Below are 56264 nucleotides of genomic sequence, written 5' to 3'. Positions count from 1 at the left end.
ATGAAGAAATAGGAGAGTTGATGAAAATACCTGCTGGTACCGTTAAATCAAGGGTGCATAACGGGATCATGGCTGTAAGAGAGGAGTTGAAACTTCATGACGAACCGAAAAGTGCTGCCGCTCGAACACGAACATCAAGATGAAAACGATTTGGCTGCTATAAAGGAGATAGAGGACGGATTGAACTTGCTGGAAAAAAATGTCCCGGTATACACACCTGATCTGCAATTCTTTGAACAGTTGGTTACTGACCAAAAGCAAATCATGAAAAAGAAACTAATGAGGGATTTGGCCATCTTTATAGTTGTTGCGCTCCTTGTCGTAAGTTCTGTTTTATTTATGCTGTACCAGCTTCCGGTTGTCTTTTTTATTTTGCAGGGAATTGTTACTGTTTTTATTATTGCTTATAGTACAGTCAGCTTTGTTAAGCAGGTGAATGGTACATGAATAACGAAGAAATTTCCCTTCCTTTACTAATAGTTGTCGGGATCATTTTAATTGCACAGAGCACCTTTTTATTTTTGGATGCAAGAAAGCACGGGCATAATTATTGGCTATGGGGAATAATTGGCTTAATTCAGGTACCAATGCCGACACTGTTTTATTTGATCTTTGTCAGAAAGATTTGGCAGAAAAAAGATAAGTATTGAGGGATGGAAGGATGAAAAAGTTAAAACAAATGCTGCTGCTCACAGCTACAGGCGGGCAGCTCCTGGGAATTGCTATGCTGTTCATTAATATTAAAGCAGCGATCATGTTTTATATTTTATATGCAGTGATGATTTTTGCGATTTTTATTGTGCTGCTGGCTGAGAGAAGAAAAGAAAAAGAGGGGGATGACCGGAATGATTATCGTAACTACTGATATGGTCCATGGAAAAGAAATTAAAGAAATAAAAGGATTTGTAAGAGGCAGTACCGTACAGACCAAACATATCGGAAAAGATTTATTGGCTGGATTAAAAACGATTGTAGGCGGAGAAATTGGCGAGTATACAGAGATGATGGATGAAGCAAGGCAAAAGGCAATTGGCAGAATGGTGGAGGATGCCAGGGAAAAAGGGGCAAATGCCATCATTGGCATGCGCCTTCAAACTTCGGCTGTTATGCAAAATGCTGCTGAAATTATCGCCTATGGAACAGCAGCAGTTGTTGAAGAATAATAGGAAAGCTGACCAGCTGAATTCGGCTGGTTTTTTTATGGCTCTCAAACAAATGAAAGGAAAAAGAGGCTGTCTGGTTTTTGTATGTAAAAAAGAGGGAAGGTATTGGTAGGATATAAGAACCTGGCAGAAACTACTTGATAAAAACTAATGAATATTATGTGATTTTATAAGCTTTTTTTGTTGAAATCCATTAAAATAGAGTGAAACTTCTTTTATGTAATCACACTTTAATAAAATGACGCTGGAAAAAGGATAGGAGTTTTATATGCTATATTACCGCACCTATGTGAAAGACGAATCTTTGCCCTGGGTAACCTTTGTGCATGGCGCAGGGGGAAGCTCTGCCATTTGGTATAAACAAATGAGGGCCTATAAAAAGTATTTTAATGTACTGCTGGTAGATTTGCGTGGCCATGGGCAGTCCGGCAAAGGCACTTGGGAGGATGGGGATCATTTCTCAGAAGTGTCCCGAGAAATTCTTGATGTGCTGGATCATTTGCATATCGAAGAATCCCATTTTGTTGGAATATCTCTGGGAACCATTGTGATTCAAACGATCGCCCAGGAGCACCCTGCGAGAGTTGCTTCCATGATTCTTGGCGGAGCCATCACGGAATTGAATTGGCGGACAAGGTTTCTAATTGCCATTGCCAATGCCACAAAGTACATACTGCCTTATATGCTTCTTTACCGCTTGTTTGCCTGGATCATTATGCCAAAGAATAACCATCTTGAATCAAGACATGCTTTTGTAAGGCAGGCAGCGAAAATGTGCCAAAAGGAATTTATCAATTGGCTATCACTGACCAAGTCGGTGAATCCTTACCTTGAAAAACTCCAATCGAGCATTTCCCATATTCCCACCCTTTTCATTATGGGGCAGGAGGACCACTTGTTTATTAAGTCTGTTAAAACAATCGCCCAAAAAGCAAAAACGGCTACATTTAAGGTAATTAAAGGTGCGGGGCATGTCTGCAATATTGACGAACCGGACTTATTTAATCAGATTACGATTGAATTTATCAATAGACAAAAGAGAAGACTTGCTTCATAAGAGCAAATGCTAAGCGCCGAGGAGGCTCCTGAGACTGCCCCTCGGAAAGCTATCACCTGCAACGGAAATCAACAGACAAGGTTTTGAATGTTAATTATATTTAAACAGAAACAAAGTATGCAAAATCAGTCATTCAAAAAAGATCCTTACTAATAGGGATCTTTTTTTGAATGACAGAAAATTTTAAAGAATGAGAAAAAGGCTGATTGACTTTTTGGAAAAGCGATGATAATCTTACCAATATGGAAAATAATGAAAAGGAGGGGTACAAAATGATCTTAATCCATCATCTTCAGAAAATAGCTGAATACAGAAAAATTGTAGCCTCTCCTATGAATAAATAAAATTGTAAGCAGTTTTTTTCTGCACTTTTTTAAGGAGCACAGGTTACGATTCGTAACGTGCGCTCTTTTGTCTTTTTAGGACATATCGCATGCCGCGGTATGTCCTTTTTTTTGCCTTAATGAGCAATACCAACTTTGATAACTGTCTAGCTTTGGCGCCCTATCGACTCGACGTGCTTCCTTCACCTCGTCTACGACGACGCACAGGATGTGCTAGTAAGGCGAGGCGCACAGGACGTGCGCGTTTCCGAGCGTTATAAGTCAACATCGAATCGCTAACGCTCTTCGTGTTTCCTTTATCTCACAAAAGGAACTCAGACTAAGAACGCCACGTCCTGTGGCAACGTCTGAGTGACCTACAACCTGTGGGCCTCAGTCCACCACGCTCCGTCGATGGGCAACGGCGCCTCCGCTTTTCTGGGGACCTGCAGGCTATGCCTGTTTCCATAAACTATTGCGTGAAAAAGCGCGCTGCTGCTGAACGGCAGAAAACAAACAAAAAGGAGGAATTTTACATGAGTGCATTAAGAATGGAAAGAAAAGCAGCTTTGCCAGAGGATCTCGATGGCGGCTAGTTAAGGATCAGTTATTGGATAGGTGAAGCAACGGATTGAATTAGATATTTAATCCTTGGGCTTCCTGCGGAGAGGGGAGAGAACTTTGTTTTCAATTTTAGGGAAATTAAGCTGGTTTTTTAAAGAAAACTGGAAAAGGTATGCGGTAGCAATCACCCTGTTAATCATTGTCGGCATTCTGGATGTGATGCCTCCAAGGCTTGTAGGGATGGCAATTGACGATATTCACCTGGGTGAAATGGATCGTGCAAAAATTATAGAGTACCTGGGTTTATTGGCAGTAATAACTATAGTGTCCTATGCCATTACGTATATTTGGATGTATCAGCTCTTTGGCGGGGCATTTCTGGTAGAAAGAAAGCTGAGGACACAATTTATGGGCCATTTGCTGAAAATGACTCCAACATTTTTTGAAAAGAATCGTACCGGTGACTTAATGGCCAGGGCGACAAATGATTTAAAAGCCATTTCGGTCACAGCTGGATTTGGGATACTAACACTCGTGGATTCAAGTGTTTTTATGCTGACAATTCTGTGTACTATGGGGTTTTTAGTGAGCTGGAAATTAACATTTGCAGCCATTTTACCTCTGCCTATTATGGCTTATTTAATAAAGGTATACGGCAAGAAGATCCATACCCGATTTATGAGTGCTCAGGATGCATTTGGAGAACTGAATGACCGGGTCCTTGAATCGGTTTCGGGAGTGAGGGTTGTGCGCGCTTATGTACAGGAAAGAGCCGATCAGCAGCGCTTCCATAATCTTACCGAGGATGTTTATAAGAAAAATATTCAAGTGGCCAAAATTGACTCTCTGTTTGAGCCAACCATAAAAGTCATAGTCGGTCTAAGTTATCTTATTGGGCTTGGATACGGGGCTTATCTTGTTTTCAGTCAATCTATTACATTAGGCCAACTTGTTTCTTTCAATGTGTATTTAGGAATGCTGATTTGGCCGATGTTTGCAATCGGAGAATTAATCAATGTGATGCAAAGAGGAAACGCCTCACTCGATCGGGTACAGGAAACTTTATCTGCAAAACAGGATATAAAAAATCCGGAAGAACCTTCCGTTGTTGAAACACCAGATAGTGTTTCTTTTGCAGATGTACACTTCCAATATCCTTCATCTAAAGCAGCAAACTTAAAAGAGATACATTTGCATATAGAGCGGGGGGAAACGCTGGGAATTGTCGGGAAAACAGGCAGCGGGAAAACCACTTTTATTAAACAGCTGTTGAGGGAGTATCCTTCGGGAACCGGTACACTTGCAATTGCAAATGTACCGATTGAAGATCAGGAACTAGAGAGAACAAGGGGCTGGATCGGTTATGTTCCCCAGGATCACGTTCTGTTTTCAAGAACCGTACGTGAAAACATCCTTTTTGGAAAAAAGGATGCGACGGAAGAGGATATGCAAAAGGCCATTGATTTGGCAGCCTTCCGCAAAGACCTGGAGATGCTTCCGGAAGGGCTGGAAACGCTTGTCGGCGAAAAAGGGGTTGCCTTATCAGGAGGTCAAAAACAACGAATTTCCATCGCTCGTGCACTTGTAAAAGATCCGGAAATTCTTATACTGGATGACTCGCTGTCAGCAGTTGATGCAAAAACGGAGAAAAGAATCATCGATAATATCCGATCTGAACGAAAGAATAGAACTACGATCATCACAACCCATCGGATGTCAGCTGTCCAGCATGCTGACCACATTATCGTCCTCGATGAAGGAGCAATTATTGAAGAAGGCACACATGAGGGGCTAATGGCCAGGAATGGCTGGTATAAGGAGCAATATGAAAGGCAGCAAACCCAGGCTGCTGCAGAAGAGGAGGTGCTCTCATGACCACAGGGAAGCGGTTATTCCACTATGCACTTCATTATAAAAAAATGATTATTGCTGCTTTGCTGATGCTAACGGTAGCTGTTGCAGCGGATCTCGCAGGGCCATTTATCGCGAAGAAAATGATTGATGACCATATCCTTGGCATAGAATCTGTCTGGTACCAGACAGAGGGGGACAAAGAGGCAGTACCGTATGATGGCCATTTTTATAAAAAAGAACAAAATATCTCCAATGGAGAGAAAAGAATAGATCAGGCCCGCATCCTTCAGGTGGGCAGCCAATTTATTTTTGTAAATGGGGAAGTTGCTTTTGATGGGAACAGAGCCTTTAAAGATGGCACGCTCGTAATAGAAAAGGGCGGTCAAACAGAAGCTTATGAAGGAAAGGTATTAACCAGTGATGAATTAATGCAATTTTACAGGCCGGAGATTCCGCAGATTTTTAAGCTGCTGGCCTTTTACTTTGGTATGCTGGTTATAGCTGCATTCTTTCAATACGGGCAGCGCTTTTATCTCCAGAAGTCGGCAAACAGAATTATTCAAAAAATGCGGAAGGATGTATTTGGGCAAATCCAAAGGCTTCAAATCGGTTATTTTGATAATTTGCCGGCCGGCAAGGTGGTCGCAAGGATTACCAACGATACGGAAGCAATTCGCGAATTATACGTAACCGTATTGGCCACTTTCTTTACAAGCGCCATTTATATTTCTGGTATTTATATCGCTTTATTTATTCTGAATGCCAAGCTTGCTGCGATCTGTTTAATCCTGCTGCCGATTCTTTATGTATGGACGTCCGTGTACCGTAAATATGCATCCAAATACAATCACGTCATCCGGTCCAGGGTTAGCGATATTAACGGAATGATTAACGAATCGATTCAGGGAATGAACATCATCCAGGCATTCGGCCGGGAAAAAGAGACACAAAAGGATTTTGAAAAGCTGAACACAGAGCATTTTACGTATCAAAATAAACTTCTAAGCCTGAATTCGCTGACCTCCCATAATTTAACCGGAGTGTTAAGAAATATAGTATTCGTAGCCTTTATCTGGTATTTCGGGGGAGAATCCTTAAAAGCATCATCTGTTATCTCACTCGGAATGCTGTACGCCTTTGTCGACTATATTAATCGTCTATTCCAGCCTGTACAGGGTATTGTCAATCAGTTGGCCAATTTGGAACAGGCCCTTGTAGCGGGAGACAGGGTATTTAGCCTGCTTGATGAAGAAGGCATTGATATAAGCGATAAACAAATCCCTCGATATAAAGGAAATGTTACATTCGAACATGTGCATTTTGGCTATAAAGAGAGTGAATATGTATTAAAGGATATCAACTTTGAAGCGAAGCACGGAGAAACAGTGGCGCTGGTCGGACATACCGGATCAGGAAAAAGCTCAATCATGAATTTGCTGTTCCGTTTTTATGATTGCCAGGAAGGCAGGATCATGATTGATGGCATGGATATTAACGAAGTTCCTAGGCAGGAGCTGCGCAAACATATGGGCATCGTTCTGCAGGACCCGTTCCTGTTTACCGGCACCATCGCTTCAAACGTCAGCCTTGATGACCCCAATATCTCACGTGAAAAAGTGGAAAAGGCTCTGAAGGATGTTGGGGCAGATAAAATTTTTAAGCATCTTGAGAAAGGCTTTGATGAGCCAGTTATTGAAAAAGGCAGTACGCTATCAAGCGGGCAAAGACAGCTCATTTCCTTTGCGCGGGCATTGGCCTTTGACCCCTCGATTTTGATACTGGATGAAGCAACCTCAAGCATTGATACCGAAACGGAAATGATCATTCAGGAAGCTATGGATGTACTGAAAAAGGGAAGAACAACATTTATCATCGCCCACCGCTTGTCAACCATCCGCAACGCAGATCAAATCCTCGTTCTGGACCGCGGAAAAATAGTTGAAAAGGGAACCCACGATGAATTAATGATGCAGAAGAGCAAGTATTACCAAATGTACCAGCTCCAGCAAGGATCGACGCTTGCCGGGTAAGAATAGAAAGCGCCGATGAGCGCTTTCTATATAAACTTGTCAGTAGAAATATGGAGGCAAGAACCTGATTGGTGAGAGTTAAAACAATTTTCAACGAAACCGGGATTTTTAAAGCAAAACTCGTTTTACTGCAAAAAATATATAAGTAAAAACTCAGAAATTAACGGAGAAGCTAATCTTAGCAGCGACATTGCGATTTTGGATTAACTCTTTTTCCAGGTATCAGTGAAATTCGGGTTTTATCCGCGGAAATTTAAATAATAACTGCGAAAAACTCACTTTATCCGCGTAATGATATTTAATTAGCCTTTTATAATAAGAGCACTGTCTTGTTCATACAAAATTCAAATCTCTGACACAGAATCGTGCCAAGACAAATGTTCCGGATAAGAAATTCCATGATAGTTTTAAACTATCATACATATCTGGAGGGATGAACGTGGAAGAGTTTTCTATTACCCTTGCGATAGCAAGTATTATGGTACTTGGTTATTTCATCGGTTATACGATTGTAAAAGCATAGCTGCCGGCTGCTTCAGCCAGGCGGTTTTTTTTGTGGCCAAATTCTCATTCAATTCAAATTTAATCATTAAAGTTTGAAATTCAGGGAAAAGAATATATATGTAGCATAGTGAAATTTTAAGGAGGTATGAAGTTTGGCTGATTATCGGATCGAGAGGGATACGCTCGGTGAGGTTATGGTTCCTGCTGGTAAATATTGGGGAGCGCAAACGCAGCGGAGCAAGGATAATTTTAAGATCGGCATTGAAAAAATGCCGCTGGAAGTCATTTATGCTTTTGCAATAGTTAAACGTGCCTCTGCAGTGGTTAACAATCAACTTGGCAAGCTGCCGGATGAGAAAAAAGAAGTGATCACAAAAGCATGTGATGAAATTATTGAACACAAATTCGATAGCCATTTTCCTTTGGCAGTCTGGCAGACAGGAAGCGGCACACAATCAAATATGAATGTGAATGAGGTTGTGGCGAAAAGGGCAAATGAGATATTGGAAGAGCAAGGACACTCAGGCATTAAAGTACATCCAAATGATGATGTCAATATGTCTCAAAGTTCAAATGACACGTTCCCGACAGCGATGCATATAGCTGCCTATACCGAAGTGGCTGAAAAGCTGCTTCCTTCATTGCGTGAATTAAAAAAGACAATTGAAACAAAAGAAAATGCCTATAAAGATATTGTGAAAATAGGAAGAACCCATTTGCAGGATGCAACTCCGCTTACGTTGGGGCAGGAAATCAGCGGATGGCGTGCAATGATCGAAAAGAACGAAAAAATGCTGGAGGAATCAAGGCAGTACCTTCTGGACCTAGCAATTGGGGGCACTGCGGTAGGAACAGGCATTAATGCAGATAAAACATTCGGAGAGAAAATGGCAAAGGAAATCTCCAACCTTACAGGATATCCATTCCGCTCTTCCGAGAATAAATTCCAGGCACTGACCAGCCATAATGAAATCGTCCATGTTCACGGTACATTAAAAGCCCTTGGAGCTGATCTTATGAAGATTGCCAACGATGTACGCTGGCTGGCAAGCGGCCCCCGCAGCGGGATAGGAGAACTAGCAATCCCTGCTAATGAACCGGGAAGTTCTATTATGCCGGGAAAAGTAAATCCCACTCAAAGTGAAGCCCTGACTATGGTGGTATGCCAGGTTTTCGGAAATGATGCTTCCATCGGATTTGCTGCAAGCCAGGGCAATTTCGAACTAAACGTATTTAAACCAGTTATCATTTATAATCTCCTTCAAAGCATCAGCATTCTTGCAGATGGAATGGCTTCATTTAATGAAAAATGCATGGCCGGACTAGAAGCAAATGAAGAAGTAATTCATGGTCATGTAGAAAGGTCGCTAATGCTGGTAACTGCCCTTAATCCCCATATTGGATATGAAAAAGCTGCGGAAATAGCGAAGCTGGCTTTTAAGGAAAATACAACATTAAAACAAGCTGCATTAAAAACCGGCTATATTACGGAAGCACAATATGATGAGTGGGTTGTACCGGAAAAGATGGTGTAAATGTAAAAGGCCCCCCTTACGAGAGGGGGGCCAAGCCATATTTATTCAATTGTTATTTTGCTTAGTTTATTAGAAAGAACCGCCGCCAAGCTGTTGTTCAGCCATTTGTACAAGGCGTTTTGTGATTTCTCCACCTACAGATCCGTTAGCGCGAGAAGTTGTTTCTGCACCAAGGTTTACGCCAAATTCAGTTGCAATTTCATACTTCATTTGGTCAAGTGCTTGTGATACTCCCGGTACTAGTAATTGGTTTGAGGAATTGCTTCTGCTAGATGATTGGTTGTTCATGTGATTTCCTCCTCATAATTTTTGTTGGGTTTTGGTTGGGTTAGCTGGAATTGCACCAGCGCAAGGATTAAATCCTGCTCCACTGCCTGGCTTAACCCATCGGATAAGGTATGTGGCGGCTTGTTGACGCTGTGTTTACTCTCTATTATGTTTGATTTATAAAAGTTTATTCTATTATAAAATCGGGAATTTTTTCCTGAGAGACTTGCTGATTTAGAGCCTTACATAACACAGCCGAAACAAACAAACGATATAAGAAAGAAACTTGAAAAATGAAAGTGAGAGGTTTTGAAAATGGCTATTTGCCCTGTGTGTAATGGGTTTGAAAAACTAGAAGCTACCTGCAGCTCCTGCGGAAAAAATATGGAGGATAGCGGGAGAATCATGGATTTTTATGATGATTACAGCGCCTATATGCCGATTGACCAAATGAAGCTGGAAGATGGCTATCCGCAGGACTACCAAAAAGAGGAATGTCCACATCTTTTGAAATGTCCATCATGCGGCTATGACGAGGTGAAGTTTATTAAAGAATAAGCTCTGTTGAACATGTCTGTTGATTTCCGCTCCAGGCGCTCAGCGAACCGCTGGAGGTCCGACGCTCGGTCGGCGTCCTGCGCCTGCCGGCTCTCCCTTTGATTCGCTTCTCCCGCTGGAGTCTCGTGCCTTCCGCTCCAATCAACAGAGTGCCAAAGTCAACAATGATCTTTAATATAGCCAAAGAATAAAAGTGTATGAATTTTTCAGTATGATAAAAACCCCCGTCATTCCAGACGGGGGTTGATTTTTCATTTATTCTTTTGTTGAGCGGATTCTGCTTTCAGTGTTAGCATCAAAGAAATGAGCTTTGTTCATATCGAATGCTAAATCAAGGTTTTGTCCCGGTTTAATATCTGTTCGGGAATCTACACGGGCAACGAAATCCTGGCCTTCAATGCTTGAGTAAATCATTGTTTCAGCACCAGTCAGCTCGGAAACGTCGATGCGTGCATTGATTTTTGAACCCGAAGAAGCATCAATAAATACAGGCTCGTCATGAATATCTTCTGGGCGGATGCCAAGGATGATGTCTTTGCCTACATAGCCTTGTTCACGAAGCACCTTCATTTTGCCTTCTGGAACGGCTACTGGTGTTTGGCCGACAATAAATTTACCATCTTCAAGCTTCCCGTTGAAGAAGTTCATAGCAGGCGAACCAATAAAACCGCCGACAAATACGTTTTCTGGTTTTTCATATACTTCTTTTGGTGCACCTACCTGCTGAATAACCCCATCTTTCATAACTACCAGGCGAGTTGCCATTGTCATGGCTTCGGTCTGGTCATGTGTTACATAGATTGTTGTTGTTTGCAAACGCTGGTGAAGTTTGGCGATTTCTGCACGCATTTGTACGCGAAGTTTTGCATCAAGATTTGACAAAGGCTCATCCATAAGGAAGACTTTTGCGTCACGGACAATGGCACGGCCTAAAGCTACACGCTGGCGCTGACCACCTGACAATGCTTTAGGCTTGCGGTCAAGATATGGTTCAAGACCAAGGATTTTAGCTGCTTCCTTTACGCGGCGGTCGATTTCGTCCTTTGGAAACTTGCGGAGCTTCAATCCGAAAGCCATGTTGTCATATACGGACATATGCGGGTAAAGTGCATAGTTCTGGAATACCATCGCAATATCACGATCTTTAGGCGGTACATCGTTAACCCGCTTTTCATCGATATAAAAGTCGCCTTTGGAAATTTCCTCAAGACCAGCAATCATACGAAGTGTGGTAGACTTTCCGCATCCTGAAGGCCCGACAAACACGATAAATTCTTTATCCTGGATATGAAGATTGAAATCTTCTACTGCTGTTACTTTATTGTCATAAATCTTGTATATATTATCTAATTTTAGTTCAGCCATTAGGGTAACCTCCCAGTTTTTTGATTACATTCAGTTTAAAGGAAATACGGCTAATCCCATATGGCTAACTTGCACAAAATTCCTGAAAGCGGTTTTATGCAATGTGTTCAAATTCAGTGCTGTTCATACAGCAAACAAGCCAGGTATACCGTCACGGCACTGTTAAAGTCTTTTAATTGAATGCCTGTTTTATCCGTGAATTTGTCCAATCTGTATTGCAGGGTGTTTCGGTGAATATACAATTTCTTTGCTGTTAAGGATACATTGGAACTATGTTGCAAAAATATCTTAATGGTATTTAATAGTTCAGGATCCTCTTTAAGAAATGACAGACGGGATAGCAGGCTTCTTTTTAAAAAAATGTCCATGTTTGCCGCAACTAGAGACGGGAACGCTTTCTCGAATGAAAACACCCTTTCTGATGGCAGCAAAGATGTGGCCTGTTCGAAAAATAGCATTTCTTTTTTAAAATGATTGGGGAAATCCTCCCCAGGCTTATTCGGAGCACCAATATAAAAATCTGTCTTTACAAAAAAATCGCTCTCCAAAGCATTTGAAATGGCATAGAAATTGTCTTCTGCCAGAGGATCTTCAAATTCTTCAACAATGATGCCCTTTGCCGGCTCATTCCATAAAATAATAATGTCCTTCTCAAAAAAACCTTTATAAGCAGCCTCCATATCTTCGCGTACCCAGTCGCCCTGGGCAGTTTTAAATTGAATCAGCCGGTATGGAAACTCCCTGGAAAATTTAGGAACACTTCCATTAGAAAATAAAAAATCAAACCAGGATTGTGCAGCGGGGTTATGATGATGAGAGATGTCATGAAAATCAAATAGGGTTTTCAATATCATCAGGCTTTCCCCTGAAACATCTTTGGCCGGGATGCCAAGCCATTCTCCAGTTTCATGATAATAAAACCAGTATGTGTTTGGGAAATGGTGGAAATCAGGCTTTGCTTTCATTAGTATAGAGCTAGGATATTTGCCATGTATTTTTTCTAACATATTTTTATCCTTTAATTTGATATATTTTTGTGTTTCTTATATTATAGCAGTTATAATTTAATTGAAAAAACTTTCGCACAAACAGTCTTAGTTTTTATAAATGGGTAAAGAAAGTTAAGGGGTGAGATCTATGGAGTACACACCAGAGATGAAAAATCGCTTGAAAAGGCTCGAAGGACAAGTACGGGGCGTAATCCGTATGATGGAAGAAGAAAAACATTGCAAAGATGTTGTCACACAATTATCCGCAGTCCGCTCAGCGGTTGACCGTGCAATGGGATATATCGTAGCAAAAAATCTGGAAACTTGTATCCGGGATGCAAACACTGAAGGCAAAAATGCTGAAGATGCAATCCAGGAAGCCGTTAACATGATTGTAAAAAGCAGATAATAATTGTATGTTTATCAAACATAAGAGGCACCTGAACGGCATGCGTTCAAGGTGCCTTTTTGCTGTTCAATCTGCTTTATATGGCGGCTCTTCCTCATGGATTTCCCTGGCCTGTTCGATATTAACATCATCACCGCGTCCATGCACGGACCCGCCTGACAATCCTTCGTTAATGATTCGGTCAATGTCCACATAGGCCTTATCCCGTCCTTCATTACCTAAATCCTCTGATACCTGTGGGTTCTTATCTTTGTCCATCGTTTTCCCGCTCCTTTTTTTAAAATTGATTCTGTAGCGGTTATTTTTCCAAGATAAGCAAGATATCATACAAAGGATTAAGGGGTATGGCCAGCAGACTGTTTACTGATCATAAACATGAAATAACATTAGTTCGTGGATTTGCGATTTCAGCTCTTCCTCCTGGCCGGCTGGTTTGCCGGATGTCCATTCGATTTTGCCATCGGGATGGTAAATGCCCATTATCTTTTGCTTTTGGAAATAGAAGGAGAATGTCCATCCCGGCAGTTGCTTATTTTCATATAAAGGCTTGAATAGAAAGTGTGTTAACATTTGGCTGCAGCCTCCCGACTATCTTTTTTGAAATTCCCGTTTATTGGTCACGTAAAAGGGAATTGAACAGATGTAGAAACATTTTAACATTAAAAGGAGGCAAAAATGATGAAAAGAAACAATAAATTTATGATGTCAGCCATGGCTCTTGGAGCAGCATATTTAATGAGAAATCCGGAAGCACGCCAGAAGCTTAAAGATCAATTTCAGTCATTTGCCGGTTCTTCCTCCAGGAAAAATAATATGAAAACAACTAAAAAACCTATAACTACTTAATCATATAGCCTTTTGCGATTGGACAAGGCATTTGGTGAAAAATTCAATTTTGATTACACCATAGAAGATTATAGGAAATCGCATAAAAATAGCCGTTCACCTGTCTGGTGTACGGCTATTTTTATTAAAAGTCTCATGCTTCGGTACCTTTTTTCCTAAAATCCCGTCATATTGAAAAATAAGCGGGTGAGTTCTTGAATTCTCTTCAATTCAATAGAAGTTTCATCAAAGCACATGGGCTTTGCATTTAATTCATAAATAACATACCTGCCTTTATGGGTTAATCCTGCGTCCATTGAAAATTCTCCAAAGAAGCCTTTTTCTTTTTTTAAGAGTATCCCAGCCTCTGCCACTGCCATATTAATAAATTCATCATGTTCCTTTGTCTGCACCTTTTCATAAGGAATCAAAATGCCGCCATTTGGGATATGAGTGGTGATATCCTGATCCTGAGCCTGCCGAATGCCAATCCCGGTAACCCGATATTCGCCTTTGCTGAAATGAGCAAGAATCCTAAAATCAAAGCGCTTGCCGTCAAGCCTGGCAGGGCTTATCGCTTTCTGTGCCAAATAAGCTTTGCCTGTAAGCTGAAGACTCCATTCCTTCCAAAAGCTTTCAAAGCATCTGTAAGAAAATGAATGCTTAATCCCTGACATGGTCAACTTTCTCCCATCCGAATGGCTTAAACGATATATTCCTTTGCCTTTTGCTCCCTGTACGGGTTTTAGGTAAATGACTCTATGTTTCCCCAAAAAATTCTTCAGCTCGGATTCATCAGTAACCAGGATTGTATCCGGTAAATATTTTCGCAGGGGAGGGTGATTCATGAAAAGCTGGCAAACCTCATATTTATCGAGAAAGCCGGGATTGAAAAACGGAATATTAAGCTCCTTAAAAAAATGGCAGGCTTCCTTAAAAGAATCGGTTTGTTCAAGCTTCCGGAATGGAACTCTGTTATAAACGAGATGAGGAAGCGGGCAGCACGCCTGAATCCATTTCTCATCTTCGGGCGAATAAATGTAACCGCTCACGGAATTTTCTTTTATATCCTCTGATGTAAATACAAACGAAATCCCTTTGTTTTGCAGAATTTCTTTTTGCAGGGCTTTAAATAACGGACCATTGCCGGCTAGAGTGTTATCCCTTCCTTTGCCAGTCAGGATGCCTATAACCGGGCCTGCATTATGATTGTTGCTTGTTAATGAAAAGGAAAGTGATCTTTGTTCTGTTTCCGGATCGCTGGACTTTAAAGGGAGGAGATTGCTGCCCAGGGTTGCTCCAGTATGACTGAACCACTCCTTGCTGGACCAGTCATAAAAGACCCTCATCTGAAAATTTCCTCAGGTTTAGTAATGGACGCCTCCGCAAGGAAAACGGCAAATGAAAGTGAAAGCTTCCGGGTAAGAAGGTCAAATTCACGCAGCTGCGGGTGTTTAAATATAGATCTTCCCGGCTTCGAGTTTGCTTCAAAAAGCCACACATTTCCTTTGCGGTCCAATCCGAAATCAAATCCAATTTCGCCAATAATCCCTTCCATATTCCGTTCAAGGGCTTTGCTGATCTTAAGTGCTGCGGCAGTCAGCTTTTTCAGTGCCTCTTCCTTTTCATCGGCGGCTTCAAAAACTTCATCCAATGTCTTGATAACTCCGCCGCTTTTTACATGGGTCGTAACACTGCCCGGCCCGGCAATCTTTGCAGCCGTAGCGGTAATCTTCCATTCTCCATTTTCATCTTTATTGGTATGAATACGAAAATCGATTGGCCGCTGACCATGGCGCAATAAATGAATCCCTTGCTGGACAAGCATCCTGCTTAAATTTCTGCCTGCAAATACATTGCGCATTAAACTTTCCAGGCTGTTATACTTTCTTAGCCGGTTTTCATCCCGGTCTCTGTATCGGCAATAATAATTCCCTTCCTTTTTGTCATAAATAATTTGATGGATACCAAGGCCAAGGCTGCCATTAATCGGTTTTAAAAAAACATGGCCATAATCGGAAAGCATTCTTTCGATTATTGAAAAAGAAGAAAAAGAATGGGTTTCAGGCAAATAGCGGCTGATCGATTCCTCATTTTGGAGCCTTTCGTATACATCCAATTTATTAAAGAAGCCAGGGTTATACCAGGGAATCAGATATTCCTTCTGAAGACGGTCACGTACTGCCTTAAGATCGTTCTTTCTTTCACTCTTCCGGTTGGGGAGCCTGTCGTAAACAACATTTGGAAAAGGAATTTCATAGGTTTCCCATCCCTCCTGATGATAAAAAAGACCTTGGATGGTCCCTTGCTCCCAGTTAATATGCTGCTCACCGAATATAAAGGGAATGGCCCCCACCGTTTTCTTGACTGATAATAGTTTGGCGAAAAACAAGGTTCTGTCGCCAATTGGCCTTAATGGAAAAGAGGTAAATCCGGATGTGAAAATCCCGACGAGCGGGCCAATAAACAGTGTTTCATTATTGGTGAAAGCGTGCAAGGGAATAGTTAAATTAGGAAAATTAAGAGCCTCCGCTAAATCTTTGCTAAGGACAATCGAGTCCTTCTTCGTTTTATGGAGTACGAAAGCAGCATCGGCCGAATGGGTGCCAAATGCTAGCTTGGTCAAATGGGTACGAAGATTTAGCTCATTCGGGATATAAACAGTTTTGGAGGCTGAGTCTAGAATTTCAATTTGATACTGTTTTCGCATGATCCTGTCTCCTTTCATTTTGCCTGCTGGCTGCCAGGTATTTTGCGTAAAGCAGGGGAGCGGTATATAATTCTTCCTTTTTTTCGGGCTGGATGTTTAGAATCGTTTTTCTCCCCGGCTTGGAGTTAACATCAAGAACCCAAATTGAGCCGTTATTTCCAACCCCTATATCTATCCCCATCTCAAATAATGGCGGGAGTTTATTTTCCAAAGCAGCAGGAAGTGTATTTATAATTTCATTTAGCTCTTCACAAATATAATTTTGCATAGAAGAAGGAAGGGCGGCAATCCAGTCATTAAAGGAAATAGTCGTTCCGCCTGCGCTTAAATTGGAAATGATGCCCCCATTTTTCCCTGTTCGGATTCCCCGGCCTATTTCTTTCCAAGTCCCTTTTGAATCCTTTTGCAATAAAATCCTTATATCATAGGGCTGGCCTTCTTTATTTGAAAGATTCACATAAGGCTGTATGAGGTATTGCCGCTTTGCTGTCAGCCTGTTCAGCCAAGCAATTGCCTTTTCCTGCTTTTCGAAGCAATGGGCAATCTGTCCATCCTTCTTATCTGTTTTAACCAGAATATCTTTGCCGACTTTTTCAATATAATAAATTCCCTGTCCCTGAGATCCGTTCGCCGGCTTTAGAATAAGGGGCTGATCAGGGCGCAAATCTTTAATGAATTTTTCAGCACTTGTAAAAGGATCTGTTATTAACAGATAGGGTGAAATGCTTGAATGGGAAAGAAGTTCGTATAATTCAAGCTTATTAGGCAAGCCGTAGCCAAGAAAATGGATATCATCTCTAGCTTTCAGCCAGTTAACAATGGACATGCACTGTTTTGAGTGGGGATCCTCTCCATAAAAACAGCGGTCATACAGGATATCAGGAGCTGAAAACTCCTTTGGCTCCCATACGCCTAAACTTGGATTAAAGAAGTCACCGCTGATTTTTTCCGAATTGGGATTGATATCGGAAGGAACGAAACGGAAGCAGTCAATGCCGTATTCATTGGCCTTTTTTGCCAACTCCAGAAAGTAAGATTTTTCATTGCGTTTATTTAATGTCATAATTCCGAATGAAAGCATTCTAGTAATCCTCCTTTGCGGGTATGCCTGAAAATGATAAGGCCGCGGCATATTCAATGAGTGCCTTGGCAGATGGCCTTATTCTTTTATCACTATCTTCAAAGTTTTTAGAGGGCTTTGAATTGACCTCAATGATCCATAGCTTTCCATTTTCGTCAACGCCTATATCAATGCCAAGCTCACCTATCAGCCCATCGCATTTTTGGCTTATTATGGAGGCTGTTTCGACCGCAAGCTCTTTCATCATTGCAAGCTGCTGGATGGCTGTTTTTTGATCTGACAAAATCGAAAAAATTTTTAGCGGCTTCATGATTTCACCGCCCCTTGCGATATTGGAAACAAATTGCTGCTCAGCAGAGATTCTCGCAACCGCTGAAGTGGCTTTCCATGTATCCTGAAAATTTTTGTGGCAGAGAACGCGGAAATCCAGCTGCCTGTTTTTATAGGTTTGCAGGGGGATTGCCTGCTGAGCTAAAAAAATTCTTTTCTTTTGCTGCTGCTTAAACCATTGGGTAAAACGGGTATAGTTCTCAAACAGCTGCATTTCTTCCTTTCGGCTTCCAGATGATAATTCTGCCAGGATTTCTTTTCCATTTAAGCTTATTCTGATGATATTCCGGCCCTGGCTTCCATGAATTGGCTTTAGATATAGGGAATTATGCTTATTTAGTAGTTCTTTGATCGTATGTTCGTCTGCCATAGCGGTTTCAGGCAAGTATGGCTGCATATGGTCTTCGGAATAAAGCAGAATGTGAACTTCTTTTTTTGACAAAAAACGGTCATTAAATAGGGGGATGAACAGGCTGCTTATACTGTTTTTAAATGATTGGAAGAGAGTGCTGGCTTCAAGCGCTCTGGAGTGAATCCGGTTGTATATGACGCCTGGAAGCGGAACCTCACTTTTTATCCACTGTCCTGATTGTAGGTAATAACCCTGCAGTTTGCCTTCTTCATAATCCTTGAAGTGGAACACATAAAAAAGGCCTCCCATACTTGACACAACCTCATGCAGCTCCTCGCAAAAAGCATGAATGGAGCGGAAGTCCGGTTCTGAATCCTTATCATTCAAATCTGTCATGAGGCCAATAACAGGCCCGAGGGTAATGGAATGATCTTTTTTGGAATAACTTGCAACAAAATCGAGTTCCTGGATGGGAAGACAGCATTCCTGAAACAGCCGGTCACTGAAAAAAAGCTCATCCTTGGTTATACTCGCTCCTTCAATGGTAATCTGTATGGAGCGCCTCCCAATGTGGAGTATATGGGGGATATGCAGATCTACATTCCAGTAATGGATAAGAGAATGGCTAATTTGAATGTGATGCTGTTTTTCTTGAAGCATTTTTACCGGAATAATCGTAATAGGCAATAAAGAAACTGACATGATCATTCCTCATTTGCTCGTCTTTATGTGTGCGCGTATAATGAAAAAATAGGCAAAAGCTGATACGGTATCGTATGTAAAAGGTTAAAAAATGGTGCAATAGCGGAGCGTAGGGAATGCAGACAGGCATGGCAATCCGCTTCCTAAATTTGTGCATGGAAGGTAGATGTAAATGCAAATCGCAATCACAATTTTAATTATGATTTTAATAGGGGCTCTCATTGGGGGATTTACCAACTCCCTGGCCATCAAAATGCTATTCAGGCCCTATAAGCCAATTTATATAAAAAATTGGAGAGTTCCCTTCACTCCGGGGCTGATTCCGAAACGAAGGGACGAGCTGGCCTCACAAATGGGAAAAATGGTAACAGACCATTTGCTGACCCCGGAAAGCATTCAGCGGAAATTTTTAAATGAGGGCTTTCAAAAGGATATGACCGGGCTTGTCCAAAAGGAACTGGAGAACCTTCTGAACACTGAAAAGACAGCAGCTGAACTGCTTACGGTTCTGGGGATTGATGATGCACAGCATAAAGCTGAGGATAAGCTGAATCGGTTTGTTGAAGAGAAATATGAAACCCTAATGGTTAAATACAGGAGTAAACCGTTAAGAGAAGTTATTTCACCGGAAATCATCCAAAAAGTAGATGCGAAGCTGCCTGTCATTTCCTCTTATATTCTTGAAAAGGGAGTAGACTATTTTTCAAGCATCGAAGGAAAAATGCGAATTCAAAGAATGGCTGATGACTTTGTCCGTGAGCGAAGCGGAATGCTTAGCAATATGCTGCAAATGTTCATGGGAAACATCAATCTTGCGGATAAGATCCAGCCGGAAATCGTCAGGTTTTTAAAAAATGAAGGAACGGCAGACCTTATCACGACAATATTGAAAAAGGAATGGAATAAGGTCCTTGATTGGGAAGCTGAACGGATTGAAGAGCAGTTTGAAAAAGAAAAGCTTGTTAATATGATCAAAGGTTTTATACAAAAAGTGGTTAAGCTTGATGGAATATTCCAGACACCTCTATCTAGGCTGACGGTTTCATACAGGACAAAGGTGATTGAAGAGATAGCGCCGAAAAGCGTTGAACTGCTTGGCAGCTGGCTTTCCCGCCGCATTGATGTTCTTATGGAGCGCCTGCACCTTGCGGAAATTGTCCGCCAGCAGGTGGAAACTTTCTCAGTTGAACGACTTGAAGAAATGGTCCTGTCCATTACAAGAAGCGAACTGAAAATGATTACCTATTTGGGCGCACTGCTTGGCGGTGTGATAGGGCTTTTCCAGGGAATTCTGGTTATTTTTATTAATTAAAAGGGTATCGCCTCGCGTTTACAGTCATAGTTTGTTATAGTGGAGTGGATGTTCAAAGTACGGAAAATAGTATGTGATTATTATTCTCCTTTTTGAACGAGAACCGGAAGGAGTGTTTACAAATGGCAGTAAATTTACATGATTCAGCCTATGAACTTGAGAAAGCAGTGCGTGAAAGCGATGAATACAAGGCTTTAAAACAAGCGTACGATGATGTAAATGCAGATCCATCTGCAAAAACAATGTTTGAAAACTTCCGCAATATTCAAATGGAACTTCAGCAAAAACAAATGATGGGCCAGGATATTACGCAGGAAGAAGTAGAACAGGCACAAAAAACAGTAGCGCTTGTACAGCAGCATGAGCAAATTTCAAAGCTTATGGAAGCAGAACAGCGCATGAGCATGATGGTAGCTGAAATGAACAAAATCATCATGAAGCCTCTTGAAGAGCTATATGGTGCTGTTGAATAAATAAAAGAACTCCCGGTAATGGATCCGGGAGTTCTTTTATTTATATGGAGCAGGATCCTGTGTTCGTTTTTTCCAGCTTTTTCGGATAGATCTTTTACAGCGGCATTTCTATGTATTAAAGATTCGTTGAATTGGGTACCTTTATGATAGAACATGGAAAAAGGAAAGAGGGAACTGAATGAAAAAAGCCATTTTTCTGGACCGGGACGGTGTTTTAAATGAGGTTTTGTCTGACAGAGTCAAATTTGTCAACAAGCCGGAGCAGCTATTTTTGCTGGAAGGCGCAGCGGAAGCGGTTGCCGATCTGACAAAAGCAGGTTATGAGATCTTTGTCGTGACCAATCAGGGCGGCGTCGGATTGGGATTTTTAAAAGAAAAAGAATTAAAGAGAATCCATGAAAGGCTGCAGGAGCTTGTTGCAGAAAAAGGCGGCCATATTAAAGAGGTAGCTTATTGTCCGCATAAACCAAAAGCTGGATGCGAATGCCGTAAGCCAAATGCAGGCATGCTGCTGGATCTTGCAGAAAGATATAATCTCGATCTTGCTAATAGCCTTATGGTTGGCGATCACGAGCGTGATATTGAAGCAGGTAAGAAGGCAGGCTGTAAAACAGTTTTTATTGGATCAGACCCGACAAAAGCAGATATTCAGGCACCTTCGCTGTTTGAGGCAGTAGGAGATATTTTGGAATTGCTTAAATAAGAGAGTAAAAGCCGCTTTGATTGCTGGAAGCGGCTTTTTATTTTACGATAATTGCCTAATAAACTAGCGTGCTCCGCCAAGCTGCTGCTCAGCCATTTGCACAAGGCGTTTAGTGATTTCTCCGCCCACAGAACCATTTGCTCTTGAAGATGTTTCCGGGCCAAGGTTCACACCGAATTCTGTTGCGATTTCATACTTCATTTGATCAATTGCCTGACTGATTCCTGATACTAAAAGCTGATTAGAATTGTTGTTTCTTGCCATGTAAATCATCTCCTTTGATGTAGTTTTCTTGATTGTTACAATCATAGCTTTAGAAGGGAAATTAAAATTTATTCATAGTTACAACTGGTAATTTAAGGGATTTTCATTGTTGGCAAATTTGTTATACTTTTCATAGAAGCAAAAAGGGGGATGGGACAATGAAGAGAAAGGTTGTGCTTGCGGGAGGAAGCGGTTTTCTAGGCCAGGCGCTTGCCGACCATTTAAAAAGAAGAGGCTATACTGCAGTGATCTTGACAAGAGGCAGTTCGGCTGATAAAAACGGGATTACATATGTACATTGGGACGGCAGAACGCTAGATGATTCTTGGGTTCGTGAAATTGACGGCAGTTATGCCATCGTCAATTTTACAGGTAAAAGTGTTAATTGCCTGTATACAAAAAAGAATCGGGAAGAGATCATTGCTTCAAGGCTGGATTCAGTCAGCATTTTGAAGGAAGCTGTTAGGAAAAGTTCAGCACCGCCGCAGGCTTTTATTCAGGCAGGTTCTCTTGCGATTTTTGGAGACACCGCCGATGTATGTGATGAGGATGCAGCTCATGGCGATGGATTTTCAGTTTCCGTCTGCCAGCAATGGGAAGAAGCCTTTTTTAGTGAGACATTACCGAAAACAAGGCAAGTCATGCTGCGAATCGGATTTGCGCTCGGGAAAGGCGGCGGGGCACTCGGTCCTCTGCAAATGCTGGCCCGTTATGGACTTGGCGGTCCCATTGGGTCCGGCCGCCAATATATCAGCTGGCTTCATATGGAGGACCTGAATGCTATGTTTATGGAGTCAATTGAAAATGAGGACTATAAAGGCATTTTTAATGCTACTGGAACGGGACCCGTTACCAATAAAGAATTCATGAGGGTATTACGGAAGGTCATGAACAAAGGCTGGGCTCCGCCTGCACCCGCAACATTAGTAAAACTGGGAGCGTATATGATTATGAGGGCTGACCCAAGCCTGGCGCTGACTGGCCGGAACTGCATTCCGAAGAAACTGCTTCATCAAGGATTTAAATTTAAGTATACAAATCTGGAAGCAGCATTGCGAGATCTTATGTAAGAGGAAAACAGACGTGCTTAGGCAGCACGTCTGTTTTTTGGACGGAGGGAAAAATCTATTATACGGATAAGTATTTTAATAATAATGATAAAAATATTTAAAAAGCGGATTACAAGATTCAATAGCTCAAAAACCGGGTTGAGCCATTATAAGAGTGCTTTCTTTCAGATAAAATTAAAGCTATCGGAATATAAAAATGTTATCCGTACATAAAAAAATTTATCCGCACATAAATCCTGTGTAACCGGACATAAATTTGGCCCATCCGCACATAAATTTAACATCCGGCGTCACAGCTCGCCATTATAAAGCTGCAAATAGCCAAGCTGCCAGGAGGTGTATGCACTTAACAGCACTGCAGACACCATAATAGCGAAAAATGCCCAGTCTTTCTTTGAAACTGTGATTTTATGATAGAATTGCCTGTTTTTATCGCCGGTAAATCCTTTCGATTCCATGGCCATGGCTGTTCTTTCCGCTTTGCGGATGGCGCCGGCAAGCAGAGGTACTGCATACCTTTTAAGCTCAGCTATTTTTTCCGAAAATGACCTTGCTTTACTTACTCCCCTGATTCGATGAGCGCTTCTGATAATCTCAAATTCCTCTTTAATTAATGGCAGAAATCGGTAGCCAGCCATTATGCCGTAAGCCAGCTTCGGTGATAGCCGGCATTGCTGCATTAAACTGAGCAGAAATTCTGTTGGCTTTGTCGTTAGTATGAATAAAAGGGAAAGTGAAGTAAAGCTTAACACCCGCAGCCCAAGAGAGAGGGCACGCTGAAATCCCTCCTCTGTTAACGTTAAGATGCCCCAAGTCCAAAGGATGGTTTCTTCTTCAGCTGACCTTGAAAAAAGAATAGCTGACCAAATGTATATAAACGCCATAAACAAAAAGGGCGAGAATAGCAAAAGCCACTTCTTGATTGACACCCTTCCAAACATGAAAGTCACAGCGATTGTTATCACCAATGTAAGTGAAGGAGTGACCGGGTCAAAAAAAACAGACAAAATGAGCACGCAAACCACCACAGCGAGCGCTTTTATACTGGGGTTAATATCATGTAAAAGCATAATTTCCACTCCCTGACACTGCATGGATATCGTTTTTAAGCTTTTCCGAGTATGGAAGCTGAAGGGAGGCTAGCTTCATTATTTCCTTTTCCTTCCATAATTCTTCCGGTGTTCCTTCATAAACCATTTTTCCTTTTGCGAGGACGATCACCTTATCGGCATATGCTCTGATAAGATCCATATCATGGGTAATCATGATGACAGAGCCACCACTGCGGACTTTTTTTTCTAAAAGAGCCATAAGCTCTCTTGCCGTGTTGGCATCCTGGCCAAATGTAGGCTCATCGAGCAGCAGCAAGTCCTGCTCATTTATAAGCATTGTCGCAACGCTTAGCCGCCGTTTTTGTCCCTGGCTTAGGGAAAAAGGATGCAGATGGGCATGCTGATATAAGTTAACAAGTTCTAGAATGCTTTGGACAGATTCTTTTATTTCAGCCTCTGGAAGCTGCTGAATATTCAAGCTAAAAGCAATTTCGTCATACACCGTATCTGTAATAAACTGGTGCTCCGGATTCTGGAAAACGTAACCTATTTTCTGCCTTAATTCATTCTCCTTCCATTCGGAGAGAGGCTGTTCATGAAATAAAATCTCCCCGGAGGAAGCTAAATACAATCCGGAGAGAAGCCTGGAAAGCGTGGTTTTACCTGATCCGTTTGGGCCGGCTATTGCAATGAATTCCCCTTTTTTTACGGAAAAGCTTATATCCTTTAACAGTGCACTCCCGCCTTTATTAAAAGAAAGGCTTTCGGCTTTAAGAATATTTTGATTTGCGAAGACTTTTGAAAAATTTTTCTTTTTATCAAAAAGTTGAACCCCTGAACCGGGGTTTGCCAACCCCTTAATTAGGTCAATTTGATTTAGCGGTAGGGCGGACCCGGAGTATAATCCGGCTTTCCTTGCTAAAAGGCCAGCTTTTACCGTGCTCGGAAGCCAAATTCCTTCTGCCTGAAGCTCCTCTGCATACTTAGTAAAGCAGGCATCCGGCTTGCCATCAAATAAAATTTCGCCCCCTCGGTTCAAGACAAGACAGCGATTAATTTGATCAATCCAATCATCCAGCTTGTGTTCAATGATCAGCAATGTAAACGAAAGTTCAGCTTTAAGCTTCATGATTGTGTGGGCAAGCTCCCGGCTTGAAGCAGGATCCAAATTTGCTGTCGGTTCATCAAGGATAAGGATTTCCGGTTCCAATGCCAAAACACATGCCAATGCCAGCTTCTGCTTTTGCCCTCCTGAAAGGGTATGGATCATGGCATGTTTATAAGGGAGAAGATTGACAAGATCAAGTGCCTGATCAATTTTTCGCTCAATTTCCTCAGGAGGAGTTTTTATGTTTTCCAATCCAAACGCCAGCTCATCTTCAACCGTTACCATGCAAAATTGGCTTTCAGGGTCCTGAAATACGATTCCAATGCTTTTGTTAATCTCACCTGGGCGGAATTCGCTCAGCGTTTTCCCTTTAAAAGAGATCAATCCTGTGAGCTGACCATCTACAGCCTCCGGGTACAATTTATTTAAGCAAAGTGCAAGCGTGCTTTTCCCACATCCGCTTGGGCCCAGAATAAGAACCGCTTCTTCCGGAAAAAGGCTGAAATCCACCTTATTAAAAACAGCCTTGCTCTCTTCTTCATGCCGGAAAGTAAGCTGCTCAGTCCTTAAAATAGCTTCATTAAGCTGTAATTCCATTGTCCGGTTTTCCCCTTTTCCGTTCCTTGCCGATCGGGAAGCTGCTTAATGCGCCTGTTTTAGCAAGGCTTTCACTTAACCATTTTCCGAGCAAACCTGCCAGTAAAGCTCCGCTTACTAGCCGGACGAAAAACATAGCTGTCACATACCCAGGTGAAAGTGCAGCATAGCCTGAAATGAAATAACCCCATATAAAACTCGTGATAGATGAGCCCATGCCGGCAGCGATTAAAACCCAAGTACGGTAATTACCCCATTTTGTAGCCGCAAACACAGCTTCTGCGCCAATTCCTTGTATCATCCCTGAAAGTATGAGGCGAGGACCCACTGCATTGCCAATCATAACCTCAACCGTTGCTGCTATTGTTTCCGATAAAAAGGCAGCCCCAGGCTTTCTGATAATATAGGCAGCGATAATCGATACGATAAACCAGATTCCAAAAATTATGTCATAGCCTATTAAGCCGAACATTCCATAAAGCACGTTTCCAAATTGGAGAAAAATGAGATACACTACCGCAAACACGACAGCCAAAACAGAAAGCACGATAACTTCCCGAAGCTTCCATTTTTCAAGCATATTATTCAGCCCCCTTTTTGGAAGGGCTGTTTGCAGACATGTTAACTGTCATGACAATATGTGTGGAGTCACTGTTTTTACATTCCTCGAAGGCATCTTCAAGCGTTTTAAAAACAGCATGTGCATCTCCATCAAGTCTTGAAGCATAATGGACCCCTTTTGTAAAAGTGCCCTGTGATTTTGCCAGCTTTACCTGGTCCATAATGACATCCATATATGAAGGGATCCCCATTGGATAAAGGGCAAATTGTACGGCAACTTCCTGAAGAATCTCGGCTGTCTTCTCCTCATTCGCTCTTTCTTCATTTTCAGCAAGGTAAGCATCACCTGCCGTGTCTCCCGGGCAGCCGTTTGAAAAAGTCCCATTGAAGACAACATGGTCGCCATGCTTGGCAGCTTCAAGGTAAATGGCTTTTACTACATCAAAAACATGAATGGAACGTCCTCGTACACATGTACTGACATCATCTGTCTCCATCCATACCTTGCTTGTGTCCACTTCTTTCAGGGCTGATAAAATAACATCCACAAACCGGTCAGTCATCGGATAGATTGAGAATCTGCACCCGGTAATCTCACTTGTTCCGCATAAAAAATTTTCTTGCATTTTGTCATTCCTCCTAAACTTTTTTTAAAAATAAAAAACTGCATTCCCATAGGGAAATGCAGCTGAATGTTATCAATACAAAAAAATGATAGCCGTTCACCTGCACTTCCCCACGCTGGTATTATCCAGATCGGGTCATAAGGGTCAGAACGGATTGTTCTTCTCAGCCAAAAGCTCCCCTAGTGCAAACTTGATATGCAGTTTTTATTTGACTCCATCTTAATACGCGAAAAATGAATTGTAAATGGATAATTTATAACTATTAGATTTAAGAAGTCTCTCAAATTGAAATATGCAGTGCCAAAGCATACAAGCTGAAGAAAAATATGTGCATTGTCCATGTAATGTTCTAATCTATTGCATCTTCTCATAAAAGTGAAATAGGACAATTTTACACCGAGAATAGGGGGCAAATTAGATGATATACCGATTGCTTGCTTTAAATATTGACGGAACACTTCTCCAATCAAATGGAAGACTTCATAAATCCACTAAAGAAGCGATTGAATATGTACAGGAAAAAGGTATATACGTAACGCTTGTAACCTCAAGGAGCTTTCCTTCTGCAAAGAAAGCGGCAAAAGCGCTAAAACTTAATTCTTTGCTGGTCACACACAGGGGGGCTTATATTGCTGCTTCCCAGGAAAAGCCGATTTTTGTAAAACGCATACAGGAAGATGAAACGTTTGAAATCGTGCGCCTGCTTGAAGGCTTCACATGCCAAATCAGGCTGGTGCACGAAAAATATTCCCTGGCCAACAAAACAAAACTAAATTCCAATATGCTTGCCAAAACAGTATTTACTACAGGTGATCCCATCTTTTACTCCCAGCAATTTGTAGATTCATTGAGTGATACCATTTTGGATGAACCTGTCACACCTCCAAAAATTGAAGTCTACTTTGAAGATAAAGAGGACCTTCAAGATGCTCAGGCTGCCATTAAAGGCATGTTCGAAAATATCGATACCATTAAACTGAGCGACCTGCGCATGGATATCGTTCCGGCAGGAGTATCCAAGCTTAATGGATTGCTCTATTTGGGAGAACATCTGGGAATCTCAAGAAACCAAATGGTCGTTATCGGCGACTCCATAGATGACCTGGAAATGATCGAAGCAGCCGGTCTCGGTGTGGCAATGGGCAATGCTCCGGCGGAAGTGAAAAAAGCTGCCGATTGGCTAACCCGATCCAATAACCAGAATGGAGTCAGCTACATGGTTAAAGAACACTTCCGCAAGCAGCATCCAATTGAATTCCTGAGGAAAATGAATCTATTAAAATAAAGCGATCAAAAGAGAGTACGATTATGATAATCGGCTCTTTTTTGATGTGGGAGCAGGAAAACAAGCAGTGGCACATAAAGTTGGGAAATTGACGCAAGTAAAGCGATAAGGAAGCAAATGCTGGTTTGACTCGATGCATAAAAGTGGGGAGATGACGCAAAAGGGGGAGAATGACGCAAAGAGTCGTAAAATAATGCAGTAAAATACCAGGAAGATGCAAGCCCATTCAGGCACGACTCATAAAAGTAACGGCACCACGTAAAAGCAAGAGAACGGCGGATAAAGTTGTCAAACCGACGTATAAAAGTAGCTGAACGGCACAAAAGCAGGATTCCGGCTAATATACAACAATGCCACCAAATAGTCTTCAAAGCAGTTTTCCAACCTATTAGGAATCTTTTCCCGTGTATTGACCTCCTTTACCCGTTTCTGTACACTTAAAGAAGTTTGTCAGCAACATTGAAACTCTTTATATAACAGACTTTTAGCTGCCGTTAGCGAACAGAATGATGGCAGTTTTCATTATATTCTTTTTAAAAAGGTGATCGCTTTGAAAATTTCAATATTAGGTATACAGGATGAAAGGTTTCATCGACCGCTGCGATTGATTGGGAATCTTTTTTTCGAGGAGTGCGAAGTGGTATTAGGAGAAGCTCCAGAAGCTGATTTAAAAATTGGTTTTCAACTGGAACAAGGTGCCAGCACTAAAGCAAAAGCAGAACTGACTGACAAAGAAGGCCAAATAAGGTCGGCTGTTTTTGAAAAAGAATTCGTGCCTGCTGGATCCGAGAAGGAGAATTTTAAACTAATTAAAAATGCGGTTTCGCATGTATATTTGACTGTTCTGCAGGACTGGACAGGGATTACACAAAAGTGGGGGATTTTAACCGGAGTTCGTCCTACGAAGCTTCTCCATCGTGCAATGCAGAACCAGACGCCGCAGCAGGAAGCCCATCAGCAGCTAAAGGAAGAGTATTTGATTACAGACGAAAAAATTAAGCTTATGCAGAATATCGTGGATAGGCAGCTGGCTGTTGTTCCAGATTTATATAAGCTGCAAAATGAGGTCAGCATTTATATCGGAATTCCTTTTTGTCCGACAAAGTGCGCTTACTGCACGTTTCCGGCGTATGCGATCAGCGGCAGACAGGGATCTGTGAACTCCTTCCTGGGTGGTTTGCATTATGAAATGCGCAAAATTGGCGAGTGGCTTAAAGAAAAGGATGTTAAAATTACGACTGTTTATTACGGTGGCGGGACTCCAACAAGCATTACCGCGGAAGAAATGGATATGCTTTATGAGGAAATGTACACGTCTTTCCCTGATGTAAAGAACATCCGCGAGGTAACAGTGGAAGCCGGGCGTCCCGATACAATTACACCTGAAAAACTGGAAGTGCTGAAGAAATGGAATATTGACCGCATAAGCATCAATCCGCAGTCTTATATCCAGGAAACGCTGAAGGCGATTGGCCGTCATCATACAGTGGAAGAAACAGTTGATAAGTTTCACCTTGCCCGCAATATGGGGATGAACAATATTAACATGGATTTAATCATTGGTCTTCCTGGGGAAGGGGGATCCGAGTTTTCCCATACCTTGAATGAAACGGAGAAATTGATGCCGGAATCTTTAACTGTCCATACATTATCTTTTAAACGTGCATCGGAAATGACGAAAAACAAGCAAAAATATAAGGTAGCCGATCGTGATGAAATTGAAAGAATGATGGAGATGGCGGAAAATTGGACGAAAGAGCATAACTATGAACCCTATTACTTGTACCGCCAGAAAAATATTCTCGGCAACCTTGAAAATGTCGGCTATGCACTTCCAAACCAGGAGAGCATCTATAATATTATGATCATGGAAGAACAGCAAACAATCATTGGTCTTGGGTGTGGAGCCTCAAGCAAATTCATTGATCCTCAAACAGGAAAAATAACTCATTTTGCCAATCCGAAAGACCCGAAGTCATATAATGACAGCTTCAGGCATTACGCGGACGAGAAATTGAAAATTTTAAATGAACTATTTAATAAACAAGAATCCCTGGCTGAATAGGCAGGGATTTTTTTGAATCGTTTTTTGAACATTTAGATAAAAATTAAAGGATTTTTTCCAAATAAATAGAATGAAATAGGTATAACTGATCATAAGATTGTATGAAATGAAAGCGTTTCCAAAGAGGGGGAATAGCAATGATGATGCAAACACCTTTGACTATGACGCAGATGATTAAGAGGGCAGAACAGTATTTTCCAAAGAAAATGGTCGTATCCAGGACGTCCAGCGGAATTCAAAGATTTACATATAAAGAGATTGCAGAACGAACCCGCAAGCTCGCAGAAAGCCTGCAAAAGCTAGGGGTTGATAGAGGGGATAAGGTTGGAACGCTGGCCTGGAACCATCATCGTCATCTTGAGGCCTATTTTGCGATCCCATGCAGCGGGGCCGTCCTCCATACGATTAATATCCGCCTGTCGCCTCAGCATATTTCCTATATCATTAATCATGCTGAAGATAAGGTGCTGCTCATTGATCCGGATATTGTTCCTCTAATCGAGAAGGTTAAGGATGAGTTAAAGACTGTCAAGGCATTTATTATTATGACCGACGACAAAGAATTGCCGGAGACATCGCTCTCGCCTGTTTACCATTATGAAAAATTGGTTGAAGAAGCCAGCGGAGAATATGAATATCCTGATGATTTGAATGAAAATTCAGCTGCAGGGATGTGCTATACCTCTGCTACAACAGGCAATCCAAAGGGTGTCGTATACTCACATCGAGGGATTGTCCTCCACAGCATGGCACTGGGAATGGCCGATAGCGCAGCTGTTAGCGAGAAGGATATAGCACTGCCGGTTGTGCCAATGTTCCATGTAAATGCATGGGGGCTGCCATTTGCTGCTGTTTGGTTCGGTACAACACTTGTTCTGCCTGGACCTTATTTTACACCACAGCTGCTGGCTGAGCTCATACAGTCAGAAAAAGTAACCATTACAGCCGGGGTGCCGACAATCTGGCTTGGCCTTTTAAAAGAATTGGATGAAAACGAGTATAATATGAGTTCGCTCCGTTCGGTGCTTTGCGGCGGATCTGCAGCTCCGAAAAGTATGATTAAAGCGTTTGAGCAGAAGCATAAAATTCCTTTCATGCATGCTTATGGAATGACTGAAACAAGTCCTCTTGTTGTGATTTCGGCTCTAAAAAGCTATCAGGAGGAGCTTTCTGCGGAGGAGCAGCTTGATATTAAAGCCAGGCAGGGCATCCTTGTTCCAGGCCTTGAGATGATGGTTGTCGGCAAGGATGGGGAAGCCGCATGGGATGGAAAGGAAATGGGCGAGCTTGCGATAAGAGGCCCTTGGATTGCATCCGAATATTACAAAGATGAACGGACAAATGAAGCGTTCCGCGATGGCTGGCTGTATACAGGTGATGTCGTGACAATAGATGAAGAAGGGTTTATGAAAATTGTTGACAGAACGAAGGACTTGATCAAGAGTGGAGGAGAATGGATATCCTCAGTAGATATAGAGAATTCCTTAATGGCACACGAAGCTGTATTCGAGGCAGCGGTAGTTGCTGTCCCTCATGAGCAATGGCAAGAGCGGCCGGTAGCATGTGTTGTCTTAAAAGAGCCTTTTAGAGGGAAGACAACGAAAGAGGAATTATATGAATTTCTTAAACCGCAATTTGCGAGGTGGTGGCTTCCTGATGATATATTGTTCCTTGAGGAGATCCCAAAGACTTCTGTTGGAAAATTCCTAAAGATGGCATTAAGAGATCAAGTTCAAAAAAAATATACAGGAAATACACAGTAATAAATTTATAAAGGGCAGCATCCTTATTTTAGGTGCTGCCCTTTATCTATGAAAATAAATGACAAAATTTAAAATTTTTAGACATAATGCTTTTTAAATATAATAATACTCTTTATAATAAAAGAAGCGTAGAAAAGGAGGGGAAGGATTTTGGCAATAGATTTTATAACAGATACTGTCAATCTGCAAATCGATGGGCGTGTTGCAACCGTTGAGATGAACAGGCCGGAATCATTAAATGCATTAAATATTGAAATGCTAAAAGGTTTATTGGCAGTAATGAAGGAAGTAAGCCATATGGATGAGGTCGACATCGTTGTCTTAAAAGGAAACGGCCGTGCATTTTCCTCAGGCGGAGATATTAAAACGATGCTTTTGGAAGCGGATGAAAGCGATTTCTCTTCGGTTATGGATTGTATTAATGAGCTGGTTGTAACCCTTTACAGCATGCCGAAGCTGACCATGAGTACAGTTACAGGGGCAGCTGCCGGTCTTGGATTCAGCCTTGCATTAGCAACAGATTATATTTTGGCGGAGAAATCAAGCAAACTGGCAATGAATTTTATTGGTATAGGATTGATCCCTGATGGAGGCTCTCATTTCTTCCTCCAGCAGCGTATTGGTGAAGATAAAGCCAAGCAATTAATCTGGGAAGGAAAAGTACTTTCTGCGGACGAAGCGCTGCATATAGGCCTTATTCATGAAGTGGCTGAAGACGAATTAAGCACCGCTGTTGATTCAAAGCTAAGCAAATGGCTTAACAGCCCAACAGAAGCCATGATCAAGACGAAGAAAATCCTTGCAGATAAAAACCGTCCTCTTTTATTAAAAGTGCTGGAGCTGGAAAAACTTGGTCAGCATAAGATGAGACAAACCGAGGATCATCAGGAAGGCATCAAGGCTTTTATTGAAAAAAGGAATCCTGTCTTTAAAGGAAAATAAATAGATTTAAAGAAAAAAGCAAAGAGCCTGGGCTCTTTGCTTTTTTTTATCTATGAAACAAAATAAGTTTTCCTTCTGGAGAAGTACAGCGGTGAGTTTTTTCATCCAATCCCTTTTCCTTCAGCATTTTTTCGCCGAGGCCCTTTGCTTCATCATCATTAGATGCCTGGAAGGACTCGTCCAAAATCTTTTCCCCGTCCAGTTCAAATGCTGTAAGTTTGTAAGTTTTCATTCTCATAAACTCCTTTGTTATAAAATTCAGATAGTTACTATTATTCTTGCATAATTTCTATAAATGTGCAAAAGAAATTTATTAGACAGACCCTCATCCAAGCTGAATGGCACTAATCGGAAATAAAGTTTCCCGTTTCAGGAGGAAACCCGTTCTAAAGGGCACTAATCGGAGTGAATAGTTCCCGTGGCAGCAGAAAAAAATGGCTAATAGCCTTAATCCAAAACGAATGGTTCCTATACGGAAGAAAAACCTACTATCCGCTATCGGAATTTTACCTTTAATATTTTTTTATGGAAAATTGAACCTTTTTCTCCTTTTGTCCGTATTACCAATTAGGCAAAGGAGGAGTTAGAAAATGGCATTGCAGCTTGAACATGTTACAAAGCGTTTTGGCCAGTTTACGGCTGTTGATGATTTGTCCCTGTCGATTCCCGAGAGTGAGATGTTTGGGTTTCTTGGAGCAAACGGGGCAGGTAAAACGACTACGTTTCGGATGATTCTGGGATTACTGGATTCAAGCGGAGGGAAGATCACCTGGAACGGAAAGCGTATTGATTATTCAACCAGTCGGCTTATCGGGTACCTTCCTGAAGAAAGAGGATTGTATCCTAAGCTTAAGGTAAAGGACCAGATTGTTTATCTTGCGAAGCTTAGAGGGATGGCCAAGCAGGATTCTTTAAAGGAATTAAGCTATTGGCTTGAGCGCTTTAAAGTCCCTGAAAATGCGAATAAAAAGGTGGAGGAGCTTTCAAAAGGAAACCAGCAGAAGATCCAATTCATTACGGCTGTCATTCACAAACCGAAGCTTCTGATTCTGGATGAACCCTTCAGCGGGCTTGATCCTGTTAATGTGGAGCAGATGAAGGAAGCGGTTTTGGAACTAAAAGACAATGGTACCACGATTGTTTTTTCTTCCCACCGGATGGAACACGTGGAAGAACTTTGCGAGCATTTATGTATTATGCAGAAAGGCAGGCCTGTCGTCCATGGTTCTCTTAAAGAAATTAAACGCTCCTTTGGAAAGAAAAATCTTGTGATCCACGCCGATTATGATTTAACCTTTTTGGCCAATAGCCCTGGTGTAACTAAGGCAAGACAGACTGCGGAAGGAATACATCTGCAGATTTCAGGAGAGGAAACGGCTGAGGGAATATTTAAGGAGATTGCCGCGAAGGGCTTTGTCCGTAAGTTTGTACTGGAGGAACCATCCCTGAATGACATTTTCATAGAAAAGGCAGGTGCTTCCTATGAATAATTTTATGACTATTCTTCTTCATACCTATCTTAGCAAGCTGAAAACCAAATCGTTTATTATTACGACCATTATTACTGTATTGATTGTGGTTGGCCTTGCAAATTTATCTGGGATTATTGACTTTTTTAATAAAGATAATACAGAAAAAATAGCGGTAATTGACCAGTCTGGTGTGCTATTTAGTCCTTTAGAAGAACAAATGAAGGTGATAAATAAAGACATTCAATTAGAAGCCTATAAAGGCACAGAAAAAGGAGGAGAAGATGCTGTCAATGCCGGTGGATATAAGGGCCTGCTGCTGTTGTCTTTTGACAATGAAAATCTCCCCGAAGCAACCTATAAAGCAAGGAGCATTGCTGATTCTGCCGTTCCTTCCGAATTGCAGAGCGGACTGCAGCAGCTGAAAACCCAGCTGGCTGCTTCACAAATCAACCTTACTCCTGACCAGCTGGGAAAACTATATGAGCCGGTTGATTTTAACCAAATAGCCCTGGAGAAAAATGCTAAAACAAAGGAAGAGCTAAACCAGGCGAGAGGCCTTGTATATGTACTTTTATTTGTCATCTATTTTGCCGTTATCATGTATGCAAATATGATTGCCATGGAAGTAGCAACGGAAAAGTCCTCCCGGGTGATGGAAATTCTAATTTCAAGTGTGTCGCCGATCAAGCAGATGTTTGCCAAAATACTGGGGATCGGGCTGCTCAGCCTGACACAGATGGCATTGATTTTACTGGCAGGCTATTATTCAATCAAACAAAATCTCGATTCAATGGAAGGCGGCTTTTTTGAATTCTTCGGATTTGGGGATATTCCTGCTTCCACAATCGCCTATGCACTCATCTTTTTCCTGCTAGGATATTTTCTGTATGCAACATTGGCAGCTTTTCTTGGTTCGCTTGTCAGCAGGATAGAAGATATTCAGCAGATGATTACACCGATGACGATGATGGTTGTCGCAGGCTTTATGATTGCCATGTTCGGTTTAAACAAGCCGGAAGCGCCATTTGTGACGATCACATCTTATATTCCATTCTTTACTCCAATGCTTATGTTCATGAGGGTGGGAATGCTGTCCCTGCCTGCTTGGGAACCTATACTGGGCATTCTTATTCTTCTGGTGACCATTGCGATATTGGCTGTGTTTGGCGCAAGAGTCTATAGGGGCGGCGTACTGATGTATGGTAAATCCAACTCTTTTAAAGATATTAAAAAAGCCCTTCAGCTAACCAAAAATGAATAATAAAGAAAAAAGCTCCAAGCGGAGCTTTTTTTATTGCTCAAAGATTTTAGGCGAACAATGCTTTTAATCCTTCAAATGCAAAGTAAACGCCAAATCCGATCAGGGATAATCCAGAGAGGATGGAGATGAGGATAATTCCTTTCGATGTCAGGAACTTGCGGAAGCCTGTTGTCAGCCCTGCTACAAAAAGATCCCAGAGCATTAGTCCTATAAAAACCATCGTGCTGTATAAAAAGAGCTCGGCTTTCCCATAAGCTGCCGCTGTTTTTGCCAGAACTGATCCGTAAATGCCCAGCCAGAACAGGATTGAAAGTGGACTTGAAACGGACATAATGAAGCCGGAAAAAAAACATTTGAACAACGAATCTTTGCTGCGGACGTAGTTAATGGAGATTTTATTGGCATTTATAATGCTCTCGAAGCCTGTATATAAGAGAATAAATCCGCCAAAAAGCCAAAGAAAGATCTGTACGATTGGGGTGTCTAAAAAGTGCACAAGGCCGAGGTATACTATCAGCATATAAAAGGCATCCGCAAACATGGAGCCGACCCCGACAATCCAGGCATGCCAAAACCCGTTTTTAATGCCTTTTTCAAGTCTTACTGCGTTAACCGGACCGATTGGAGCTGCTAATGACAGTCCTAGAAAAACATAACTTAAGTAAATTCCAATTCCCAACAATGACCACTCCGCCCATTTATTTTTCCGCAGGAAGCAATTACAGCCCCTGGAAAGAGTACTTGTACATTTTTATGCACAAGCCTCCATGGTTAAAACCGGATAGGGTGTTTTTCCTCAAACATTTTAGGTTAAAGATTATCGTTGATTTTGGCGCCCTGTTGATTGGAGCGAAGGATGCGAGATCCTCGGAAATGCATTCGCATTTTCTTCGTGCGGTGTTTATTTGAGGATGCTTATTATTGTCTTGCTGGAAAAGCGTGTCAGCGGTAGATCCCGCAGGCGCGAATGCGCGGAGAAGGCTCAAGGACCGCCCGCGGTTCGCTGAGCGTCTGGATTGGAAGTCAGCAGGGGAGTTTAACAGGACTTGGAAAAAATGAGTTTAACAACTATTTTTAATAGGAACGTGCATTCGCTTTTTGGATGAGTTAAAATGAAAGAAAAGGAACGAAAGGAAGTTTATATGAAGAGGGTAACGTTTATTCATGCTGCTGATTTGCATCTGGATAGTCCAATGGCCGGATTGAAGAGTTTGCCTCCTGCTATTTTTAAAAGGCTTCAGGAAAGCACGTTTGCGGCATTTTCCAAAATTGTTGATGCAGCTATTATCCATTCAGTGGATTTTGTCATTCTGGCTGGGGATTTGTTTGATGGGGAAGACAGGAGCATCAGGGCGCAGATCCGCTTTCGCAAAGAGATGGAACGGCTCGCTGAAAGAGGGATTCCTGTTTTTGCGGTACATGGAAACCATGATCATATGGAAGGGCGCTGGGTCCATATGCCAATGCCCGATAATGTCCATGTTTTTTCCCATGAAGTTGAAGTGATGAAGCATACAGTTAAAAATGGCACCTCTGTCCATTTATATGGTTTCAGCTATCCGAGGAGACATGTGCTGGAGCGTATGATTGACCGTTACACTAGGAAGGATGGAGCCGACTTGCATATCGGGATCCTTCATGGCCATTTTGAAGGCAGCAGTGAGCATGATAAATATGCTCCATTCCGATTAAAGGATTTGCTTGAAAAAGACTTTGATTATTGGGCTCTCGGCCATATACATAAACGGGAAACATTAAACGAACAGCCACCAGCCATTTATCCCGGCAATATACAGGGACGAAACCGGAAAGAAACTGGTCCGAAAGGATACTACTTAGTTGAATTGACTGAATCGGGTGCAAAGACAGAGTTCCTGGAAGCGTCTGCTGTAATATGGGAAGAAGCGAAAGTGGATGCTTCAAATGCTGATTCTTTTCATGATCTATTCGGTATGTGTAAATGCCTGATGGAAGATATGAGGCAGAACACGAAGGGGACAATAGTTAATCTGACATTAAACAATGTCAGCCTTGCTAGGCACGAAATAAAAAGTATTGAAAATGGTGAGCTGCTTGACGCCTTGCAGGAGGAAGAAATAGAAGAGGAATCATTCGTGTGGGTCTCCAATCTTGCTGTAAATGAAAAAAGAATCTGGAGTAAAGAAAAGCTGGCATATGAATCCGATTTTTTCAGCGAGCTTTTTAAAACAGCAGAGCAAGTTGCAGATATTAGCGAAAGTACCCTCCCTTTGTATGGGCACCCGCTGGCAGGAAAATATTTGGGAGACATTCATGAGGATGAAAAGCGCAGGCTTGCCGGGGAAGCGGAGGCCCTGCTTGTGGACCTTCTATACAAAGAGCATGCTTAAACAGCAGTATATATTGAAGGAGGCGGGGATATGAAAATTACCGATATACATATTTATGGATACGGAAAGTTAACGGATTTCAGTCTTTCGGATATTCAATTTTTTCAAGTGATTTATGGTGAAAACGAAGCTGGCAAATCCACCATCATGTCTTTTATTCATAGCATCCTTTTTGGCTTTCCGACTAAGCTTCAGTCAGAGTTAAGGTATGAGCCAAAGGAAGGGGCAAAGTATGGCGGGAGGCTTATAGCGGTTTTTCCTGAAGCTGGGAAGGCTGTTATTGAGAGAGTAAAAGGAAAGGCTGCTGGAGACGTTAGCGTGATGCTTGAGGATGGAACAAGGGGAGGGGAAGAGCTTTTAAGCGAGCTTCTTAACCATGTTGATAAATCCCTCTTTCAGTCCATTTTTTCCTTTAATATCCATGGCTTGCAAAATATAAATCAAATGAAAGGTGAAGACTTGGGGCGATATTTATTTTCTGCAGGCTCACTGGGGACTGACCAGCTGGTAACAGCGGAAAACGCGCTTCAAAAAGAATTGGAAAGCCGCTTTAAGCCAAACGGAAAAAAGCCGAGTTTGAACGTAAAGTTAAAGCAGCTGAAGCAGCTGCATCAGGAACTGAAAAAAGCGGAGCAGCAAAATGAACAGTATTGGACTTTACTTCATGAAAAAGAAACACTTGAAAAGAAAATAGCAAGGATGCAAGATGATCAGGAACATACCCAGCAGGAGCTTTTTCGCTTAAAGGAATGGCAGGAAATTTTCCCGCTGATTACAGAGGAAAGAGAGCTAAAAAGGGAAAGGGAACAATTTAAAGACATTTCATTTCCGGCAGATGGACTGGCAATGATTGAAAAACTTGAAAGTTTGATTTATCCGCTCGAGGCGCGTAAAACAAGCCTGGAGGCCAGGATTAGCACCCTTGAAAAAGAGCTGGAGAAGAATAGGCCTGACAATGCTCTGCTGGAGAAAGAGCCGCAAATAAATGCAGCAGTTGAGGGAATCCCATTATTGGAAAAGCTTAGGCAAGAAGAAAGCGAATTATCGTTAAAGCTGGCAAACCTTTCAGAGGAAATTTTAATTCTGCAGGAAAAACTTCATATTCAAACGGATGAAAGACAGCTGGAAGCAATAGACACCAGCGTGTTCATGAAAGAAAAGGTAAACAAAGCTCAAATACGCCATAGTCGCCTGCTTACAAAAAAGCAGGAGCTGGACGAGTGCTTTAACGAGGAAAAGTCCGCATTGGAGGATATCGAAAGCAAAATGGACGGGCTGAAAAAACAGTTCCTAACGGAAGCAGAACGGGAAGCTATTAAGGAGAAGTTGAGCCTTTCAGCGGACAGGCACCTTCTTGAAAAAGAGCTGCAGGATACACAGGAAAGGCTTCTTTTTCTCCATAAAGCTGAAGAAAAAGAGCGGAAAAACAGCTCTGAAAAAAGAAAGCAGGAAAAAGCTCAGCTTTTTATTTTTGGAATTCTTTTTGCCGTTTTGTCTGGGTGGGGATTATGGAGCCAAACATGGGTCCTTGCATTTGCAGGTTTGATAGGAATAGCCTTTTGTGGCTTCATGTTTTACAAAAAACAGCCAGGGGAGAATGATAACTTCATAAAAGACGAAATAAGGGCTCTAGCTGAAAAGGAAAGTTCACTAATGGATAAATTGAAACAGCCGGATATTCAGCATGCAGCTAAATTGGAGGCACAGCTTAAAAGAGACAGTGAATTGCAAAGCCAGTTCCTCCAATACAAATTTCAGCTTGGTCAGGCCAATGAGAAATATGAAAAAGTCATTGCATCTTTTGAAAAGTGGGAGAAGGAATATGCTGATTTAGACAAAGAAATGATTGGGCTTGGGAATTTGCTGTTCCTTTCTCCTGAAATCTCCAAATCCCATTTGCCTGAGGCCTTTAGCCTTATTGAACAGCTTAAGGCGCTCTACAGGGAGAAAAATTATGTAATGGAAAGAAAAGCTGCAGCGGCCAGGGGGATCAAAGAGAAGCTCATTCTTTTTCATAGCCTAAAAGGACTTTTTGAGGAGCAGCAGGGCAGTGTCCAGGAAGTTTCTTACCTCTTAAAAAAGAGGCTAAAGGAAGAAACGGAAAAACATATTAAGCTGGCCGAAAGAAAAAACAAGCTTCATGAGCTAAAGGATGAATACAGCACGGTGCTTGCTGAACTCGGCCACTTTAAAAAAGAATACGAGCAGCAGCTCGCACTTGCAGGAACAGAAACTGCTGAAGAGTATCGTGAAAAAGGAATCGCAGCACAAAAATTAGCACGGCTGGATGAACAAATTAAACAAATCCGTAAACAAATTAACATGCACTCCTTCTCACAGGATGAAATCGACCAATATATGAATGTGGAAAGCCCAGAATTGGCTATCCATGCTCTTTCTGAAGAATTAAACAAGCTTCGTGACAGCATCCCTTCTCTGCAAAGCAGCCTTGCAGAAGTAAAATACGAGATTCAGCTGCTTGAAGAGGGAGGGACCTATGCTGAGCTTCTTCACAAATTCGCTTTTTTAAAAGCAGAATTTGAGGAAGAGGCCAAGGAATGGGCCAAATATGCAGCGGCAAAGGATATTTTGGAAAAAACGATTAGCAGCTTTAAAAATGAGCGCTTGCCTAAAATGCTTGTAAAGGCAGAAGAATACCTTTCATATTTAACTAATGGCAGCTATGTCCGCATTTATCCGAAAGAGGAAGGGGACGGTTTTCTTATTGAAAGCAAGGAAGGCGCAACTTTTGAAGCAAAAGAGCTCAGCCAGGCTACTGCGGAGCAGATATATGTTTCGTTTAGGCTCGCGCTGGCAATGACTATTTACGGAAAATATCCATTCCCGATCATTATTGATGACAGCTTTGTTAATTTTGACCATATACGGACTGGGAAAATAATCAGTTTGTTAAAAAATCTTCCAGACCGGCAAATTTTGCTTTTTACCTGCCATAAACATTTGCTACCATATTTTCAGGAAAAACAAATAAAGTCTGTTACGAAGGAAAAGCTGCCTGTTTAACTATGACAGGCAGCTTTTATAGTCAGAGAAGGAAGATAATCTAACAAAAATATGTTTATATTTTAAAAAGTATGTCAGTTAACCTTACACATTTCATGATTTTTCTGATTTTATCCTTTATGCTGATAAAAAGAGTCAGGAAGGAGAAAACAAAGTTGCCATGGCCCATTCAAATATTGATACTTGCTGTTTTTCTTCTTGCAGGGAATTTTGTGGTTGCAGTTTTCCATATTCCGCTCCCCGGCAGCGTAGTGGGGATGATCATGTTGTTAACCCTTTTGGTAAAAGGGTTGGTTAAATTGAGTTGGATAGAGCGTGTAGCAGCCTTTCAAATTAAACACTTGACCCTGCTGTTTATCCCCTTTGTCATTGGATTGTTTTTATCTCCCAATTTCATTCCACTTTTGGATTTTCATTTTATTTTGGTACTGATTGTAAGCAGCTTCTGCTGTTTATTGGGAACAGCATACTCTGTTCAATGGTTTGAAAAAATAAGGAGGAGGAGCCAAAAATGAGTTCGATTTTAATCAGCAGTATAGGCTGCATAACGATGACTCTTGGCAGTTATATCGCGAGCCTGCAGATCTTCAGAAAGTTTAAGAAAAGCTGGCTCAATCCCTTGTACACTGGAACAGCCCTTCTGATTATAATTCTCCTTTTATTTAATATCCCTCTTACTGTCTATCAAAAAGGCAACAGTTTATTTGAACTGCTTTTGCAGTTGTCCATCGTCTCTTTTGCAGTGCCATTATATAAAGAGTGGCCTTTAATGAAAAGACATTTTAAGAAGATTTTCTCGGGTGTGTTTTGCGGAACCTTTTTAGGTATATTTGCAGTTTATCTGATGTCTCAGGCTTTTCATTTTAGTGAGGAAATCAAGGCGTCTCTCATTCCGCGCTCCGTAACTCTGCCTGTTGCTTTAACCGTTTCAGATGGACTGGGGGGAACCACCGCCATTACTGTTTTCTTTGTTCTTTTTTCTGGCCTTTTTTCTGTCATGCTAGGACCCAAGCTTTTGAAATGGCTTGGAATTAAAAGTAAAGCTGCAAAAGGACTTGCGATGGGTACCTCCGCTCAAATGCTGGGCGCCAATCGGTCGCTTCTGTGGGGAGAGGAAGAAGGGGCAATGGGATGCATTGCGATGACGACATCCGCGATTCTGCTATCTTTATTGATTCCCGTATTATTGCTTTTGCTGTAGTAAAATATCAAAAAAAGGGAGAAGCCCAATCATCGAATGCTGAATGGGCTTTTTTTTGCGGGATAAAGCAATAATCAAGTCAGTCCGATAGATTGATAATTGATTAGTTTAGTAGGGGAACGGGTCTGTATGGTATACTAGGTTAATAGAATTACGTGTTTAAAAAGGAGGACAAAAAAGCCTGACTGGTATTTTTCCCGGACTTTTTAAACAACCTCTTGAAGGGAGCGTCGGTGCACGTATGTCAAAAGGAATTGTTTATTACGAAGTAGGAGAACAAATCGAGCTTTTTTTACTGATTAAAAGTGCAACTAAAGGGATTGCCAGTAATGGAAAGCCATTCTTGACACTTATTTTTCAGGATCAAAGCGGAGAAATTGAAGCGAAACTATGGGATGTTTCAGATGATGATGCGAAGAACTACAGCCCTGAAACGATTGTAAAAGTGGCAGGGGACATCCTTAATTATCGTGGCCGCAATCAGCTTAGAATCCGCCAAATTCGGCCGGCGTCCCCGGCAGACCCGGTAAAACTGGCAGATTTCCTCGAAACAGCGCCATTAAGTACAGATGAAATGATGAGCAAAATCACCCAATATATATTCGAAATGAAAAACCCCAATATCCAAAGGATCACTCGCCATTTGCTGAAGAAGCACCAAAAGGATTTCCTTGAGTATCCGGCCGCTACCAAAAATCATCATGAGTTCGTATCTGGACTTGCGTATCATGTTGTATCCATGCTTGATTTGGCCAAAGCAATTGCCGGGCTATATCCAAGCCTGGATAAGGATCTATTATATGCGGGAGTCATATTGCATGACTTAGGGAAGATAACGGAGCTGTCTGGGCCGATATCAACATCCTATACGATAGAAGGAAATCTGCTGGGCCATATTACCATAATGATTAATGAAATTGGCAAAGCAGCCGAGGAATTGGGCATCAACAGTGAAGAAATCATGATTCTGCAGCACCTGGTTCTCTCCCATCACGGCAAAGCAGAATGGGGCAGTCCAAAGCCGCCTCTTATTAAGGAAGCAGAAATCCTTCATTATATCGATAATATTGATGCAAAAATGAATATGCTGGACAGGGCTCTTGAGAGAGTGAAACCGGGAGAATTTACTGATCGGGTATTTGCTCTGGACAACCGTTCATTCTATAAGCCAACTTTTCATAAGTAAAATTAGCCACCTTTCCCATTTGGGAAGGGTGATTTTTTTGTTTCCCCTCAATCATATTTTATAGGTACAAGCATACATTTCTATAGTAACTGGACAAACATTTTGATAGAAAGAGGGGAAGAATAATGATTCCAATTTGGGTATTTTTTGTAGCAGCCGGAATCGTTGTAAGTGCATATATGGCCGTCAAGACAGGCAGGGAAGAGAAACAGGTAGAACACGACAGCATTGAACGTGAAGGCGAAATTTATATGAAACGTCTTGAACGGGAAAAAGAAGAGCGAAAATCTGCCCAGCAATCTGCGGGGTGAAAGAACACAGCGTCCACTATAATACCTGGAAACTGTAGAATCTATTAATTAAAAACAAAAACGGGTCGCCATAAAGGAGGCCCGTTTTTAAATGAAATTATTTTTCTTCAGTTCCTGCTTCAGCTCCAGGTTCATCAAGGATGCCTTTAAGCTCTTTATCCTTAATGTCTACATCTGCAGCCTTTAATTCACGCTCCATTGCCTGCTGGATTTTTTCACCATCAAGCTTGGACACCTTTACTTGGTATTCCATTTCTTCTTTCATTTCTTCAAATGACTTTTTCTCTTTTTTCTCTGTTACTTGGATGATGTGAAAACCGTGTTCAGACTTTACTGGATCACTAATTTCGTTCACATCGAGTGCATAAGCTGCTTCTTCGAATTCAGGGACCATCTTCCCAGGGCCAAACCAGCCTAAATCACCGCCATTAGCTGCAGAGCCTGGGTCTTTTGAATATTCTGTTGCCAAATCTTCGAATTTTCCGCCCTCATCAAGCTTTTTCTTTACTTCCTTGGCAGTCTTTTCATCTTCAACAAGGATATGACGGGCCTTTACTTCTGGCTTATAATTATCGTAGTACTCTTTTACCTCTTTCTCTGTTGCTTCGATATCTTTAATAGCCGCTTTTTCCTGCATTAAACCAGTTCTGAATGTTTCCCTTAAATCTTCTTCATCTTTATAGCCGTATTGCGTTAGCGCCATTTCAAAGTTAGCGCCAAGCTGCTGCTTTAATTCATCTATTTTCTCATTTAATTCTTCATCAGTTACTTCATATTTATCAGAAAGAACTTTTTCATAAACGAGCTCTTGGAGAGCCTGTTCCCCGTATTTTTCCTTCATTGCCTCGTAAAGCTCGTCCTTCGTAATGTTTCCGCTCTTTGTTTCAACGACAACATCACCTGACTCGCCGCCAGCATTGTTGCATGCGCTTAATCCAATTACTCCGGCTGCAATGGAGAGGGATAGCATCCATTTCTTCATGTTGAACACTCCTAAATTTTTTTTCAATTTAATCACAATCCCTACTATACCATAAATGTAAAAAATATCAAAAGCAGAAGGGCGGTATAAAAGGATTATAGTGGATGTCTATCCAAGGTGATTTTTAAAAAATCTGGGTATTTGCCCATCCCATTCTGTCCTTCTGTACATATAATACATGGAAACCCTCTAATGGTGGTTTCAAGCAGCCTGAAAAAAAGTCGGGATAGCAGGGATAAAAGCCTATCCGACGACAGAGGCAAATGAATAGGATATGGTAGCAACCTGAAGGGGAGGTGTTATCATGGGTGCTGGATACGGCGGAGGTTTCGCGTTAATCGTTGTTTTGTTCATTTTATTAATCATCGTAGGCGCAGCGTGGTTGTAAATTTAAGTGTGGCATAGGGTCTATTTAAATTGGGCCCTGTGCCGGAATTTGAAAGGAGGCAATCATATGTCTGGAGGACATGGATACGGCGGAGGTTTTGCGTTAATTGTCGTGCTGTTCATTTTGTTAATCATCATTGGAGCATCTTGGCTGTACTAAGCTTTTGATGCTTAATAATAAATGTATATATAAAAAGCGGCGGAAAAAATTTCCGCCGCTTTTGCTATGCATACAAGATTTCTACAAAGGAAGATATAAGCAGTATGGTAATAAGAATGTTGATCGTTCTAAAAACTTTAGGCTGCCGTTCCTCAGGAATCTCTTTTTGGAGACAAAGCGAATTTGTCATCTTATTAATATAAAATAAAATGAAAACGGCAAAAATAATAAAAATGGAGATCATCCAAGATTCCCTCCTTGGGCAGTCATTTTGTGGCTTTGCATGTTTTGTCTGTTATTTACAATAACAAAATTCACAAAAAAAAGATAGTATAAAAGATTGCCGATGAAGAAACGGAATGGTATGTAAAAGGTATCCCTTTTCAGGATACCCATTGTCAAACGATAAAATTATTGATGTGTATGCAGTAAAATCTCAAATCCGTCTTCATTTTCTTCAATATATGAATGATTTGGGGCAGTAAGCACATTTTTGGCACAAACCATATCGGAAAAGGAAATTCCTGCATGGAATGCAAATAAAATTACTAAATAATGAACATAATGCGGAAAAATAAAGCAGGCCGCTAAAAGTAAGCTGTTTATAACAACTGTCGGCGTCATAATGGCGGCCAGGAAAAGCCATTTTGTAATAGGCTCAGTAATCCTTATATATATAACTGGCAAAATTCCATATTTAAATGATACGCGTTTTTTTACAATTTTTCCTAAATGGGCAATCGGCAAATAGTGAAGCAGTTTATGCAAAGGATACATAAGCCATAAGCCTGCCGCAAAGAAAATAAAGTAATTATCGTAAAAGGTTTCTGGCACAAATAAGTATGTTGCAGGAACATAAGTAAATATAAACGTAGCCAGCATGGTTAAGGAAGACAATATAAAAAGCCTTTGCGATCCATATTGCTTCGTGAAGTTTATCGTCTTCCAGCAATTCATCATATCAATACCTCCAAAAGGAGAAATTAGTATTCTTCCAAACTCACTAAGATACTTTACGATGAATATAGAAAAAAATCAATAGGGAAATTTAAAGCATTTTGTCGAAAAAAATCTTTTTTAAGAAAGGGGAGTAGGATTACTTAAAAGAGGGAAAATATGAGGATGTTATGTGAAAATGTGAGCAAACGAAGTCAAGACGGAAAGCGAATGTGATGCATCCGCTTTGAAAGGGGTTACATACTATTTTAAAAGGATAGGAACTTTTCTATTTCTATACAAGTTCCTTTTCAGCTGTTTCTTTTTTCTTTAATTTGCCTTCATCTTCCTCGAATTGATTTTCAAGGTTAGCGAAGGACTTTTCAAAAATTTCCATAAAGTCATCACCGTAAATATTGCGGACGATAGCCATGATTTCAATGATATCAGGGAACTTTCCGTACAGGTCCCTCAATGGCACAGCCCCGGAGAATACGGCATTTTTCTCAGGTGTATAGGTTTCCATTAGGCTTAATAGAACTTTTTCTCCCTCTTCAGTCAATTTGATATAAGTATTTCTCTTATCGCTCTCTTTCTTTGAAAATTGAAGAAAACCGCGTTCTTCAAGTTTTTTGGAGAAATTGAATGCAGTTGAAACATGCATAACACCAAATTTTGCCACATCGGAGATAGAAGCGCCGTTCAAATGATAGGCAATCCATAAAATATGATGTTCGTTAATATTCAAGTCGTAAGGCTTAATCCACTGCTGCCAATCTTTCTCGATCGACTTCCAAAGGGCTTTGCTCAGTTGTGCAATTCTTTGGCTAAAAATCATTGCTTCCTTCATAGAAATTGGTTTATCCGTCATTCAATAATTCACCTACTTTATAAAATTAATAAGAAAGCTTTCTTTCCTGGACAGAAGCCAGCTGTGCTTTTGCTTTTCTTATTATCATTATGCCAATAAAACAAAAATTAATAAAGATATAAATTTACAAAATTTTTAGAAAACCTTTCTGCATTTCTGTAAAAGGCTCTACGACAGGGATTATAGCAACTTTTTATTTTAAATAAAAAAATGAAGCATTTTTATAATATATTGGTTTTCGGCTAAAAATGAAAAAATCCTTCTTTCTAACCAAATAAAAAGAAGGATTTTTTGGAAAATCATTTATTTGAATTTAAGTTTGTTTCAAGCTCGTGGATCGCTTCTTCAATTTCCTGCAATTCGCGCTGCAGCTCGTGCTGATGGGGGCGAATCTCATTCTTCCAATTATTAATGGAATGTTTGATGTCTTTCGAGAACTCTTTAAATGCAGATTTTCCTTCTTTGGATGCAAAAGAAGCTGAATTTTTTATATCCATTATTTCAGCCTTTAGCTCTGATAATTGGTTTTTTAAAGTGTGTTTGCTGTCTTTTAAATATTGCCTTGCTTCTCTCCCTGAAGCGGGTGCTGTTAAAAGAGTGGAAATGCCGGCAGCAGCACCGCCCACTAAGAATCCAAGCAATAAAGATTTGACTTTCATGAACTTCACCTCAAAATCTTGATTATATGTCTATTTTACTACATTATTCCTTTTTCTAAAGCTGAAAAATAGGATCTTTTAACTTTGCCTGTTGATTCCAACGCTAAGTCTGACGCTCTTCAAGCATTAAGCCTGCGGGATCCCCCTTTGAGCCTCACTCCCTCTGGAAAGAGAATAAGCACCCTCCAATAAACACCGCACGAAGGAAATTCGAAAGCATATCGAGGACCTCGCCTTTTGCTCCAATCAGCAAAGTGCAAAAATCAACATTGAGCTTCAACACAGCCAAAAATTTAAGGAACTCTCCTCTATCTATATCACAAAAAGAAGGATGGTAAACCATATCCTCTCATAGCTGGCCGGAAACAGGCATAGAATTCACTAAGGGTTACTTACATCCTGTTGTTTGAAGGGAGGAGATCGGTTGTCGGGAGCGGCGGCTGGCTTATTTGCATTAAGTATGGTGTTATTTTTGGGGGGAATCCATTTTTTGCTTTCAATAAAAAAACCGGGAGTCTATCCTCCGAGATATGTTCTTAAAAAAAGAGCCGCTGCTTTAGCAGCGGGGGGAGCACTCTTATTCTTGCTTGGCCTGATTGTGGGGAGTTTTCAATAAGTAAAAATATAGAAAAGCCCGCAGTCTGCGGGCTTATATTATATATTATTGACTGATGGGTTGCTGCGTCAGCTTCGTTCTGTTTGCAATTGATTGTGCAACCGGGTAAAGGATTACCATAGCCACTGTATTAACGGCAGCTGCCGGCAATACAACTGCTGCAAACAATGCTGCGAATGGCCCAGGAAGTCCGACGATCAGGAATGCCGAAGTTAAAAATATGACCCCTGAAACAATTGTTCCGACCGCTGTTAGCACAGCTGCACTGAGTATGGACTTACGGAATTTGTTTAATGCTAAAAACAAGGCGAAAAATGTGAAAGCTGTAACTGGCTTATCAATAATATTAGGTAATAACCCGCCGGGGAAGGTTGTAGTTAGGCCTGAAATTAAACCTGTTACCAATCCCAAAAGCAAAACACTCTTTCTGTCAGGAAAAAGGATAATTCCCAAAAACATCATTGTAAGCATCATATCTGGTTTCATTCCAAGGAAAAATCCCGGAACTACAGCATGCAGTACTGCTCCCATCCCAACTAAAAGGGAAAGGGCCACCAAATTTTTTGTATTCATTTCTCATCTCTCCTCTGCTATTCTAAAGCTCTTAAAATTGTTCCTCCTGCAGTGCACTCGTTGCCTGCAGCGAAAAACTTTAACTCATTATAACACATATCATTTGAATTAAAAGGGTGTTAATATCTTTTAATTTCTGTTTTTGAAAGCTTTCATAAATTCAGCAAGTTTTTGGACATGTTCAGCCGGTACAGCATTATAAATGGAAGCCCGGCAGCCTCCAATAGAACGGTGTCCGCCCAGTCCAACAAAGCCAGCTTCTTTTGCTTGATGCAAAAAGTCCTTTGAGGCCTCTTCGTTGTGCAGGTTAAAAGTGACATTCATACGGGATCTGCTACCTTTAAGAGCATGCCCCAGGTAAAAGCCGTCACTTTCATCTATTACATCATAGAGGATTTTTGCTTTCTCTTCATTCATTTTCTCAATCTGCTCAAGGCCGCCTTCCTTATCCGCCCATTCCAGCACTAAGGTCAGTAAATAGATTGCCAGGGTAGGAGGTGTGTTATATAGGGAGTTATTCTTGGCATAAGTATTATAATTCAGCATGGATGGCAATTCTTCAGATGATTTTTCCAAAAGTTCTTTGCGGATAATTACCACTGTAACCCCTGAAGGTCCAAGATTTTTCTGGGCCCCAGCATAAATTAAATCAAAATTGCTCATATCTAATGGCCTGCTTAAAATATCACTGGACATGTCTGCAATTAATGGCGTTTTCTTATTTGAAGGAAAGGAATGCCATTGCGTTCCATAAATGGTATTGTTGCTTGTAATGTGAAGGTAAGCAGCATTTTCCAGATCACAATCTTCGTTATGTTCCGGAATAAAGCGGTATTTCTGATCCTTGCTTGAAGCTGCAATAAAGGTTTTGCCGATTTTGTTTGCTTCTTTTAAAGCCTTTTCCGACCAAGAGCCGCTTAAAACATATTGGGCTGTTTGGCTTTTGCTAAGCAAGTTCATCGGAACCATTGAAAATTGGAGGCTTGCTCCGCCCTGGATAAAAAGTACTTCGTAATCATCGGGGATAGATAATAATTTCTTTAGCAATGAGATTGCTTTATCATGGACAGCTTGATATTCCTTGCTTCTATGGCTAAGTTCCATAATTGCCATTCCTGTACCATTGAAATCCAGCCAATTTTTTTCTGCTTCCTTTAAAACCGCTTCTGGCAATGCTGAAGGACCTGCATTAAAATTTAGTGCACGGTTCATTTTTCTCCCTCCAAATTAAATGAAAATATTTTTGTTTTACTATAACGCTGTGAAGAAATAAAGATATTTTATATGTTATCAAAATTTATTGTTTTGTACAGAGAAAATAATGAACATTTAGAAAATTAATTGGAATGGCATCATATTATTTAAGGGGAGTATGGTAGCTAAAAACGAAAAGCTTTCCTGTGGGGAACAGGAAAGCCAGAGTACTAAAGATGCTTTTTTATGGCTTCTGAGATTTCTTGAAGGTCGGATGCCGTATATTCAGATTGATGTGACTTCCAGACAACTCCCAATCCATCACTTTTGCCATAGCGAGGGATAAGATGCGAATGAAAATGGAATACAGTTTGCCCTGCAAGTTCACCATTGTTATTAATCAAATTTAAACCCACCGGATCGAACTCGGCTTTAATGGCTTTTGCAATTTCCGGAACTGCTTCGAAATAATTTCGAGCTGTTTCCGGATCCATTTCATATAAATTTTCTTTATGTACTTTGGGGATTACAAGCGTATGTCCCTTTGTGACCTGGCTAATATCCAGGAACGCCATCACATGTTCGTTTTCATAAACTTTGGCTGCAGGGATTTCACCGTTGATAATTTTGCAGAAAATACAATCGCTCATTTAAACATCTCCAATCTTCGTTTTAGCCATTTTCTCGATTTTACCATATTCAACAGAAAACGATAATAATAAAGGCAGGATCCGCTGGGAATCCTGCCTTCGTGAAGGGGAAGCTTCTCTAATGGACGTTTCTACTTCAGGAAATTCTCTTTGACAAACACCTCATTTTTAATGAATTGTGTTTATTTCTAGAGAAAATCGATCTTTGTTCAATCGTACCATCCCCTTATTTCTTTATATGTTTCTCAACTTATAAAGCCTGGATGATAGTCTTTGACAAACACCTCATTTAAAAATGACTTAGTGACCACTTACGGGTAAAGCGATCAAGTGTTTAAGATCAGCAGGTTTTCACACTGTTGTGCAATGCAACCATCCCCTTGTTAGGAACGTTTGAAGCTTATATTGAAAGGAAACTGTCTGCGACAGACACCTCATTTCAAGTTTTGATCATTCGATGGAATCAAATGACTTGTTTCCCCTTCAAAAATTAGAATGCCCGCTTTGAGTTTTTATATGTAAATAAATTTAAAGAGTTTTGCCAAACTGGACAATTCGCTTTGGCTTTTTTTACAATGGTCTTATAGCATAATGGAAGGACGTTGAGAATGGCTCTTTTGGAGATAAAGAATGTAACAGGCGGCTATACTAGAAACCCGGTTTTGAAGGACGTTTCCTTTGAAGTGGGGGAAAATGAAATAGTGGGCCTGATAGGTCTGAACGGTGCAGGAAAGAGCACGACTATAAAACATGTAATTGGCCTGATGGAACCGCATGAAGGCGGGGTCACGATAAATGGCAAGGAGTTTCTCAAAGATAAAGAAGGCTATCGCAAACAATTCACCTTTGTGCCGGAAACGCCTATTCTTTATGATGAATTAACATTGGAGGAGCATTTGAGGATTACAGCAATGGCCTACGATTTGACGGAAGCGGAATATAAAAAAAGACAGGAAAAGCTTCTGAAGGAATTTCGGATGGAAAAGAGACTGAAATGGTTTCCCGCCCATTTTTCAAAAGGGATGAAGCAGAAGGTAATGATTATGTGTGCCTTTCTTGTCCAGCCGTCATTATATATAGTTGATGAGCCTTTCGTAGGACTTGATCCGCTTGGAATCCAGTCATTGCTTGACCTTATGAAAATGATGAAAGAGAGCGGGGCAGGCATTCTTATGTCTACACATATCCTAGCCACCGCAGAAAGATATTGTGACCGCTTCGTTATTTTACATGAAGGTAAAGTAAGGGCAAAAGGCACTTTAGCAGAGCTGCAGCAGCAATTTGCCATGCCGGGAGCGACTCTTGACGATTTATATATTCAGCTCACAAAGGAAGAAGACTATGTTTGATGAAAAACGATTATGGAAAGAGCGGTTCGGAAAGACAAGCAAAGAGCTTTCCCGCTACCTCCGATATATTTTTAATGGCCATATTGTCATTGTCATGGTCTTCCTGCTGGGAACAGCCGCATACTATTATCAGGAATGGCTAAAGACATTGCCGGAGCAGTTTCCCGCTGCTCCAGTGATGGCACTTATTCTCGCCATTTTACTTACATACAGCCCAATTTATACGTTCCTTTCAGAAGCGGATAAAGTGTTTCTTCTGCCGCTTGAAAACCGGCTTTCAGGTTATTTTAAACGTTCGATGGCTGTCAGCTTTTTGGTGCATGCCTACTTGCTTATCGTGGGGCTCGGGATTTTTATGCCAATGTATGCACTTGTCAATGAAGGAGACTTCCAAGCCTTTTTGCCGTTTTTGCTTATTTTGCTGGCGTTAAAAGCAGTCAATCTGCTTATACGCTGGAAAATTCAATATTATGTTGATACAAACGTTCATTTATTGGATGCTTTTGTCCGTTATGCAGTCAATGCCGTATTTCTATATTTGCTGTTCTCAGGCGCATCCCCGATTTTTACTCTGGCGGTCGGAGTCCTGCTAGTGGTACTGTATTGGTACTTCAGCATGAAATCAAAAAATAAGGCGTTAAAATGGGAGTTCTTAATTGACCAGGAGGAAAGAAGAATGACTTCTTTTTACCGGCTGGCTAATATGTTTACAGATGTTCCTAAGCTGAGGGACCGGGTGAAGAGGCGTAAGTGGCTTGATTGGCTGCTTGCAAGCATTCCGTTTAAGCAGGAAGAGACTTTCAAAAATCTATTTATAAGGACATTTCTTCGTTCAGGTGATTATTTGGGACTTTTTATCCGTTTAACAATCATCGGAGGGGGAGCAATTTATTTAATTTCATTTGGTATTGGCCAAGTTCTGCTGGTATTGCTTTTTATGTATTTAACGGGCTTTCAGCTTTTGCCGCTTTGGAACCACTATCAAAATAAATTATGGGTGAAACTATACCCTGTTCAAGAAAAGCTTAAAGAAAAATCCTTTAGACAATTGCTGTCAGGCATTTTATATTTGCAGTCATTCTTACTATCGATTGCTGTTTTGGCAAAGGGAGATTGGCTGGCTTCGCTGTTATCTTTAGCCGCAGGCATTGTTTTTGCCTATGTGTATACCCATATGTATATCCAAAAGCGCTTGCGGGGGGCCAATAATAAATAAATTTGAAACTATTCCCTTGTGATATGCGTATTAGTAACAATCCTGACAAAAGGAAGGTATGTCATGAAACAGTATGAATTAAAAGCATATCAGGAAATCGAGGAATGGAAGAGGCAAATAAATAAACGCTCCAGCCTGCTAAATCGCCTTTCAAAAAAAGCGCAAACCAAGATAAATAGCCTTATACCGGAAAAAGCACATCAAATCATCACAGATAGCATTAAAAATATGGTGAAGGCAACTCTGATAGGATCAAACGCAACCACAAGGAAAAAGCAAGCTTCCGGCAGCACATTGGCCGATATGGATGAAATGCTGAAGCAAAAGATTGCGTCTTTCCGCAAAACGGCTGCTGTAGAGGGAGCTGGTACAGGAGCGGGAGGGATCCTCCTTGGCCTGGCTGATTTCCCTCTCCTGTTAAGCATTAAAATGAAATTCCTTTTTGAGGCTGCTGTCATCTATGGGTATGATACAAATGAGTATGAAGAACGGCTCTTCATCCTGCATATCTTTCAGCTCGCGTTTTCAAGCGATGATAAAAGAAAGGACACCCTTAAGCTGATTGAAGAGTGGGAAGACCGCAAAGAGGGTTTGGCAGAATTGGACTGGAAAGAATTTCAGCAGGAGTACCGGGATTATATCGACTTCGTTAAAATGCTTCAGCTTGTGCCAGGAATAGGAGCTGCAGTTGGGGCCTATGCGAACTACAATTTGCTTGACCATCTGGGTGAAACGGCGAAAAATGCCTATCGCCTTCGAATATTAAAAACAGCTCCGAGGCCTGATTAGGCTTGGGGCTGTTTTAATTTATTGGCGGGGAGGGAAATGAGTCGATTCCCTTATTAATTGTGTCGTGGTGGACGGTAAATTTCGTTGTCCCGGAATTAATTGCGTCGAAAAGACTGATCAATGCATCGTCCCTGAAGCTATTTGCGTCAAAAAGAATGATAAATAAGCTGGCCTGTAATAAAATCGGCCAGCTGATCCAACTCTAAATTTTGCTACTGTCCTACTTCAACTGAATCTTTTATTTCCTGGAAGCTGTGATAATTTAAAGCAGCTGCACCCAGCGTTTTTGCGGCAATGAGCATGGCTTTTTCATCGATATCAAATTTTGGATGGTGGTGCGGAAAATTCTCACCTGTGTTTTCTGGTTTGGCTCCAGTAAAGAAGAAAGTTCCTTTTACATGCTGCAGGTAATAAGCGAAATCCTCTCCGCCCATTTCAGGGTCTGTTTCTTCTAAACAATTGACATCATTAATTTTTTCGGCACAGCCCACTAAATATTCTGTTTCAGCCTTGTGATTTACGACAGCAGGATAGCCTCTATGATAGTTATATTCATAAGAACTGTCAGCTGTATAGCATGTTCCTTTCACGACGCGTTCAATTTCTTCTTCAATATTTGTTCTCACTTCTTCATTAAATGTACGAACTGTTCCGATTAATTTAGCTCTATCGGCAATAACATTAAACGCGTTATCAGCAACAAATGAACCAATTGTTACTACCGCTGAATCAATTGGATTAACTTTTCTGCTTACGATTTGCTGGAGATTAACAACAAGCTGTGAAGCTGTGACAATCGCATCTTTCGTTTTGTGGGGCTGCGCTCCATGGCCGCCTTTCCCTTGGACGGTAACTTCAAATCGGTCTGCTGCCGCCATAAATGGCCCTACACGGTACTGAATTTTTCCGGTTGGCTCTGATGCCCATAAGTGGGTACCGAAGATGGCGTCAACTCCATCAAGGCATCCATCTTCAATCATTGAAATGGCTCCACCCGGTGCATATTCCTCTGCATGCTGGTGAATCATCACATATGTACCTTCTAATTCTTCACGCATTTCATGAAGTGCTTTTGCCAGGACAAGTAATGTTGCTGTATGTCCGTCATGACCACAGGCGTGCATGACCCCTGGTACCAAAGATTTATATAGTACATCTTTTTCATCCTGAATAGGGAGTGCATCAAAGTCAGCACGTAAAGCAATTGTTTTGCCGGGTTTGCTGCCATAAACCTTAGCCACTACTCCATTTCCGCCGATTTGTCCACGGACTTCAACACCTAGTTTCTCATAATAGGATTTAATGTAATGGGCGGTTTTCTCTTCCTTGAAAGATACCTCCGGATGCTGATGCAGATAACGGCGGATGGATACCATTTCATCGTAATAGCTTTCTAATTTTTTAAATAAATTTTCGGCCATGATTCTCTCTCCCAACTGATTTAATTTTTCCATTATTATAACATTCTTTATTAAGATAAAGAGGGATTTTTCGTATTCAGAAAATTTTACATAATAAAGGTAAAAAAAGAATGATAATATAGATTAAGGTATATTATGGAAGGGGCAAGCAAGATTGGAATTGAGGAAGTCTATGTGGGGATATTTTTTTCTGGTTGCATCAGCAGCTATTTTTCTTTATTTTTTATTTGCTGTCAAAAGCGGGGATACATTAAGCTTTGATCGCTATCTGTCATCTTTCTTTACAGGCATATTTACTGAAGGTTCTTATCCATTTTTTGAACTCATGGATCGTTTAGGAAACAAGCTTGGTGTTGGAATCGTTACCTTATTTTTTTTAGTTTGGCTTTGGGTGAAACATAGGAACTATACAGCTATGGCAGCGCTTGTTTTTGCCGTAGCCATCGGGAATGAGGTAAACAAATGGCTCAAAGATGCAATTGGCAGGCCTCGCCCGGACCAGGAACATCTGGTAAACGTGGCAAGCCTTAGCTTCCCGAGCGGGCATGCCATGATCGGGATGATCCTCTATACTTTTATTGCATTTATCATTATAGAAGAGTTAAAGTCTGCTAAAGTAAAATGGGTTACAGGCATTTTGGCAGGGGTTTGGATTTTTCTGATGGGAATTAGCCGCATCATAATGAAGGTGCATTATCCTTCCGATATTGCAGCAGGCTTTGCAGCGGGTTTTATGTGGGTGTTTCTGTCAATTGTTCTATATGAAGCATTGAGGGCGATGTTTACTAAAAAGGCATTTGAAAAGAGACTATCATAACCTGACCGGAAAGGCGTTTGCCTAATCATGAAAAGGGATTATCCTGATGATAGTCTTTTCATGATTAGGCAATTTTATATCAGGAACATGGCTACAATGGTTGTCACAATTAAACCAATAGTGACTGGAAGCAGGTTTCTTCGTGCAAGCTCAAAGGCGTCTACATTACAAATGGCTGCTGCAGGGATGAGCGCCCATGGGACAAGTGTACCTCCGCCGACCCAAATCGCGGCTACCTGGCCAAGAGCAGTTAGTGTGGCCGCGCCAGTGCCAATGGCAGTTGCAAAAAGATTGGCGATGGAACCTGCAAGCGAAATGCCGGAAAAACCGGATCCGTCCAGGCCGGTAATGGCACCAACTGCTGTTAGGGTGATCGCACCG

Annotated in this window: 60 protein-coding genes, 1 pseudogene and 1 riboswitch (2 of these 62 running past the window's edge); of the genes and pseudogenes, 35 read left to right on the top strand and 26 right to left on the bottom strand. The window is 41.2% G+C overall.

The annotated features are described in order from the left end of the window. The 10 genes from sigY to fumC all read left to right on the top strand — a co-directional run. On the top strand, window positions 1-143 hold the 3' portion of the coding sequence (gene sigY / locus DFO73_RS14650) for an RNA polymerase sigma factor SigY (RefSeq protein WP_110065492.1). Its footprint begins 421 nt before the window's first position; only the last 143 of its 564 coding nucleotides appear in the window; its start codon lies beyond the left edge, outside the window; its stop codon occupies window positions 141-143. Next, window positions 97-447, top strand: a complete 351-nt coding sequence (locus DFO73_RS14645) for a YxlC family protein (RefSeq protein ID WP_110065491.1) — start codon at window positions 97-99, stop codon at window positions 445-447. The genes sigY and DFO73_RS14645 overlap by 47 nt, the downstream gene beginning before the upstream one ends. Then, window positions 444-650 (top strand): sigma-Y antisigma factor component, encoded by a 207-nt coding sequence (locus DFO73_RS14640; RefSeq protein ID WP_110065490.1) that lies wholly within the window; start codon window positions 444-446, stop codon window positions 648-650. Before DFO73_RS14645 ends, DFO73_RS14640 begins: the two co-directional genes overlap by 4 nt. 11 nt (window positions 651-661) lie before the next feature. Then, on the top strand, window positions 662-865 hold the full coding sequence (locus tag DFO73_RS14635) for a hypothetical protein (protein WP_110065489.1): 204 nt from the start codon (window positions 662-664) through the stop codon (window positions 863-865). Then, window positions 846-1163, top strand: coding sequence for a YbjQ family protein (locus DFO73_RS14630; protein WP_110065488.1), 318 nt, complete (start codon window positions 846-848; stop codon window positions 1161-1163). Before DFO73_RS14635 ends, DFO73_RS14630 begins: the two co-directional genes overlap by 20 nt. Window positions 1164-1431: 268 nt before the next feature. Beyond that, complete coding sequence (locus DFO73_RS14625; protein ID WP_110065487.1) at window positions 1432-2220, top strand: alpha/beta fold hydrolase; 789 nt, start codon at window positions 1432-1434, stop codon at window positions 2218-2220. A 778-nt stretch (window positions 2221-2998) separates the two neighbouring features. Then, window positions 2999-3139, top strand: coding sequence for a hypothetical protein (locus DFO73_RS28730; protein ID WP_181396028.1), 141 nt, complete (start codon window positions 2999-3001; stop codon window positions 3137-3139). A gap of 85 nt (window positions 3140-3224) precedes the next feature. Further along, window positions 3225-4982, top strand: coding sequence for an ABC transporter ATP-binding protein (locus tag DFO73_RS14620; protein ID WP_110065486.1), 1758 nt, complete (start codon window positions 3225-3227; stop codon window positions 4980-4982). Next, window positions 4979-6991 carry an ABC transporter ATP-binding protein gene (locus DFO73_RS14615; protein WP_110065485.1) on the top strand — a complete coding sequence of 671 codons (2013 nt, stop codon included), beginning with the start codon at window positions 4979-4981 and terminating at the stop codon, window positions 6989-6991. Before DFO73_RS14620 ends, DFO73_RS14615 begins: the two co-directional genes overlap by 4 nt. A 656-nt stretch (window positions 6992-7647) precedes the next feature. Next, complete coding sequence (fumC, locus tag DFO73_RS14610; protein WP_110065484.1) at window positions 7648-9030, top strand: class II fumarate hydratase; 1383 nt, start codon at window positions 7648-7650, stop codon at window positions 9028-9030. 69 nt (window positions 9031-9099) lie between these two features. On the opposite strand, the gene DFO73_RS14605 is transcribed toward fumC, so the two are convergent. Next, the gene (locus DFO73_RS14605) at window positions 9100-9318 is read right to left on the bottom strand and encodes an alpha/beta-type small acid-soluble spore protein (RefSeq protein ID WP_009331467.1); all 219 of its coding nucleotides are present in this window, start codon (window positions 9316-9318) and stop codon (window positions 9100-9102) included. A 294-nt stretch (window positions 9319-9612) separates the two neighbouring features. Between DFO73_RS14605 and DFO73_RS14600 the strand changes: the two genes are divergently transcribed. Then, window positions 9613-9855: a hypothetical protein gene (locus DFO73_RS14600; protein WP_110065483.1), complete on the top strand. Its 243-nt coding sequence runs from the start codon at window positions 9613-9615 to the stop codon at window positions 9853-9855. 255 nt (window positions 9856-10110) lie between these two features. On the opposite strand, the gene DFO73_RS14595 is transcribed toward DFO73_RS14600, so the two are convergent. Next, a complete protein-coding gene (locus DFO73_RS14595) occupies window positions 10111-11220 on the bottom strand; it encodes an ABC transporter ATP-binding protein (protein WP_110065482.1) in 1110 nt (369 codons plus the stop codon). A 113-nt stretch (window positions 11221-11333) separates the two neighbouring features. Then, window positions 11334-12227, bottom strand: coding sequence for a PucR family transcriptional regulator (locus tag DFO73_RS14590; RefSeq protein WP_110065481.1), 894 nt, complete (start codon window positions 12225-12227; stop codon window positions 11334-11336). A 130-nt stretch (window positions 12228-12357) separates the two neighbouring features. On the opposite strand from DFO73_RS14590, the gene DFO73_RS14585 reads away from it, so the two are divergent. After that, window positions 12358-12618 carry a metal-sensitive transcriptional regulator gene (locus tag DFO73_RS14585; protein ID WP_026583956.1) on the top strand — a complete coding sequence of 87 codons (261 nt, stop codon included), beginning with the start codon at window positions 12358-12360 and terminating at the stop codon, window positions 12616-12618. Window positions 12619-12684: 66 nt separating this feature from the next. Here DFO73_RS14585 and DFO73_RS14580 read toward each other — a convergent pair whose 3' ends face one another. Further along, a complete protein-coding gene (locus tag DFO73_RS14580; protein ID WP_110065480.1) occupies window positions 12685-12876 on the bottom strand; it encodes a hypothetical protein in 192 nt (63 codons plus the stop codon). A gap of 102 nt (window positions 12877-12978) precedes the next feature. Continuing rightward, the gene (locus tag DFO73_RS14575) at window positions 12979-13188 is read right to left on the bottom strand and encodes a YheE family protein (protein WP_110065479.1); all 210 of its coding nucleotides are present in this window, start codon (window positions 13186-13188) and stop codon (window positions 12979-12981) included. 105 nt (window positions 13189-13293) lie between these two features. On the opposite strand from DFO73_RS14575, the gene DFO73_RS28725 reads away from it, so the two are divergent. After that, window positions 13294-13464, top strand: a complete 171-nt coding sequence (locus tag DFO73_RS28725; protein ID WP_181396027.1) for a hypothetical protein — start codon at window positions 13294-13296, stop codon at window positions 13462-13464. Window positions 13465-13619: 155 nt separating this feature from the next. Here DFO73_RS28725 and DFO73_RS14570 read toward each other — a convergent pair whose 3' ends face one another. From DFO73_RS14570 to DFO73_RS14555, 4 genes are read right to left on the bottom strand one after another with little or no spacing between them, the layout of a single operon-like run. After that, entirely contained in the window at window positions 13620-14792 is a 1173-nt protein-coding gene (locus DFO73_RS14570) for a YheC/YheD family endospore coat-associated protein (RefSeq protein WP_110065478.1), read from the bottom strand. Further along, on the bottom strand, window positions 14789-16153 hold the full coding sequence (locus DFO73_RS14565; RefSeq protein ID WP_110065477.1) for a YheC/YheD family endospore coat-associated protein: 1365 nt from the start codon (window positions 16151-16153) through the stop codon (window positions 14789-14791). Before DFO73_RS14565 ends, DFO73_RS14570 begins: the two co-directional genes overlap by 4 nt. Further along, window positions 16131-17234, bottom strand: a complete 1104-nt coding sequence (locus tag DFO73_RS14560; RefSeq protein ID WP_110065476.1) for a YheC/YheD family endospore coat-associated protein — start codon at window positions 17232-17234, stop codon at window positions 16131-16133. The genes DFO73_RS14565 and DFO73_RS14560 overlap by 23 nt, the downstream gene beginning before the upstream one ends. Window position 17235: 1 nt before the next feature. Continuing rightward, window positions 17236-18618: a YheC/YheD family endospore coat-associated protein gene (locus tag DFO73_RS14555; RefSeq protein ID WP_110065475.1), complete on the bottom strand. Its 1383-nt coding sequence runs from the start codon at window positions 18616-18618 to the stop codon at window positions 17236-17238. A gap of 172 nt (window positions 18619-18790) precedes the next feature. Between DFO73_RS14555 and DFO73_RS14550 the strand changes: the two genes are divergently transcribed. From DFO73_RS14550 to DFO73_RS14540, 3 genes are all read left to right on the top strand, one after another. Then, window positions 18791-19930, top strand: coding sequence for a DUF445 domain-containing protein (locus DFO73_RS14550; RefSeq protein ID WP_110065474.1), 1140 nt, complete (start codon window positions 18791-18793; stop codon window positions 19928-19930). 122 nt (window positions 19931-20052) lie between these two features. Further along, window positions 20053-20403, top strand: coding sequence for a YlbF family regulator (locus DFO73_RS14545; protein ID WP_110065473.1), 351 nt, complete (start codon window positions 20053-20055; stop codon window positions 20401-20403). Between the two features lie 178 nt (window positions 20404-20581). Further along, complete coding sequence (locus tag DFO73_RS14540) at window positions 20582-21106, top strand: D-glycero-alpha-D-manno-heptose-1,7-bisphosphate 7-phosphatase (RefSeq protein WP_110065472.1); 525 nt, start codon at window positions 20582-20584, stop codon at window positions 21104-21106. Window positions 21107-21169: 63 nt separating this feature from the next. On the opposite strand, the gene DFO73_RS14535 is transcribed toward DFO73_RS14540, so the two are convergent. Further along, entirely contained in the window at window positions 21170-21370 is a 201-nt protein-coding gene (locus DFO73_RS14535) for an alpha/beta-type small acid-soluble spore protein (protein ID WP_110065471.1), read from the bottom strand. A gap of 158 nt (window positions 21371-21528) precedes the next feature. Here DFO73_RS14535 and DFO73_RS14530 point away from each other — a divergent pair, with 158 nt between their 5' ends. Continuing rightward, window positions 21529-22440, top strand: coding sequence for a TIGR01777 family oxidoreductase (locus DFO73_RS14530; RefSeq protein WP_110065470.1), 912 nt, complete (start codon window positions 21529-21531; stop codon window positions 22438-22440). Window positions 22441-22730: 290 nt separating this feature from the next. Here the strand turns inward: DFO73_RS14530 and DFO73_RS14525 are convergent, their stop codons facing one another. Genes DFO73_RS14525 through DFO73_RS14510 form a run of 4 tightly spaced genes read right to left on the bottom strand, consistent with a single transcriptional unit; the run spans window position 22731 to window position 26384 of the window. Continuing rightward, window positions 22731-23510: an energy-coupling factor transporter transmembrane component T family protein gene (locus DFO73_RS14525; protein WP_110065469.1), complete on the bottom strand. Its 780-nt coding sequence runs from the start codon at window positions 23508-23510 to the stop codon at window positions 22731-22733. Next, window positions 23497-25197 carry an ABC transporter ATP-binding protein gene (locus DFO73_RS14520; protein ID WP_110065468.1) on the bottom strand — a complete coding sequence of 567 codons (1701 nt, stop codon included), beginning with the start codon at window positions 25195-25197 and terminating at the stop codon, window positions 23497-23499. Before DFO73_RS14520 ends, DFO73_RS14525 begins: the two co-directional genes overlap by 14 nt. Continuing rightward, window positions 25181-25777: an ECF transporter S component gene (locus DFO73_RS14515; protein ID WP_110065467.1), complete on the bottom strand. Its 597-nt coding sequence runs from the start codon at window positions 25775-25777 to the stop codon at window positions 25181-25183. Before DFO73_RS14515 ends, DFO73_RS14520 begins: the two co-directional genes overlap by 17 nt. Window position 25778: 1 nt before the next feature. Next, window positions 25779-26384, bottom strand: coding sequence for a YkoF family thiamine/hydroxymethylpyrimidine-binding protein (locus DFO73_RS14510; RefSeq protein WP_110065466.1), 606 nt, complete (start codon window positions 26382-26384; stop codon window positions 25779-25781). A gap of 90 nt (window positions 26385-26474) precedes the next feature. Then, a riboswitch (TPP riboswitch) is annotated at window positions 26475-26575 on the bottom strand. A 227-nt stretch (window positions 26576-26802) separates the two neighbouring features. On the opposite strand from DFO73_RS14510, the gene DFO73_RS14505 reads away from it, so the two are divergent. The 4 genes from DFO73_RS14505 (at window position 26803) to DFO73_RS14490 (ending at window position 32439) form a co-directional block, all read left to right on the top strand. Beyond that, window positions 26803-27669: a Cof-type HAD-IIB family hydrolase gene (locus tag DFO73_RS14505; protein ID WP_110065465.1), complete on the top strand. Its 867-nt coding sequence runs from the start codon at window positions 26803-26805 to the stop codon at window positions 27667-27669. Between the two features lie 550 nt (window positions 27670-28219). Beyond that, on the top strand, window positions 28220-29734 hold the full coding sequence (locus tag DFO73_RS14500; RefSeq protein ID WP_110065464.1) for a coproporphyrinogen III oxidase: 1515 nt from the start codon (window positions 28220-28222) through the stop codon (window positions 29732-29734). Window positions 29735-29871: 137 nt separating this feature from the next. Next, window positions 29872-31497 (top strand): long-chain fatty acid--CoA ligase, encoded by a 1626-nt coding sequence (locus DFO73_RS14495; RefSeq protein ID WP_110065463.1) that lies wholly within the window; start codon window positions 29872-29874, stop codon window positions 31495-31497. 150 nt (window positions 31498-31647) lie between these two features. After that, the gene (locus DFO73_RS14490) at window positions 31648-32439 is read left to right on the top strand and encodes an enoyl-CoA hydratase (protein ID WP_110065462.1); all 792 of its coding nucleotides are present in this window, start codon (window positions 31648-31650) and stop codon (window positions 32437-32439) included. Between the two features lie 46 nt (window positions 32440-32485). Here the strand turns inward: DFO73_RS14490 and DFO73_RS14485 are convergent, their stop codons facing one another. Then, entirely contained in the window at window positions 32486-32671 is a 186-nt protein-coding gene (locus DFO73_RS14485; RefSeq protein WP_110065461.1) for a YhzD family protein, read from the bottom strand. A 358-nt stretch (window positions 32672-33029) separates the two neighbouring features. Here DFO73_RS14485 and DFO73_RS14480 point away from each other — a divergent pair, with 358 nt between their 5' ends. Both DFO73_RS14480 and DFO73_RS14475 read left to right on the top strand, forming a co-directional pair. Further along, window positions 33030-33929: an ABC transporter ATP-binding protein gene (locus DFO73_RS14480; protein ID WP_110065460.1), complete on the top strand. Its 900-nt coding sequence runs from the start codon at window positions 33030-33032 to the stop codon at window positions 33927-33929. Then, window positions 33922-35172, top strand: a complete 1251-nt coding sequence (locus DFO73_RS14475) for an ABC transporter permease (RefSeq protein WP_110065459.1) — start codon at window positions 33922-33924, stop codon at window positions 35170-35172. Before DFO73_RS14480 ends, DFO73_RS14475 begins: the two co-directional genes overlap by 8 nt. Window positions 35173-35218: 46 nt before the next feature. Here the strand turns inward: DFO73_RS14475 and DFO73_RS14470 are convergent, their stop codons facing one another. Continuing rightward, window positions 35219-35851 (bottom strand): LysE family translocator, encoded by a 633-nt coding sequence (locus DFO73_RS14470; protein ID WP_110065458.1) that lies wholly within the window; start codon window positions 35849-35851, stop codon window positions 35219-35221. Window positions 35852-36284: 433 nt separating this feature from the next. Between DFO73_RS14470 and DFO73_RS14465 the strand changes: the two genes are divergently transcribed. The 6 genes from DFO73_RS14465 to DFO73_RS14440 all read left to right on the top strand — a co-directional run bounded on the left by DFO73_RS14465 (window position 36285) and on the right by DFO73_RS14440 (window position 43263). Further along, on the top strand, window positions 36285-37541 hold the full coding sequence (locus tag DFO73_RS14465; RefSeq protein ID WP_309043288.1) for a metallophosphoesterase family protein: 1257 nt from the start codon (window positions 36285-36287) through the stop codon (window positions 37539-37541). Window positions 37542-37571: 30 nt separating this feature from the next. Then, window positions 37572-40565 (top strand): ATP-binding protein, encoded by a 2994-nt coding sequence (locus DFO73_RS14460; protein ID WP_110065457.1) that lies wholly within the window; start codon window positions 37572-37574, stop codon window positions 40563-40565. A gap of 155 nt (window positions 40566-40720) precedes the next feature. Next, window positions 40721-41080: a CidA/LrgA family protein gene (locus tag DFO73_RS14455; protein ID WP_110065456.1), complete on the top strand. Its 360-nt coding sequence runs from the start codon at window positions 40721-40723 to the stop codon at window positions 41078-41080. Next, window positions 41077-41766 (top strand): LrgB family protein, encoded by a 690-nt coding sequence (locus DFO73_RS14450; protein ID WP_110065455.1) that lies wholly within the window; start codon window positions 41077-41079, stop codon window positions 41764-41766. Before DFO73_RS14455 ends, DFO73_RS14450 begins: the two co-directional genes overlap by 4 nt. A 241-nt stretch (window positions 41767-42007) precedes the next feature. After that, the gene (gene yhaM / locus DFO73_RS14445; RefSeq protein WP_110065454.1) at window positions 42008-42952 is read left to right on the top strand and encodes a 3'-5' exoribonuclease YhaM; all 945 of its coding nucleotides are present in this window, start codon (window positions 42008-42010) and stop codon (window positions 42950-42952) included. Window positions 42953-43077: 125 nt separating this feature from the next. Beyond that, a complete protein-coding gene (locus DFO73_RS14440) occupies window positions 43078-43263 on the top strand; it encodes a sporulation YhaL family protein (protein ID WP_110065453.1) in 186 nt (61 codons plus the stop codon). A gap of 97 nt (window positions 43264-43360) precedes the next feature. On the opposite strand, the gene DFO73_RS14435 is transcribed toward DFO73_RS14440, so the two are convergent. Continuing rightward, the gene (locus tag DFO73_RS14435) at window positions 43361-44245 is read right to left on the bottom strand and encodes a peptidylprolyl isomerase (RefSeq protein ID WP_110065452.1); all 885 of its coding nucleotides are present in this window, start codon (window positions 44243-44245) and stop codon (window positions 43361-43363) included. A gap of 304 nt (window positions 44246-44549) precedes the next feature. On the opposite strand from DFO73_RS14435, the gene DFO73_RS14430 reads away from it, so the two are divergent. Both DFO73_RS14430 and DFO73_RS14425 read left to right on the top strand, forming a co-directional pair. Further along, window positions 44550-44633 carry a YjcZ family sporulation protein gene (locus DFO73_RS14430; RefSeq protein ID WP_064503397.1) on the top strand — a complete coding sequence of 28 codons (84 nt, stop codon included), beginning with the start codon at window positions 44550-44552 and terminating at the stop codon, window positions 44631-44633. A gap of 66 nt (window positions 44634-44699) precedes the next feature. Beyond that, complete coding sequence (locus DFO73_RS14425) at window positions 44700-44792, top strand: YjcZ family sporulation protein (protein ID WP_110065451.1); 93 nt, start codon at window positions 44700-44702, stop codon at window positions 44790-44792. 64 nt (window positions 44793-44856) lie between these two features. On the opposite strand, the gene DFO73_RS14420 is transcribed toward DFO73_RS14425, so the two are convergent. From DFO73_RS14420 to DFO73_RS14385, 7 genes are all read right to left on the bottom strand, one after another. Then, a complete protein-coding gene (locus tag DFO73_RS14420; protein ID WP_009331432.1) occupies window positions 44857-45036 on the bottom strand; it encodes a hypothetical protein in 180 nt (59 codons plus the stop codon). 167 nt (window positions 45037-45203) lie between these two features. Then, window positions 45204-45752 carry a DUF3267 domain-containing protein gene (locus DFO73_RS14415; protein WP_110065450.1) on the bottom strand — a complete coding sequence of 183 codons (549 nt, stop codon included), beginning with the start codon at window positions 45750-45752 and terminating at the stop codon, window positions 45204-45206. Window positions 45753-46023: 271 nt separating this feature from the next. After that, window positions 46024-46599, bottom strand: coding sequence for an HTH-type transcriptional regulator Hpr (locus DFO73_RS14410; protein WP_110065449.1), 576 nt, complete (start codon window positions 46597-46599; stop codon window positions 46024-46026). A 299-nt stretch (window positions 46600-46898) separates the two neighbouring features. Further along, window positions 46899-47258: a YtxH domain-containing protein gene (locus DFO73_RS14405; RefSeq protein WP_110065448.1), complete on the bottom strand. Its 360-nt coding sequence runs from the start codon at window positions 47256-47258 to the stop codon at window positions 46899-46901. Window positions 47259-47919: 661 nt separating this feature from the next. After that, complete coding sequence (locus DFO73_RS14395) at window positions 47920-48447, bottom strand: tryptophan transporter (RefSeq protein WP_110065446.1); 528 nt, start codon at window positions 48445-48447, stop codon at window positions 47920-47922. A gap of 129 nt (window positions 48448-48576) precedes the next feature. After that, complete coding sequence (gene serC, locus DFO73_RS14390; RefSeq protein WP_110065445.1) at window positions 48577-49659, bottom strand: 3-phosphoserine/phosphohydroxythreonine transaminase; 1083 nt, start codon at window positions 49657-49659, stop codon at window positions 48577-48579. A 212-nt stretch (window positions 49660-49871) separates the two neighbouring features. Next, a complete protein-coding gene (locus DFO73_RS14385; RefSeq protein WP_110065444.1) occupies window positions 49872-50291 on the bottom strand; it encodes an HIT family protein in 420 nt (139 codons plus the stop codon). Window positions 50292-50899: 608 nt separating this feature from the next. Here DFO73_RS14385 and DFO73_RS14380 point away from each other — a divergent pair. The 3 genes from DFO73_RS14380 to DFO73_RS14370 all read left to right on the top strand — a co-directional run bounded on the left by DFO73_RS14380 (window position 50900) and on the right by DFO73_RS14370 (window position 53645). Next, window positions 50900-51640: an ABC transporter ATP-binding protein gene (locus tag DFO73_RS14380; RefSeq protein WP_110065443.1), complete on the top strand. Its 741-nt coding sequence runs from the start codon at window positions 50900-50902 to the stop codon at window positions 51638-51640. After that, entirely contained in the window at window positions 51633-52856 is a 1224-nt protein-coding gene (locus DFO73_RS14375; RefSeq protein WP_110065442.1) for an ABC transporter permease, read from the top strand. The genes DFO73_RS14380 and DFO73_RS14375 overlap by 8 nt, the downstream gene beginning before the upstream one ends. A gap of 63 nt (window positions 52857-52919) precedes the next feature. After that, a complete protein-coding gene (locus DFO73_RS14370) occupies window positions 52920-53645 on the top strand; it encodes an EcsC family protein (protein ID WP_110065441.1) in 726 nt (241 codons plus the stop codon). Between the two features lie 212 nt (window positions 53646-53857). Here DFO73_RS14370 and DFO73_RS14365 read toward each other — a convergent pair whose 3' ends face one another. Continuing rightward, window positions 53858-55066 (bottom strand): M20 family metallopeptidase, encoded by a 1209-nt coding sequence (locus DFO73_RS14365; RefSeq protein WP_110065440.1) that lies wholly within the window; start codon window positions 55064-55066, stop codon window positions 53858-53860. Between the two features lie 154 nt (window positions 55067-55220). Between DFO73_RS14365 and DFO73_RS14360 the strand changes: the two genes are divergently transcribed. Next, on the top strand, window positions 55221-55883 hold the full coding sequence (locus DFO73_RS14360) for a phosphatase PAP2 family protein (RefSeq protein WP_110065439.1): 663 nt from the start codon (window positions 55221-55223) through the stop codon (window positions 55881-55883). A gap of 74 nt (window positions 55884-55957) precedes the next feature. Here DFO73_RS14360 and DFO73_RS14355 read toward each other — a convergent pair. Then, window positions 55958-56264 (bottom strand): annotated as a pseudogene (locus DFO73_RS14355) (hypothetical protein) (its annotated part continues 746 nt past the right edge of the window); the annotation flags it as partial.

The organism is Cytobacillus oceanisediminis (assembly GCF_003182355.1).
GTDB lineage: Bacteria > Bacillota > Bacilli > Bacillales > Cytobacillaceae > Cytobacillus > Cytobacillus oceanisediminis_A.
Note: the sequence above shows the minus strand (reverse complement) of the source record. Positions and strands in the feature narration are given on the sequence as shown.

What these genes read in the sequence shown, in the direction of transcription:
- DFO73_RS14510 (WP_110065466.1), bottom strand. Translation starts at nt 26,384, where the DNA reads ATGCAAGAAAATTTTTTATGCGGAACAAGTGAGATTACCGGGTGCAGA.
- DFO73_RS14475 (WP_110065459.1), top strand. Translation starts at nt 33,922, where the DNA reads ATGAATAATTTTATGACTATTCTTCTTCATACCTATCTTAGCAAGCTG.
- DFO73_RS14375 (WP_110065442.1), top strand. Translation starts at nt 51,633, where the DNA reads ATGTTTGATGAAAAACGATTATGGAAAGAGCGGTTCGGAAAGACAAGC.
- DFO73_RS14625 (WP_110065487.1), top strand. Translation starts at nt 1,432, where the DNA reads ATGCTATATTACCGCACCTATGTGAAAGACGAATCTTTGCCCTGGGTA.
- DFO73_RS14615 (WP_110065485.1), top strand. Translation starts at nt 4,979, where the DNA reads ATGACCACAGGGAAGCGGTTATTCCACTATGCACTTCATTATAAAAAA.
- DFO73_RS14460 (WP_110065457.1), top strand. Translation starts at nt 37,572, where the DNA reads ATGAAAATTACCGATATACATATTTATGGATACGGAAAGTTAACGGAT.
- DFO73_RS14430 (WP_064503397.1), top strand. Translation starts at nt 44,550, where the DNA reads ATGGGTGCTGGATACGGCGGAGGTTTCGCGTTAATCGTTGTTTTGTTC.
- DFO73_RS14565 (WP_110065477.1), bottom strand. Translation starts at nt 16,153, where the DNA reads ATGCGAAAACAGTATCAAATTGAAATTCTAGACTCAGCCTCCAAAACT.
- DFO73_RS14585 (WP_026583956.1), top strand. Translation starts at nt 12,358, where the DNA reads ATGGAGTACACACCAGAGATGAAAAATCGCTTGAAAAGGCTCGAAGGA.
- DFO73_RS14640 (WP_110065490.1), top strand. Translation starts at nt 444, where the DNA reads ATGAATAACGAAGAAATTTCCCTTCCTTTACTAATAGTTGTCGGGATC.
- DFO73_RS14570 (WP_110065478.1), bottom strand. Translation starts at nt 14,792, where the DNA reads ATGAGGGTCTTTTATGACTGGTCCAGCAAGGAGTGGTTCAGTCATACT.
- DFO73_RS14435 (WP_110065452.1), bottom strand. Translation starts at nt 44,245, where the DNA reads ATGAAGAAATGGATGCTATCCCTCTCCATTGCAGCCGGAGTAATTGGA.
- DFO73_RS14525 (WP_110065469.1), bottom strand. Translation starts at nt 23,510, where the DNA reads ATGCTTTTACATGATATTAACCCCAGTATAAAAGCGCTCGCTGTGGTG.
- DFO73_RS14370 (WP_110065441.1), top strand. Translation starts at nt 52,920, where the DNA reads ATGAAACAGTATGAATTAAAAGCATATCAGGAAATCGAGGAATGGAAG.
- DFO73_RS28730 (WP_181396028.1), top strand. Translation starts at nt 2,999, where the DNA reads ATGCCTGTTTCCATAAACTATTGCGTGAAAAAGCGCGCTGCTGCTGAA.
- DFO73_RS14535 (WP_110065471.1), bottom strand. Translation starts at nt 21,370, where the DNA reads ATGGCAAGAAACAACAATTCTAATCAGCTTTTAGTATCAGGAATCAGT.
- DFO73_RS14545 (WP_110065473.1), top strand. Translation starts at nt 20,053, where the DNA reads ATGGCAGTAAATTTACATGATTCAGCCTATGAACTTGAGAAAGCAGTG.
- DFO73_RS14590 (WP_110065481.1), bottom strand. Translation starts at nt 12,227, where the DNA reads ATGTTAGAAAAAATACATGGCAAATATCCTAGCTCTATACTAATGAAA.
- DFO73_RS14515 (WP_110065467.1), bottom strand. Translation starts at nt 25,777, where the DNA reads ATGCTTGAAAAATGGAAGCTTCGGGAAGTTATCGTGCTTTCTGTTTTG.
- DFO73_RS14415 (WP_110065450.1), bottom strand. Translation starts at nt 45,752, where the DNA reads ATGATGAATTGCTGGAAGACGATAAACTTCACGAAGCAATATGGATCG.
- DFO73_RS14495 (WP_110065463.1), top strand. Translation starts at nt 29,872, where the DNA reads ATGATGATGCAAACACCTTTGACTATGACGCAGATGATTAAGAGGGCA.
- DFO73_RS14575 (WP_110065479.1), bottom strand. Translation starts at nt 13,188, where the DNA reads ATGTTAACACACTTTCTATTCAAGCCTTTATATGAAAATAAGCAACTG.
- DFO73_RS14550 (WP_110065474.1), top strand. Translation starts at nt 18,791, where the DNA reads ATGCAAATCGCAATCACAATTTTAATTATGATTTTAATAGGGGCTCTC.
- DFO73_RS14385 (WP_110065444.1), bottom strand. Translation starts at nt 50,291, where the DNA reads ATGAGCGATTGTATTTTCTGCAAAATTATCAACGGTGAAATCCCTGCA.
- DFO73_RS14505 (WP_110065465.1), top strand. Translation starts at nt 26,803, where the DNA reads ATGATATACCGATTGCTTGCTTTAAATATTGACGGAACACTTCTCCAA.
- serC (WP_110065445.1), bottom strand. Translation starts at nt 49,659, where the DNA reads ATGAACCGTGCACTAAATTTTAATGCAGGTCCTTCAGCATTGCCAGAA.
- yhaM (WP_110065454.1), top strand. Translation starts at nt 42,008, where the DNA reads ATGTCAAAAGGAATTGTTTATTACGAAGTAGGAGAACAAATCGAGCTT.
- DFO73_RS14440 (WP_110065453.1), top strand. Translation starts at nt 43,078, where the DNA reads ATGATTCCAATTTGGGTATTTTTTGTAGCAGCCGGAATCGTTGTAAGT.
- DFO73_RS14630 (WP_110065488.1), top strand. Translation starts at nt 846, where the DNA reads ATGATTATCGTAACTACTGATATGGTCCATGGAAAAGAAATTAAAGAA.
- DFO73_RS14465 (WP_309043288.1), top strand. Translation starts at nt 36,285, where the DNA reads ATGAAAGAAAAGGAACGAAAGGAAGTTTATATGAAGAGGGTAACGTTT.
- DFO73_RS14485 (WP_110065461.1), bottom strand. Translation starts at nt 32,671, where the DNA reads ATGAAAACTTACAAACTTACAGCATTTGAACTGGACGGGGAAAAGATT.
- DFO73_RS14605 (WP_009331467.1), bottom strand. Translation starts at nt 9,318, where the DNA reads ATGAACAACCAATCATCTAGCAGAAGCAATTCCTCAAACCAATTACTA.
- DFO73_RS14410 (WP_110065449.1), bottom strand. Translation starts at nt 46,599, where the DNA reads ATGACGGATAAACCAATTTCTATGAAGGAAGCAATGATTTTTAGCCAA.
- DFO73_RS14380 (WP_110065443.1), top strand. Translation starts at nt 50,900, where the DNA reads ATGGCTCTTTTGGAGATAAAGAATGTAACAGGCGGCTATACTAGAAAC.
- DFO73_RS14580 (WP_110065480.1), bottom strand. Translation starts at nt 12,876, where the DNA reads ATGGACAAAGATAAGAACCCACAGGTATCAGAGGATTTAGGTAATGAA.
- DFO73_RS14365 (WP_110065440.1), bottom strand. Translation starts at nt 55,066, where the DNA reads ATGGCCGAAAATTTATTTAAAAAATTAGAAAGCTATTACGATGAAATG.
- DFO73_RS14480 (WP_110065460.1), top strand. Translation starts at nt 33,030, where the DNA reads ATGGCATTGCAGCTTGAACATGTTACAAAGCGTTTTGGCCAGTTTACG.
- DFO73_RS28725 (WP_181396027.1), top strand. Translation starts at nt 13,294, where the DNA reads ATGATGAAAAGAAACAATAAATTTATGATGTCAGCCATGGCTCTTGGA.
- DFO73_RS14555 (WP_110065475.1), bottom strand. Translation starts at nt 18,618, where the DNA reads ATGTCAGTTTCTTTATTGCCTATTACGATTATTCCGGTAAAAATGCTT.
- DFO73_RS14405 (WP_110065448.1), bottom strand. Translation starts at nt 47,258, where the DNA reads ATGAAAGTCAAATCTTTATTGCTTGGATTCTTAGTGGGCGGTGCTGCT.
- DFO73_RS14560 (WP_110065476.1), bottom strand. Translation starts at nt 17,234, where the DNA reads ATGCTTTCATTCGGAATTATGACATTAAATAAACGCAATGAAAAATCT.
- DFO73_RS14520 (WP_110065468.1), bottom strand. Translation starts at nt 25,197, where the DNA reads ATGGAATTACAGCTTAATGAAGCTATTTTAAGGACTGAGCAGCTTACT.
- DFO73_RS14395 (WP_110065446.1), bottom strand. Translation starts at nt 48,447, where the DNA reads ATGAATACAAAAAATTTGGTGGCCCTTTCCCTTTTAGTTGGGATGGGA.
- DFO73_RS14600 (WP_110065483.1), top strand. Translation starts at nt 9,613, where the DNA reads ATGGCTATTTGCCCTGTGTGTAATGGGTTTGAAAAACTAGAAGCTACC.
- DFO73_RS14425 (WP_110065451.1), top strand. Translation starts at nt 44,700, where the DNA reads ATGTCTGGAGGACATGGATACGGCGGAGGTTTTGCGTTAATTGTCGTG.
- DFO73_RS14635 (WP_110065489.1), top strand. Translation starts at nt 662, where the DNA reads ATGAAAAAGTTAAAACAAATGCTGCTGCTCACAGCTACAGGCGGGCAG.
- DFO73_RS14450 (WP_110065455.1), top strand. Translation starts at nt 41,077, where the DNA reads ATGAGTTCGATTTTAATCAGCAGTATAGGCTGCATAACGATGACTCTT.
- DFO73_RS14595 (WP_110065482.1), bottom strand. Translation starts at nt 11,220, where the DNA reads ATGGCTGAACTAAAATTAGATAATATATACAAGATTTATGACAATAAA.
- DFO73_RS14645 (WP_110065491.1), top strand. Translation starts at nt 97, where the DNA reads ATGACGAACCGAAAAGTGCTGCCGCTCGAACACGAACATCAAGATGAA.
- DFO73_RS14420 (WP_009331432.1), bottom strand. Translation starts at nt 45,036, where the DNA reads ATGATCTCCATTTTTATTATTTTTGCCGTTTTCATTTTATTTTATATT.
- DFO73_RS14540 (WP_110065472.1), top strand. Translation starts at nt 20,582, where the DNA reads ATGAAAAAAGCCATTTTTCTGGACCGGGACGGTGTTTTAAATGAGGTT.
- DFO73_RS14530 (WP_110065470.1), top strand. Translation starts at nt 21,529, where the DNA reads ATGAAGAGAAAGGTTGTGCTTGCGGGAGGAAGCGGTTTTCTAGGCCAG.